This window comes from Amycolatopsis palatopharyngis (assembly GCF_003385185.1).
Lineage (GTDB): Bacteria > Actinomycetota > Actinomycetes > Mycobacteriales > Pseudonocardiaceae > Amycolatopsis > Amycolatopsis palatopharyngis.
This window is the reverse complement of record NZ_PQHZ01000013.1, coordinates 57,255-113,656: the sequence shown is the minus strand read 5'-3', so window position 1 is coordinate 113,656 and position 56,402 is coordinate 57,255. Positions and strand designations below refer to the sequence as shown.

Annotated in this window: 53 protein-coding genes and 1 tRNA gene (1 of these 54 only partly in view); 35 read left to right on the top strand and 19 right to left on the bottom strand. The window is 67.9% G+C overall.

The window, feature by feature from the left end; genetic code table 11:
• The first annotated feature begins 34 nt into the window (after positions 1-34).
• Positions 35-1,762 carry a serine/threonine-protein kinase gene (locus D0C15_RS13000; RefSeq protein ID WP_281270703.1) on the top strand — a complete coding sequence of 576 codons (1,728 nt, stop codon included), beginning with the start codon at positions 35-37 and terminating at the stop codon, positions 1,760-1,762.
• Between the two features lie 167 nt (positions 1,763-1,929).
• Here the strand turns inward: D0C15_RS13000 and D0C15_RS12995 are convergent, their stop codons facing one another.
• Together D0C15_RS12995 and D0C15_RS12990 are read right to left on the bottom strand one after the other, a co-directional pair.
• Positions 1,930-2,535, bottom strand: coding sequence for a lytic polysaccharide monooxygenase auxiliary activity family 9 protein (locus tag D0C15_RS12995; RefSeq protein WP_116044576.1), 606 nt, complete (start codon positions 2,533-2,535; stop codon positions 1,930-1,932).
• A gap of 302 nt (positions 2,536-2,837) precedes the next feature.
• A tRNA-Gly gene (locus tag D0C15_RS12990) sits at positions 2,838-2,910 on the bottom strand.
• A 181-nt stretch (positions 2,911-3,091) separates the two neighbouring features.
• On the opposite strand from D0C15_RS12990, the gene D0C15_RS12985 reads away from it, so the two are divergent.
• The 3 genes from D0C15_RS12985 to D0C15_RS12975 all read left to right on the top strand — a co-directional run bounded on the left by D0C15_RS12985 (position 3,092) and on the right by D0C15_RS12975 (position 6,363).
• A complete protein-coding gene (locus tag D0C15_RS12985; RefSeq protein WP_245975736.1) occupies positions 3,092-4,906 on the top strand; it encodes a sigma-70 family RNA polymerase sigma factor in 1,815 nt (604 codons plus the stop codon).
• A gap of 158 nt (positions 4,907-5,064) precedes the next feature.
• Entirely contained in the window at positions 5,065-5,505 is a 441-nt protein-coding gene (locus D0C15_RS12980; RefSeq protein ID WP_116044574.1) for a DUF983 domain-containing protein, read from the top strand.
• Positions 5,506-5,508: 3 nt separating this feature from the next.
• Positions 5,509-6,363: an Fpg/Nei family DNA glycosylase gene (locus D0C15_RS12975; protein WP_116044572.1), complete on the top strand. Its 855-nt coding sequence runs from the start codon at positions 5,509-5,511 to the stop codon at positions 6,361-6,363.
• 21 nt (positions 6,364-6,384) lie between these two features.
• Here the strand turns inward: D0C15_RS12975 and D0C15_RS12970 are convergent, their stop codons facing one another.
• The gene (locus D0C15_RS12970; RefSeq protein ID WP_245975735.1) at positions 6,385-7,515 is read right to left on the bottom strand and encodes a serine hydrolase domain-containing protein; all 1,131 of its coding nucleotides are present in this window, start codon (positions 7,513-7,515) and stop codon (positions 6,385-6,387) included.
• Positions 7,516-7,641: 126 nt separating this feature from the next.
• Between D0C15_RS12970 and D0C15_RS12965 the strand changes: the two genes are divergently transcribed.
• The 7 genes from D0C15_RS12965 (at position 7,642) to D0C15_RS12935 (ending at position 15,103) form a co-directional block, all read left to right on the top strand.
• Positions 7,642-8,931 carry a sensor histidine kinase gene (locus D0C15_RS12965; protein ID WP_116044682.1) on the top strand — a complete coding sequence of 430 codons (1,290 nt, stop codon included), beginning with the start codon at positions 7,642-7,644 and terminating at the stop codon, positions 8,929-8,931.
• A 299-nt stretch (positions 8,932-9,230) separates the two neighbouring features.
• Positions 9,231-10,067 (top strand): S49 family peptidase, encoded by an 837-nt coding sequence (locus D0C15_RS12960; protein ID WP_116044567.1) that lies wholly within the window; start codon positions 9,231-9,233, stop codon positions 10,065-10,067.
• A gap of 76 nt (positions 10,068-10,143) precedes the next feature.
• A complete protein-coding gene (locus D0C15_RS12955) occupies positions 10,144-10,974 on the top strand; it encodes a LytR/AlgR family response regulator transcription factor (RefSeq protein WP_116044565.1) in 831 nt (276 codons plus the stop codon).
• Positions 10,975-11,075: 101 nt separating this feature from the next.
• The gene (locus tag D0C15_RS12950; protein ID WP_116044563.1) at positions 11,076-11,567 is read left to right on the top strand and encodes a 6TM ABC transporter family protein; all 492 of its coding nucleotides are present in this window, start codon (positions 11,076-11,078) and stop codon (positions 11,565-11,567) included.
• Positions 11,568-11,657: 90 nt separating this feature from the next.
• The gene (locus tag D0C15_RS12945) at positions 11,658-13,406 is read left to right on the top strand and encodes a sodium/solute symporter (RefSeq protein WP_116044680.1); all 1,749 of its coding nucleotides are present in this window, start codon (positions 11,658-11,660) and stop codon (positions 13,404-13,406) included.
• A 300-nt stretch (positions 13,407-13,706) separates the two neighbouring features.
• Positions 13,707-14,033, top strand: a complete 327-nt coding sequence (locus tag D0C15_RS12940; RefSeq protein WP_170161338.1) for a rhodanese-like domain-containing protein — start codon at positions 13,707-13,709, stop codon at positions 14,031-14,033.
• 188 nt (positions 14,034-14,221) lie between these two features.
• Positions 14,222-15,103, top strand: coding sequence for a DUF4328 domain-containing protein (locus tag D0C15_RS12935; protein WP_425455383.1), 882 nt, complete (start codon positions 14,222-14,224; stop codon positions 15,101-15,103).
• On the opposite strand, the gene D0C15_RS12930 is transcribed toward D0C15_RS12935, so the two are convergent.
• Positions 15,104-16,267 (bottom strand): cytochrome P450, encoded by a 1,164-nt coding sequence (locus D0C15_RS12930; RefSeq protein ID WP_116044559.1) that lies wholly within the window; start codon positions 16,265-16,267, stop codon positions 15,104-15,106.
• Between the two features lie 167 nt (positions 16,268-16,434).
• Here D0C15_RS12930 and D0C15_RS12925 point away from each other — a divergent pair, with 167 nt between their 5' ends.
• The 4 genes from D0C15_RS12925 (at position 16,435) to D0C15_RS12910 (ending at position 19,223) form a co-directional block, all read left to right on the top strand.
• Complete coding sequence (locus D0C15_RS12925; RefSeq protein WP_116044557.1) at positions 16,435-17,316, top strand: DUF5926 family protein; 882 nt, start codon at positions 16,435-16,437, stop codon at positions 17,314-17,316.
• Positions 17,317-17,327: 11 nt separating this feature from the next.
• Complete coding sequence (locus D0C15_RS12920) at positions 17,328-17,681, top strand: DUF952 domain-containing protein (RefSeq protein ID WP_116044555.1); 354 nt, start codon at positions 17,328-17,330, stop codon at positions 17,679-17,681.
• 211 nt (positions 17,682-17,892) lie between these two features.
• Positions 17,893-18,399, top strand: coding sequence for a SigE family RNA polymerase sigma factor (locus D0C15_RS12915; protein WP_116044553.1), 507 nt, complete (start codon positions 17,893-17,895; stop codon positions 18,397-18,399).
• Entirely contained in the window at positions 18,396-19,223 is an 828-nt protein-coding gene (locus tag D0C15_RS12910) for a hypothetical protein (RefSeq protein ID WP_116044551.1), read from the top strand. Before D0C15_RS12915 ends, D0C15_RS12910 begins: the two co-directional genes overlap by 4 nt.
• Before the next feature lie 79 nt (positions 19,224-19,302).
• Here D0C15_RS12910 and D0C15_RS12905 read toward each other — a convergent pair whose 3' ends face one another.
• From D0C15_RS12905 to D0C15_RS12895, 3 genes are all read right to left on the bottom strand, one after another.
• A complete protein-coding gene (locus tag D0C15_RS12905) occupies positions 19,303-19,854 on the bottom strand; it encodes a ferritin (protein WP_162830063.1) in 552 nt (183 codons plus the stop codon).
• 173 nt (positions 19,855-20,027) lie between these two features.
• Positions 20,028-21,260, bottom strand: coding sequence for an arginine deiminase (locus D0C15_RS12900; RefSeq protein WP_116044547.1), 1,233 nt, complete (start codon positions 21,258-21,260; stop codon positions 20,028-20,030).
• 141 nt (positions 21,261-21,401) lie between these two features.
• Positions 21,402-22,214, bottom strand: coding sequence for a CPBP family intramembrane glutamic endopeptidase (locus D0C15_RS12895; RefSeq protein WP_116044676.1), 813 nt, complete (start codon positions 22,212-22,214; stop codon positions 21,402-21,404).
• A gap of 185 nt (positions 22,215-22,399) precedes the next feature.
• On the opposite strand from D0C15_RS12895, the gene D0C15_RS12890 reads away from it, so the two are divergent.
• Both D0C15_RS12890 and D0C15_RS12885 read left to right on the top strand, forming a co-directional pair.
• A complete protein-coding gene (locus D0C15_RS12890; protein WP_116044546.1) occupies positions 22,400-24,094 on the top strand; it encodes a BCCT family transporter in 1,695 nt (564 codons plus the stop codon).
• A 106-nt stretch (positions 24,095-24,200) separates the two neighbouring features.
• Positions 24,201-24,668 carry a PPOX class F420-dependent oxidoreductase gene (locus tag D0C15_RS12885; RefSeq protein WP_116044543.1) on the top strand — a complete coding sequence of 156 codons (468 nt, stop codon included), beginning with the start codon at positions 24,201-24,203 and terminating at the stop codon, positions 24,666-24,668.
• A gap of 9 nt (positions 24,669-24,677) precedes the next feature.
• On the opposite strand, the gene D0C15_RS12880 is transcribed toward D0C15_RS12885, so the two are convergent.
• The 3 genes from D0C15_RS12880 to D0C15_RS12870 form a co-directional block, all read right to left on the bottom strand.
• Positions 24,678-25,460, bottom strand: coding sequence for a DUF2470 domain-containing protein (locus D0C15_RS12880; protein WP_116044541.1), 783 nt, complete (start codon positions 25,458-25,460; stop codon positions 24,678-24,680).
• A gap of 80 nt (positions 25,461-25,540) precedes the next feature.
• On the bottom strand, positions 25,541-25,933 hold the full coding sequence (locus D0C15_RS12875; protein WP_116044674.1) for a hypothetical protein: 393 nt from the start codon (positions 25,931-25,933) through the stop codon (positions 25,541-25,543).
• 55 nt (positions 25,934-25,988) lie between these two features.
• On the bottom strand, positions 25,989-27,182 hold the full coding sequence (locus tag D0C15_RS12870; RefSeq protein WP_116044538.1) for a homogentisate 1,2-dioxygenase: 1,194 nt from the start codon (positions 27,180-27,182) through the stop codon (positions 25,989-25,991).
• Positions 27,183-27,277: 95 nt separating this feature from the next.
• Here D0C15_RS12870 and D0C15_RS12865 point away from each other — a divergent pair, with 95 nt between their 5' ends.
• Both D0C15_RS12865 and D0C15_RS12860 read left to right on the top strand, forming a co-directional pair.
• Entirely contained in the window at positions 27,278-28,132 is an 855-nt protein-coding gene (locus D0C15_RS12865) for a hypothetical protein (protein WP_162830065.1), read from the top strand.
• Positions 28,129-28,794 (top strand): IclR family transcriptional regulator, encoded by a 666-nt coding sequence (locus D0C15_RS12860; protein WP_116044536.1) that lies wholly within the window; start codon positions 28,129-28,131, stop codon positions 28,792-28,794. The genes D0C15_RS12865 and D0C15_RS12860 overlap by 4 nt, the downstream gene beginning before the upstream one ends.
• An 81-nt stretch (positions 28,795-28,875) precedes the next feature.
• On the opposite strand, the gene D0C15_RS12855 is transcribed toward D0C15_RS12860, so the two are convergent.
• Positions 28,876-29,475 (bottom strand): TMEM165/GDT1 family protein, encoded by a 600-nt coding sequence (locus D0C15_RS12855; RefSeq protein ID WP_116044533.1) that lies wholly within the window; start codon positions 29,473-29,475, stop codon positions 28,876-28,878.
• 194 nt (positions 29,476-29,669) lie between these two features.
• Here D0C15_RS12855 and D0C15_RS12850 point away from each other — a divergent pair, with 194 nt between their 5' ends.
• From D0C15_RS12850 to D0C15_RS12815, 8 genes are all read left to right on the top strand, one after another.
• Positions 29,670-30,587, top strand: coding sequence for a S41 family peptidase (locus tag D0C15_RS12850; protein WP_245975733.1), 918 nt, complete (start codon positions 29,670-29,672; stop codon positions 30,585-30,587).
• A gap of 156 nt (positions 30,588-30,743) precedes the next feature.
• Complete coding sequence (locus D0C15_RS12845; protein WP_116044531.1) at positions 30,744-32,447, top strand: sugar ABC transporter substrate-binding protein; 1,704 nt, start codon at positions 30,744-30,746, stop codon at positions 32,445-32,447.
• Positions 32,448-32,529: 82 nt separating this feature from the next.
• Positions 32,530-34,029: a cytochrome ubiquinol oxidase subunit I gene (locus tag D0C15_RS12840; RefSeq protein ID WP_116044528.1), complete on the top strand. Its 1,500-nt coding sequence runs from the start codon at positions 32,530-32,532 to the stop codon at positions 34,027-34,029.
• A gap of 194 nt (positions 34,030-34,223) precedes the next feature.
• Complete coding sequence (gene cydB, locus D0C15_RS12835; RefSeq protein WP_116044527.1) at positions 34,224-35,234, top strand: cytochrome d ubiquinol oxidase subunit II; 1,011 nt, start codon at positions 34,224-34,226, stop codon at positions 35,232-35,234.
• Positions 35,231-38,575, top strand: coding sequence for a thiol reductant ABC exporter subunit CydD (cydD, locus tag D0C15_RS12830; protein WP_116044525.1), 3,345 nt, complete (start codon positions 35,231-35,233; stop codon positions 38,573-38,575). Before cydB ends, cydD begins: the two co-directional genes overlap by 4 nt.
• 43 nt (positions 38,576-38,618) lie before the next feature.
• Positions 38,619-39,008, top strand: a complete 390-nt coding sequence (locus tag D0C15_RS12825) for a helix-turn-helix domain-containing protein (RefSeq protein ID WP_211323183.1) — start codon at positions 38,619-38,621, stop codon at positions 39,006-39,008.
• Between the two features lie 10 nt (positions 39,009-39,018).
• Positions 39,019-39,435, top strand: a complete 417-nt coding sequence (locus D0C15_RS12820) for a VOC family protein (protein WP_116044522.1) — start codon at positions 39,019-39,021, stop codon at positions 39,433-39,435.
• 58 nt (positions 39,436-39,493) lie between these two features.
• Positions 39,494-40,633 carry a GAF domain-containing sensor histidine kinase gene (locus D0C15_RS12815; RefSeq protein WP_116044520.1) on the top strand — a complete coding sequence of 380 codons (1,140 nt, stop codon included), beginning with the start codon at positions 39,494-39,496 and terminating at the stop codon, positions 40,631-40,633.
• 7 nt (positions 40,634-40,640) lie between these two features.
• On the opposite strand, the gene D0C15_RS12810 is transcribed toward D0C15_RS12815, so the two are convergent.
• Positions 40,641-41,276 (bottom strand): response regulator, encoded by a 636-nt coding sequence (locus tag D0C15_RS12810; RefSeq protein ID WP_116044518.1) that lies wholly within the window; start codon positions 41,274-41,276, stop codon positions 40,641-40,643.
• Between the two features lie 67 nt (positions 41,277-41,343).
• On the opposite strand from D0C15_RS12810, the gene D0C15_RS12805 reads away from it, so the two are divergent.
• Complete coding sequence (locus D0C15_RS12805) at positions 41,344-42,009, top strand: excalibur calcium-binding domain-containing protein (RefSeq protein WP_245975732.1); 666 nt, start codon at positions 41,344-41,346, stop codon at positions 42,007-42,009.
• Between the two features lie 3 nt (positions 42,010-42,012).
• Positions 42,013-42,693, top strand: coding sequence for a class F sortase (locus tag D0C15_RS12800; RefSeq protein WP_245975731.1), 681 nt, complete (start codon positions 42,013-42,015; stop codon positions 42,691-42,693).
• 41 nt (positions 42,694-42,734) lie between these two features.
• Here the strand turns inward: D0C15_RS12800 and D0C15_RS12795 are convergent, their stop codons facing one another.
• Complete coding sequence (locus D0C15_RS12795; RefSeq protein ID WP_116044516.1) at positions 42,735-43,328, bottom strand: TetR/AcrR family transcriptional regulator; 594 nt, start codon at positions 43,326-43,328, stop codon at positions 42,735-42,737.
• A gap of 89 nt (positions 43,329-43,417) precedes the next feature.
• On the opposite strand from D0C15_RS12795, the gene D0C15_RS12790 reads away from it, so the two are divergent.
• Positions 43,418-43,822: a nuclear transport factor 2 family protein gene (locus tag D0C15_RS12790; RefSeq protein WP_116044514.1), complete on the top strand. Its 405-nt coding sequence runs from the start codon at positions 43,418-43,420 to the stop codon at positions 43,820-43,822.
• 271 nt (positions 43,823-44,093) lie between these two features.
• Here the strand turns inward: D0C15_RS12790 and D0C15_RS12785 are convergent, their stop codons facing one another.
• Complete coding sequence (locus D0C15_RS12785) at positions 44,094-44,948, bottom strand: SGNH/GDSL hydrolase family protein (protein ID WP_245975730.1); 855 nt, start codon at positions 44,946-44,948, stop codon at positions 44,094-44,096.
• A 154-nt stretch (positions 44,949-45,102) separates the two neighbouring features.
• Here D0C15_RS12785 and D0C15_RS12780 point away from each other — a divergent pair, with 154 nt between their 5' ends.
• The gene (locus tag D0C15_RS12780; protein WP_116044512.1) at positions 45,103-46,335 is read left to right on the top strand and encodes a PucR family transcriptional regulator; all 1,233 of its coding nucleotides are present in this window, start codon (positions 45,103-45,105) and stop codon (positions 46,333-46,335) included.
• Between the two features lie 68 nt (positions 46,336-46,403).
• On the opposite strand, the gene D0C15_RS12775 is transcribed toward D0C15_RS12780, so the two are convergent.
• The 3 genes from D0C15_RS12775 to D0C15_RS12765 are packed head-to-tail and all read right to left on the bottom strand — an operon-like array spanning position 46,404 to position 50,367.
• Complete coding sequence (locus D0C15_RS12775) at positions 46,404-46,982, bottom strand: GTP-binding protein (RefSeq protein ID WP_116044510.1); 579 nt, start codon at positions 46,980-46,982, stop codon at positions 46,404-46,406.
• Complete coding sequence (locus D0C15_RS12770) at positions 46,979-47,416, bottom strand: roadblock/LC7 domain-containing protein (RefSeq protein WP_245975746.1); 438 nt, start codon at positions 47,414-47,416, stop codon at positions 46,979-46,981. Before D0C15_RS12770 ends, D0C15_RS12775 begins: the two co-directional genes overlap by 4 nt.
• A gap of 14 nt (positions 47,417-47,430) precedes the next feature.
• On the bottom strand, positions 47,431-50,367 hold the full coding sequence (locus tag D0C15_RS12765) for a sensor histidine kinase (RefSeq protein WP_245975729.1): 2,937 nt from the start codon (positions 50,365-50,367) through the stop codon (positions 47,431-47,433).
• A gap of 371 nt (positions 50,368-50,738) precedes the next feature.
• Between D0C15_RS12765 and D0C15_RS12760 the strand changes: the two genes are divergently transcribed.
• The 4 genes from D0C15_RS12760 to D0C15_RS12745 are packed head-to-tail and all read left to right on the top strand — an operon-like array spanning position 50,739 to position 54,155.
• Positions 50,739-51,761: an ABC transporter substrate-binding protein gene (locus tag D0C15_RS12760; protein WP_116044505.1), complete on the top strand. Its 1,023-nt coding sequence runs from the start codon at positions 50,739-50,741 to the stop codon at positions 51,759-51,761.
• 3 nt (positions 51,762-51,764) lie between these two features.
• Complete coding sequence (locus D0C15_RS12755) at positions 51,765-52,532, top strand: ABC transporter permease (protein ID WP_116044502.1); 768 nt, start codon at positions 51,765-51,767, stop codon at positions 52,530-52,532.
• On the top strand, positions 52,529-53,365 hold the full coding sequence (locus D0C15_RS12750) for an ABC transporter permease (RefSeq protein ID WP_116044500.1): 837 nt from the start codon (positions 52,529-52,531) through the stop codon (positions 53,363-53,365). Before D0C15_RS12755 ends, D0C15_RS12750 begins: the two co-directional genes overlap by 4 nt.
• A 1-nt stretch (position 53,366) precedes the next feature.
• Complete coding sequence (locus D0C15_RS12745) at positions 53,367-54,155, top strand: ABC transporter ATP-binding protein (protein WP_116044498.1); 789 nt, start codon at positions 53,367-53,369, stop codon at positions 54,153-54,155.
• Positions 54,156-54,159: 4 nt separating this feature from the next.
• On the opposite strand, the gene D0C15_RS12740 is transcribed toward D0C15_RS12745, so the two are convergent.
• A complete protein-coding gene (locus tag D0C15_RS12740) occupies positions 54,160-55,380 on the bottom strand; it encodes an acyl-CoA dehydrogenase family protein (protein WP_116044496.1) in 1,221 nt (406 codons plus the stop codon).
• Between the two features lie 21 nt (positions 55,381-55,401).
• A protein-coding gene (mdlC, locus tag D0C15_RS12735) for a benzoylformate decarboxylase (protein ID WP_116044494.1) crosses the window boundary here: on the bottom strand, positions 55,402-56,402 show its 3' portion. It continues 580 nt past the right edge of the window; only the last 1,001 of its 1,581 coding nucleotides appear in the window; its start codon lies off the right edge, out of view; the stop codon is at positions 55,402-55,404.

Here is a 56,402-nt window from a genome sequence, read left to right as displayed (position 1 = left end):
CGTCCACGAGCCCGTGGTCGACGAGGGGGGACGGGTGCACAACGAGGTCAACTCCCGCAGGCCGAGAGTGGTAGCGGGTAGATACGCGATCCTGGACGAGCTCGGCCGGGGCGGCATGGGAGTCGTCTGGCGCGCCGACGATCGGGTCATCGGCCGTCAGGTCGCGCTGAAGGAGCTGCGCGCGCCGCTCGGCGCGGGTGCGGCCGAGCGAGCGACCTACGTCGAGCGGGTGCTGCGCGAGGCCCGCACCGCGGGCAGGCTGAACGATCCATCCGTCGTGATCGTGTACGACGTGCTCACCGAGCAGGACGTCACCTACATCGTGATGGAGCTCGTCAACGCGCCCACCCTGGCCGAACTGATGGCGCAGCAGGGGCCGCTCGACGCCGCCAGGGTCGCGGATATCGGCGCGCAGGTCCTCGGTGCCCTGCAGGCGGCGCATGCGGCCGGAATCGTGCATCGTGACGTCAAGCCCGCCAACATCATGGTGCTGCCGAACGGCCGGGTGAAGCTCGCCGACTTCGGGATCGCCAAGGCGATGGACGATCCGAGTCTGACCATGACCGGCGGCATCATGGGATCGCCGGGTTACATGGCTCCGGAGTTGTTCGCCGGGGCGAGTCCCGCGCCCGCCTCCGACCTCTGGTCGCTGGGCGCGACCCTGTTTCACGCCGTGGAAGGGCAGGCTCCCTTCCGGCGCGACAGCACGGCGGCCACCGTGCACGCGATCATGTACGAACAGCCGCAGGTGCGCCGTTGCCGGGGACAACTGGCCGTCGTGGTCCAGGGGCTGCTGACCCAGTCCATGCCGGACCGGCTGACCGCGGAGCGGGCGATGCCCCTGCTTTCGGCCGTGGCCGGCGCAGACGCCACCCAGGCCTTGCCGGTCGAGGAGGCACCCACCCGGTACGTCGACGCCGCCACCGCTGCCGTGCCGAACGAACCGCCGCCCGCACCGTGGCACGACTCCGGGGCAGGGGCTGACGTCGAATCCGCTCCGCCCGGGAACGAGCCGAGGCGGCGTCGCGGTCTGCTCCTGCTGGCGGGCACCGCGGTGGCGGTGATCGTGGCGCTCGGGGCGATCTTCCTGATTCCACCGGACTCCGAGCGCGGCGCCGCCACGGCGGCGGACACCGATGACTCCGGCGCGTCCGCGCCTGCCGAGCTCGATGCGACGACCCGCGCCGGCGCGACCCCGGAGAACCCGGCGACGTCGAAAACACAGGCCGCCACAGGCGAGACCGCCGAGCGGGTGGAAGCGGGCCCGGTGGACAGGGCGGACAAGTCCGGGAATGCCGGCGAGAGTGACCCGGGGACGGGGAAAGACGTGGAACGCACCGAGGACGGCGCCCCCGCGCAACCGGCCGCGCCCAAACGCGACCTGCTTCCGCTGACCAGGTACAACCACCCCGAGGGGCCGCATTTCAGCGGGACCAGCAACGTCGACGTGCCACCCGGTTTTTCCGCCGAAGGCGTGTTCGGCTCGCTCGCGGCGGCTCCCGAGCAGGGAGCCCGGAAGCTGTACGCGTGCACGCTGGCCAATCGCGACGGGGACTGGTTCTCCTCCATCGACCAGTCGGGCGGTTGCGAAGGACAGCGGGCGATCGGCCTGCTCGGCTACATATTCGCGGCGGCGCCGGAGGGTGTGTCATCGCTGCCTCTGTACCGCTGCAACGCGGGTGACAGCCACTTCGACTCGCTGAACTCGAACTGTGAGGGCGAGACCCGCGAACTGCTGCTCGGCTACCTCATCACGAGCTGATCGGCCGGCACGGTTGTCCCATTCGTGACCGCGTATTGAGTAGCGATACTCAAGGCTTCGCCCGCTCCGCGTTCACTCTCGCCAAGTCCGCGTGGATGCCGCATGAGCAGGACAACGCCGTCACGGCCACCTCGAGCGGGTGGCCGTGACGGCGGCGGACCGATCCGTCAGCGGAAGTTGATGTCGCTGCAGGAGTAGAACGCGTTCGTGGTGTCCGCGACGTCCCACACGGCGTAGATCATGTGGTGGCCCGACTTGCCTGCCGGCAGTGTGCCGCTGTGCCGGACGGTGAAGGGCGGACGCTGGCCGTTGAACGGGACTGTGAGGAACGGTTCCAGCTCCAACTGGGACCGGGTCAGCGGTTGGTTCGGGTTCCAGCCGTCCTTGGTTACGTAGTAGTGGAACTTCGTCGTCGCATGCGCCGCGGTGAGGGTCCAGACGAACTCGAACCGCTGGCCACTGGTCAGATTGGTTTTCGGCCACGCCTTGCTCTGGTCGTCCAACTGGGCGAAGCGGCTGTTGTTGGCCGAGCAGAGTTCGCCGTCACTCGGACCCCGGCTGGGGAACCCCTTCGGGCCCTCGACGCTCTGTGGCTCCCACTGGATTGCTCCACAGTCGCTGACGTTGCCGAGTTTGCAGTGGTAGGAGCGGCTGGGTGGGTTGTTCGTGTAGCCGTGCGCGTTCGCCACACCGGCGAAGGCCAGCGGCAGGATCAGGGGCACCAGGCCGAGTACGCCGATGCCGAATGCCCGCCGGATTCGCTTCCCGAGCATTGTTACTCCTCTCGCAGGGGGTACCGCTGAGTGTCAGCTACTGCGAGATTGGTGTAGACCACTGAGCGGCCTACAACTGATGTAGCAGGGATACGGCAATTCGGGTTCACGCTCTACCCCGAACGGGGTATAACCCGGTGTATGACGCCCGCGGCTGTTGCGTTCCTGGCAACCACCGCGCCGGGCGGACAGAAAACGGACAAGAAATCGAGAGGTGCTATCTGGGGAAGCGGCTCGCTCTCGCGGCACCGCGGGGCGGGTTCGGCGCTCGTTCGGCCTGCCGACCTGCCGGGACTGCTGAGAGCGGACGACGGGACTCGAACCCGCGACCCTCACCTTGGCAAGGTGATGCGCTACCAGCTGCGCTACGTCCGCACTGCACCGTTCGCCGGTGCGGGGCACAGTCTATACAGGTCGCTTTCAGTCCTTGCGAGCCACCCGGTCGGTGGGACTCTTGTTACGGCGGGCGTACAAGGGGTGACGACGGCCGCTTCGCTCCGTATGGTGTCAACATTCAACCGAAAGGGTTACGGACCCGGAGGGGGTGCCTGGCTGGATGACGGTGTCGAATCCGCGCCGGGACGACATGCGCGCAGCGCCCTCGGCGGCCGACGAGCCTGCGCTGCTGCAGCGCCTGCGTGAGGGCGATGACGCGGCTTTCGGCGAGCTGTTCGAGCTGCACGCGGTGGCCGTCCGCCGCCTTGCGCTGGGGATGGCGTCGGACCGTTCCGAGGCCGAGGACATCACCGCGGAGACGTTCTTCCGGGTACTTCAGGCACTGCGCCGCGGCTCCGGTCCGAGGGACAACGTGCGCGCCTACCTGCTGACCGTCGCTCGCCGGGTCTGCTGGGAGTGGCACGGCGCTCGTCGCGACGTTCCGGTCAGCGACGACGAACTCACCACAAGGGCGGGCGCGGGGGCGGACTCACAGGCCAGGGCCGCGGAGCACAACCTCATCTCCCGTGCCTTCTCCAGCCTGCCCGAGCGCTGGCGCTCGGTGCTGTGGCAGACGGAGGTCGAGGGTGAGCAACCCGCCGTGGTCGCCCCGCACTTCGGTCTCAGTCCGAACGCGACCGCCGCGCTGGCCCGCCGCGCCCGGCTCGGGCTGCGCGCCGCCTACCTGCAGGCCCATCTCGCCGTGCACCGCAGTTCCGACGGCTGCCGGACGGTGATGGAAAAGCTCGGCGGCTACACCGCGGGCAGCGTCACCGGCGCCGAGGCACGCAAGATCCGCGCACACTTGATCATCTGCCCCACCTGTCGTTCCACCCATGACGAGCTGCGCGACGTCTGCTCGACACTGCGTGCGCACGCAGGTGTGGTGGCGCTGCTGGTGCCCGCATCCGCCCTGGCCTTCGGTTCGGGGGCGGGTGCGGGGATGAGTTCGTTGGGCTCCATCGGCTCCTCGCTCTCGACGGCTGGTGCCGCGGGCTCCGCAGGCGCTGCGGGTGCTGTTGGCTCTGTCGGCTCTCTCGGTTCGGGCACAGCGGGCGGGTTCGCCATGGCCGTCGGTGCGAAGGCCAAGATCGGCCTCGCGCTGGCCTCGACGGCGGCGGCTGGCGCGTTCGGAGTTGCCGTCGGCCCGGTTGTCGACAACGGCCCGACCCAGACGATCGGGCTTCCCGGCGGCGGTACCGCGGAGTTGAGCATCGCACCGTCGACAGCAACGCCGATCCCGCGGACCTCGGAGGTAGCGGGGACCGGCTGGCGAGTGCCCGTGGTGCCTGGGCCGTCAAGGACAGAACAGCAGGATCCCCCGGAAGCCCCCGGGCAGCAGCGGGCGAACGAGTACGAGGCTCCGCGGCAACTGGAGCTTCCTGGCAAGGCCGAGCCGGACCGGACCGTGATCGGCGGTCACGAGCTACCCGGTACCAGCAGCGCACCGGAGGACCGCGAGACCTCGGACTCCGAGCCGCGTATCGACAAGCCGGACGAGAGCACGCAGGACACCACCGTACTGGACACCACGAGCAGCGGATCCGGTGAGCCATCGACGGGGCCGTCCGACACGTCGACCAATCCGGTCACCCCGACCATCCCGATCACCCCGAGCGAGAAGACCACCGGACAACCGGGCGGCGGCGCGCGGGCGACCGACGAAACCAGCGCACACGACAAGCCCCGGCCTCGCGACACGATCGAGCGCTCGGGTGACACCCCAAGGGACTCTGACACCACAACGGACTCCGGTACCGCTCGGGACGACGGGGAAAGTTCCTCCGATGGGCAGGCACGCAGTGACCTGGAGTCCGCGGATACGTCCCGGGACTCCGGTGAACAGGCGCGACACCCCATCATTCGGATCATCGTGATCCATGGCTTCGTCGCAGACGGTGACACGCGAGCTGACGACGCTGGGCTGGACGAGTAACGCCCGTTCTGGCGTCGCGCGCCGACTGTTGATCACGGTAATGTTGAGGCGAGTCATGCGACCGGCACCGCGGTCGATCGGTTAGGGCAGTGAGCGTGGTGCAGCCCCGTCGGCGAGTGAGGCGAGATCAGAGCGCACACCCGTTCCAGGAGGAGACGATGACCCGGCTGGTACAGGGTTCGGACGGCCGGGCCTGGGAGGTCCGTGCCCAGATGGAGTGGCGCAGGCCTGCCACAGCGGATGATTTCGAGCACGATGTCGCGGCGAGCTACGCGCCGGGAGTCGCGATGATGGTCGTGACCCTGATCCTGGCGCTCGTCCTGATCATCTGGATGCCCGAGGACGTCATCGTGCCCAGCTGGATACCACTGGCACTGCTGGTGCTCGCGCTGTTCTTCCCGCTGCGCTGGATCCTGCGCCGTCCGTGGACGGTCGTGGCCGAGACGGAGGGTGACCCGGAAGGGGACCGTCCGTCCGAGCGCTGGGTAGGGACCGTGCGCGGCGTTTTCGGCGTGCGCGGTGAGGTCAACAAGATCGCAAAGTCGATTCAGCGGCACGATCTACCGGACTTCGAGGGTCCGCTGCACCCCGTGGAGTGAGTCATGCCGGAGTTACCCGAGGTCGAGGCGCTGGCGCACCACCTGCGTGAGCATGCTGTCGGGCGTACGGTGACCCGGATCGACATCGCCTCGCTCGCCGTGCTGAAGACCGTCACGCCACAGTGGACGGAGTTGCACGGCAAGCCGGTAACCGGCGCGGCCCGGCACGGTAAACACCTCGACCTCGTCGTCGATGACGACCTGCACCTGATCGTGCACCTGGCCAGGGCGGGCTGGCTGCGCTGGTCGGACGCGTTGTCCCCGGTGCCGCCTAAGCCGGGTCGTGGGCCACTCGCGCTGCGCGTGCACCTCGGCGGTGCCGGTTTCGACCTCACGGAGGCGGGCACGAAGAAGGGCCTCGCTGTGTGGATCGTGCGCGATCCGGCCGAAGTGCCCAGTATCGCCCGGCTCGGCCCCGACGCGCTCTCACTGGATCGGACCGGGCTGGAGCAACTGTTCGCCGGCCGCACCTCGCGGCTCAAGACCGTGCTCACCGACCAGTCCGCGCTGGCCGGTATCGGCAACGCCTACTCCGACGAGATCATGCACACGGCGAAGCTGTCGCCGTACGCGACGGCAGGCAAGCTCCCCGCGGAGGCGCTCGACCGGCTGGCCGAGGCCATGGAGTCGGTGCTCACCAGCGCAGTCGAGCGGTCGGTCGGTCAGGATGCCGCTCGGCTCAAGGGCGAGAAGCGCTCCGGCCTGCGGGTCCACGGCAGGGCGGGGCTGCCGTGCCCGGTCTGCGGGGACACCGTCAGGGAGATCTCGTTCGCCGACAAGGCGTTCCAGTACTGCGCGACCTGTCAGACCGGCGGTAAGCCGCTCGCCGACCGGCGGCTGTCCCGGCTGCTCAAGTAGGCGGCTCACGAACTGGGCGGCTCACGAACAGAGCCCAGCGACAACGGCGGGCATCGGGCTGGCGGGCACGGTCGGCTCGTCGCGCAGTTCGGCCGCCAGGTCGAACGTCGTCGCCACCAGCACCACCTGCCGGGTCCCGTCCGCCGTCGTCATCGAGACGCTGAGGTAGCCCGGCCCCGCGCCCGTGTTCCCCCAGATCGTCCGCTGTCTGCCGGGACACCGCAGTGGCCCGGTTTCCACGCCGAGCGCGTGGTGACCGTCCGGACCCGCCTCGCGGAGCAGGCGCTGCTCTCGCGGCGCCAGCAGCCTGCCACCGAACAACGCGCGGTGGAAGTCGGCGAGATCATCCACAGTGGACATCATGGCGCCCGCTGTCCAGTCGTAGGACGGGCTGAAGACGGACATGTCCTGCCCGGTCAGGTCGTAGCCGTGCAGGTGCCTGCCGTGGATGTACGGGTCGATGAGCGGGAAGGTGGTCCGGTTCAGGTGCAGTGGGCGCAGGATCCGGTCGCGGATCTCCCAGTCCGCGGCGTTGCCGGTGACCCGCTCGATGATCAGCCCCAGCAGCAGGTAGCCGGTGTTGGAGTAGCCGGTCTTCGCTCCGGGTGGGAACGAAGGCGGATCGACCAGCGAACGCCGGATCACCTCTCGCGGCGGATACACATGCCCCCGGTCCTGGTCGACGAGGTAAGGGTCGAAGAAGTGCGGATCGAGCGGATCGTGGATTCCGCTGGAATGCTCGAGCAGTTGCCGCACGGTGATCCGTTCCGGCTCGTAGCCACCGCCTCGCACCACGCCGGGCAGCACATCCGCGAGCGTGTCCGACAGCGACAGCCGTCCCTCGCCGACGAGTTGCAGCACCACGGTGGCGGTGAATGCCTTGGTGTTGCTGGCGATCCGAAAGCGGTGCTGTGCGGTGGCCGGCTCGCCAGTGGCCATGTCGGCCTTGCCCGCCGCCACCCTGCGTTCACGTGTGCCGTCCCTGACGTAGACCACGACAGCGGGAAAGCCCTGCCGCACCAACTCCTGCGCGGCCGCCCGGACCGCGTCCTGCCGATGGCCGGCGAAGGCCGGGGTGCTCGCCATGGCGAGAATCGCCACAGTCGTGACCACGGCGGCGAGCATGCTGCGTCGATTTCCGCGTCGATTCATCCGCTCAGCCTCGACGTTCATGCTCGGTTTGACCACGGTGCGAGCACGACCGTTCACGGTGGGGTCAGCCCCACCGGCAGCAGAACTTTGCGATAGACCTTGCACGTGACCGCTACAGCGCAGAGCATTGACGCCGTGACCGGGCTGCCTATCGCGCAAATCATCCCCTGGGGTGTCGCGACGCTGGCGGTCGTTGTCATGGCCGTGCTGCTGATCAAATCGCGGCGGCCGAGCAGTTTCGTCGATGATGCGGTGCTCGAGGCCGTGTACCTCATGTCCAAGGCCACCCCGGACCTTCGGCAGGGGCTCGACCAGGTCGCGGCCGACCGGATCACCACCCGCCTGCTGGAACTGCTCAAGTGTGTCGCGGTGGGCATCACCGACGCCGAGGGCACGCTGCTGTCCTGGGACGGCGAGGCCAACGACCACTACGTGGACCTGGTGGACGCGATCGGCACGACGATCCGCAAGCATCGCCGCGAGGTCGTGCCGCACGACAAGATGCCGTGCAACCACCGCGGCACCTGCCGGATGCGCACGGCCGTGATCGTGCCGCTGGTGGTCGAGGACAAAACCGAGGCCACGCTGATCGTCGTCGGCCGGACCAGGGGCAAGCGGCTCGTGCAGATGGCCGACGCCGTCGCGCAGTTCGTCTGCACCCACTTCGAACTCGCCCGGCTGGAGGAGTCCCGGCACCAGCTGCAGAACGCCGAGATCAAGGCGCTGCGGGCGCAGATCTCCCCGCACTTCGTCTACAACGCGCTGAACACCATCTCCTCGCTGATCCGCACCGATCCCGAGGAGGCGCGCGAGCTGCTGCAGGAGTTCGCCGACTTCACCAGGTACTGCTTCCGTAGCGACGGCATGTTCACCACCCTGTCGGACGAGCTGCGCAACATCGACCGGTACCTGACCATCGAGAGCGCGCGGTTCGCGGGCAGGCTGAACGTCCGGCTCAAGATCGCGCCCGAGGTGCTGTCGGTCGTGGTGCCGTTCCTGCTGATCCAGCCGCTGGTGGAGAACGCCGTCAAGCACGGTCTCGCCAAGAAACCGGGTGGCGGCACGGTCACCGTGACCGCGCAGGACTACGGCGCCGAGGCGTTGATCAGCGTCGAGGACGACGGCGTCGGTATGGATCCGGACCTGCTCGACGACATGCGCGACTCGAAGAGCAGTGCACACATCGGGCTCAGCGGGATCAACCGGCGGATGCGGCAGGTGTTCGCCGGTGAGTACGCACTGATGGTGGAGACCGCTCCTGGCGCGGGCATGAAGGTCACGATGCGGGTGCCCAAGTTCGTTCGCGGAGTACGCCCGGACATGCTGGCGCTGGCCGCGCAGGCGGATGCCGAGGAGCAGGAGCCCGCGGTTCCGCAGCAGACCGGCCGTGGAGCGGTCGCGGGCCGCCTGACCTGACCTCGCACTTTCCCGGGAAAGCGCGGTACCTCGCGTGTGCACCTACCGTCCCGGGAAAGCGCGCACGCTCGTCCCGGCACCTTCCAGCCCGTGGAGTACCCCAATGCCACATTGGGGACACTCAGCGCCCCCAATGCCACATTGGGGACATCCTGAAACGCACCCCGAGCGGCGCAACTCGCCTTCGCCGACCTCGCACTTTCCCGGGAAAGCGCGATACCACGCGTGTGCACCTACCGCGCTTTCCCGGGAAAGCGCGACTCACTCGGGTAGTACGGAACTCCCAGTACGCTGGTTCCATGAGCGTGACGGACCTACTGGCATCCCGGATTCCCAAGCTCGCCGAGCACCGTGACCGCGACGTCGTCGCCGTGGTGAAACTGCACGGGGTGATCACCCCGCAGCAGTCTCCACTGGGACGTGGCTCGATCAACCTCGCCGCGGTCGAGTCCGCGTTGACCAGGGCGTTCGATCATGACCGGCTACAGGCCGTCGCCCTGCAGATCAACTCCCCGGGCGGGGCGCCAACACAGTCCGGTCTCGTCGCCGAGCGCATCCGGCAGCTTGCCGACAAGCGGGGTGTTCCGGTCCTCGCCTTCGCCGAGGACGTCGCCGCATCGGGCGGCTACTGGCTGGCCTGCGCCGCGGACGAGATCTTCGCCCACCGCACATCCCTCGTCGGGTCGATCGGCGTGATCAGCGGCGGATTCGGCTTCACCGGGCTGCTGGAGCGGTTCGGTATCGAGCGCAGGCTGCACACGGCGGGGGAGAACAAGTCGCGGCTCGACCCGTTCAGCCCGGAGAAGCCGGAGGACGTCGAGTGGCTCGGCAAGCTGCACACCCAGCTGCACGATCTGTTCGTCGACTGGGTCAAGGAGCGCAGGGGTGAGCGCCTGGTCGAAGGCGAGGACCTGTTCACCGGCGATGTCTGGCTGGGCGCGAAGGCGGCCGAGCTGGGCCTGATCGACGGTGTCGGCAATCTTCGTGAAGTGCTGGCCCAGCGGTACCCGGACGCGACGATCACGGTCGCCGAGCCGAAGAAGCCCCTGCTCGCCAAGCTGGGAGTGGGCGCGCCTGCCGCGGCGCTGCTCGAAGCGGTGGAGACCAAGGCGACCTGGGCGCGGTTCGGCCTCTAGTGGTTACTTCCTGTCCCCGGCCACGGCGCCGGTTCGCCCGCTCGCGGTGTGGACATTGCGGCTCGTACCCGGCAGGATGCTTGTCACTGTGAGTGCTCATGATGACACCCAAAAGCTGTTGGTCCTCGCCGTGGACGACGAGCTTCCGGGGCTGAACCAGCTCAAGCACTGCCTGGACGAGAACCCGCATATCGGGCGGGTCATCCCGGCGGTGGATGCCTCGGAGGCGCTGCGCCTGCTCGGCACCGGGGACGAGGAGATCCGCTTCCGCAAGGAACGCGGCCTTCCTCCGGTCGACGCCGTCTTCGCCGACCTCGACATGCCCGGACTGTCCGGGATGGAGATGTCGCGCGTGTTCGCGTCGCTCAACCCCGCCCCGGTGCTGGTGTTCGTCACCGGTCACGCGGAAGAGGCGGTCAACGCGTTCGACCTCGGCGCGGTGGACTACGTCCTCAAGCCGTGCAGGCAGGATCGGCTGGACAAGGCCGTCGGCCGGGTGCTGCAGAAGATGCAGGCCACGCCGGTACGGGAACTCGCCCAGGGTGGCGAGTCGCCCCGGGCCGACGAGGAGGTGATCCCGGTCGAACTGGCCGGGACCACCAAGCTGATCCCGCGGTCGTCGGTCCGCTGGGTGGAGGCGCAGGGCGACTACGCCCGCCTCTACACCACGGAGGGCAGTCACCTGGTGCGGATCCCGCTCGCCCAACTGGAGGAACGCTGGGAGATGGCCGGGTTCGTCCGCATCCACCGCTCCTTCCTGGTGGCGTTGTCGCTGATCACCGAACTCCGTATGGGCCAGGGCGGCTACCAGGTGGTGATCGGCAACGAGGAGAAGGTGCTCCCGGTGAGCAGGCGGCACACGCGAGAACTGAAGGACAAACTGGTCGGTTCCTCCCGGGGCGGCTAGCCCGATGCGCGCCCAGGTCCACTCATGAGCGACCGGCACCGTGTGCGAGTCGGGTACGGCATTGAGCGAGGTGCGGCCCGCCGGCGAGTGAGGCAAGAGGCATGAGCGAGGACATCTACCGCGACGTCGGTGGCGTGCGTGAGCCCGACCCGACGCTGGGCAAGAACCTGAGCAGACTGCCGGAGCCGCCGACGGAGCAGATCCCCGCCGTCCCCAGCGAGCCGGAGCCGCCGCCGAAGGTGCGCCGGAAGAAGGTCGTCCTCGCCGACCCGCGCCAGCAGTCGCACACCCTGCGCGCACGGGTGGAGCTCGAGGAGCAGACCAGCTGGGGCGAGTTGCTGATCAAGGATCTGGTCAAGGTGCAGCTGCGCGCCTCGCTCTGGCTCGCCGTGCTCGTGCTCGGGGGGCTGGGTTCGCTGCCGCTGGCGTTCTATTTCTCGCCGACACTCGCCGGAGTCACGTTCATCGGGGTTCCGGTCTCGTGGCTGTTGCTCGGGGTCGCGCCGTTTCCCCTGCTGTTCGGCGTCGGGCTGTGGTACAACCGGCTCGCCGAGCGCTACGAGCGCGATTTCGTCGACATGATCGAAAACTGACTCCGGGACCCGGCCGGAAGCGGGTGTTCCCGCGGACCGGTCCGGCCCGGGCTAGCGAGGACGTAGTTGAACGTGTGGGCGTTGGTCAGCATGGCGCTGGTCGCCGCGATGACCTTCTACCTCGGTCACCGCTCGTCCCGCTTCGCCAACACCACGCACGACTTCCTCGTCGCCCGCCGTACCGTGCGCTCCCGCCGCAACGCGGCAGCCATCTCCGGCGAGTATCTCTCCGCCGCGTCCTTCCTCGGTGTGGCCGGCATCATCCTCAAGGAGGGAGCCGACGCCCTCTGGTACCCGATCGGCTTCACGGCGGGCTACCTCGCGCTGATGTTGTTCGTGGCCGCTCCGCTGCGGCGCTCCGGCGCGTACACGTTGCCCGACTTCCTCGAGGCCCGGCTGGGATCCCAGCGGCTGCGCACCGTCTCCACCTGGTTCGTCGCGGGTATCGGTGTTCTCTACATGGTGCCGCAGCTGCAGGGCGCCGGGCTTGCGATGACCACACTGATGCCTTCGGCCCCGGCCTGGCTCGGGGCTTCGGTGGTCACGTTGATCGTGGGTGTCAACGTGATCGGTGGTGGCATGCGGGCGATCACCGTCGTGCAGGCCTTCCAGTACTGGCTGAAGCTGTTCGCGATCGCGGTGCCCGCCTTCGTGCTGAGTGCGGTCTTCATCGCCGGCGGTGCGGGGGAGTCGGCCGGATCCCTCGGTTCTCCGGACGCCCCGAACTTCCCCGAGGAGACGACGGTGGCGGTGAAGACCGACGTCTCGCTGCAGGTCAGGTCGGAAACCCCGGTATGGACACCGGCCGAGGCGGCCAACCAGATGGTGTGGGTTCCTGGGTACGAGTACGAGGTCGAAGCGGGCACATCACTGCGTTTTCCGGCAGGCGCACCGGTGCCGGTGGTGCAGGCGGCCACCGCGGACAACTCGAGCTGGCTGCGGCCGAGTTCCGGCGGGACGCAGGGACTGCTCAGTACCTACTCGTTGATCCTCGCGACCTTCCTCGGCACGATGGGCCTGCCGCATGTGCTTGTGCGGTTCTACACCAACCCCGACGGCAAGGCCGCTCGGCGGACCACGGTGCACGTACTCCTGCTGCTCGGGCTGTTCTACCTGTTTCCGACCATCCTCGGAGCACTGTCGCGAATGTACGTCCCGCGGCTGCTGATGACCGAGCGGACGGACGCCGCGGTACTGCTGCTGCCCTCGGTCATCCTGCCGGGTATCGGCGGGCAGGTGCTCGGTGCGATCACCGCTGCAGGTGCGTTCGCGGCGTTCCTCGCCACCTCGTCCGGGCTGCTGGTGAGCGTCGCGGGCGTCGTCTCCACCGACGTGCTGCGCAAGGGCCGTGTCCGCGATTTCCGGCTGGCCGCGGTGCTGGTCGCGTTGATCGCCTGGGGTGTCGCCATCACGCTGGAGCCAACGGACCTCTCGTTGAGCGTCGGTATGTCGTTCGCGCTGGCCGCCTCCACGTTCTGTCCGTTGCTGGTGCTCGGCATCTGGTGGCGCAAGCTCACCTGGGCAGGTGCCATGGCCGGGATCTGCACCGGTGGCGGTCTGGTGGTCGCCGCGCTCGGGTTGAACGCCGTCAGTAACTACACCGGCGGATGGGCGCCGTGGTTCCTGGAGCAGCCCGCGTTGTTCACCGTGCCCGCCGCGTTCCTGATCACCGTCGTGGTCAGCCTCGGCACCGCGCGGAGCAGGCCGGACGATCTGAACCTGGTGATGCTGCAGTTACACGCACCCGACCCACTCGGATTCATGCGCGACCGCGCCATCGCCCGCTTCGGCAAAGCCGAGGAACGCGTACGCCTAGGCAAGGGCCGCCACCGCAAGTAACGCGCTTTCCCGGGAAAGCGCGAAGTCACCCCGCCCAGCCCCCACCGGTCCAGGGATGGTGTGTCTGCAAGTACCACCAAGCAAGATCCACTTGTGCCATAACTACCCCCAACCTGGACGACGACGTAACCGGGTTGGAGGTAGTTAGCGGCGTTGTCGATCTTGCTTGGGCGTACTTGCAGACGCTCCAACCTGGTGAGGGGCGCGCTCGGGGTTACCCGGGCACTGGGTGGGGTTTTACGCGCGGGACACGGATGTACGTGCGACGATGGGGGCGTGGTGAACCTTTCCGACGTGCCCATGGCCTCCGTGACCGAACTGCCCGCGGACCGCTTCTCACTGCTCGACGTGCGTGAGCACGACGAGTGGGCCGCCGGGCACGCTCCCGAAGCCGTGCACATTCCCCTCGGGGACCTGCCCGCCCGGCTCGACGAGCTGGCGACGCTGCCCGAGGACCAGCCCCTCTACGTCGTCTGCCGGACCGGTGGACGCTCCGCGCAGGCCGCCGCCTGGCTCAACGCGAACGGCTGGGACGCGGTCAACGTCGCAGGCGGCATGAAGTCCTGGCATACCGAGGGCCGGCCGCTGGTCAGCGACCACGAGGGCGCGGACCCAGAGGTGCTGTAGGCCGTGCCGGTCCCCACGCGCGTTCGCAGAGACAGGTCCTGACCGTGCAACCGGGCCACCCGCAGTACCCACCCATGCCGCCCCCGGGGCAGGGCGGTGGTGCCGTGCCGTACGGGGCACGGCCGCAGCCGGTCGCGTATCCGGCACCACAACCCGCGCCTCAGCGGACCCATCGCCCCCGGGCCAGGGTGCGCTGGGTGGCGACGGTGCCCCCTGGGGCGGCTCCGCGGCCGAGACCGGCACGTTCGCAGCCGTACACCGGCCCGCCCCGCTACCCCGTGATCCCGCGCTGGGGCTTTCCCAACCTGGTGTGGCGGTCGCCGACCGCCGTGCCGGGTACCGCGTCCGGCGGACCACAGCCGATGCAACGGCTGGTGCTCATCGCCAGGAACGTGAGCGCCGTGCTGTGGATCCTGGCCGCGCTCGCCCTGATCGCCGCCTGCGCCGAAGTGTGGCGCTACGTCCTGTTGGTACAGAGCAGGAACTCGGCGCTGAGCAGCGACGTCGTGGCCATGTCGGACGTGCTCGTGCTGATCGCGTCGATGCTGACGTTCGTGATGGCCGCGTTCGGGTTCGCCGGGACCGTGTGGTGGCTGTTCGTCGCGCGCACAGCGGCCGCCGAGGAGTCCGGCGCCGCGCCTGCCCGGCCGTCCTGGCAGGTGTTCGTCGGGACGATCGCGCCCGGCCCCAACCTGGTGCTGGCTGGCCCGATCCTCGCCGAACTGGAACACGCGGTGCTGCGCAAGCCGGTCGCCGAGCGCCCCCGCCCGTCCCGGCTGGTCCTGACCTGGTGGGGCGCTTGGGTCGGCAACGGACTGCTACTGCTGCTGATGGTCTTATGGCGGACAAGAGACGGGGTGCAGGCGCAGGCGGACGGGGTTCTGCTGAACGCCGTCGTCGATCTCTCAGCTGTGCTGCTGACCGTGCTGACCGCCCTGGTCGTCGGCCGTTTCACCCGCCTGCTGGCGCCGATCGGCGCGTTGTCGCCTCGGCAGCGCCCACGCGTGCTGAGCGTCAGCGGCGCTCCCGAACCGGTACGCCAGGAGCGGCCCGTCACGGCCACGCGGTAGTCAGGCGACCGGGAGGGTGCGCAGCCCGCGGATGACGAACTCGGCCCTGCGCTCGGGTTCGGCTGCGAGTCCCAGTCCGGGCAGGCGGCGGGTCAACGCGCCCAGCGCCGCGGCGATCTCGATGCGGGCCAGTGGAGCGCCGACGCAGTAGTGGATGCCGCCACCGAAGCCGAGGTGCGGGTTGGGCGTGCGACCGACGTCGAGGGTGTCGGGATCGGCGAACACCTCGGGGTCACGGGCGGCGGCACCGAGCAGGGCTGCGATCTTCTCGCCCTCGCCGACACGGCAACCCGCGATCTCGACGTCCTTCGTGGCCGTGCGCTCGAACAGCTGTAGCGGCGAGTCGAAGCGGATGAGCTCCTCCGTCGCGGTGGGCAGCAGGCCGGGATCGGCCACCAGGCGATCCCACTGCGCACGGTGGGTCAGCAGGGCGGCCACACCATTGCCGATGACGTTCACGGTCGCCTCATGGCCCGCCATCAGCAGCAGCACCGCCGTCGCCACGACCTCGTCACCAGTGAGTTCGCTCGCCACCAGGTGACTCACCAGGTCCTCGCCCGGCTGGCGGGCCCTGCTTCCGGCCAGGTCCCGCAGGTAGCCCGCGAACTCGCCCGCGGCTCGCTCGGCGGCATCGCGCTGGTCCTCGGGCAGCCCGTACTCGTACATCTTCACGATGGCGTTGGACCACGGGACCAGCAGCGGACGATCGGCGGGCGGCACGTCCAGCAGTTCCGCGATCACCTCGACCGGCAACGGCGCGGCCAAGTGCTCGAGCAGGTCGGCCTGCCCGTCCGCGGCGATGTGCTCGACGAGCATGCCGACCATGCCCTCGGCCAGTGCCTCCACGGTTGGTCGCAGCCGTTCCACGTGCCCACGGGCGAAGGCCGAGGACACCAACTTGCGCAGCCGGGTGTGTGCGGGCGGCTCGTTCTCCAGCAGCGAGTTGCGGTGCAGCAGATTGAACGAGACGAACCGGTCGGCTGGCGTGGCGTCGGTCCAGATCCGGCCGAGACCGCGATGCCGAAGTACTGCCGAAGCCGCGCCGTGGGAGACCGCGACGGCCAGTCCGAGTCCGTCGTGGTGGTGCACCTCGCCCTCGGCTCGCAGTGCGGCGAACGCCGGATACGGGTCGGTGAGAAACTCGGGATCGCGGGGGTCGAACATCCGGTGACTGTAGCCGCGGCCCGATTCCGTGGACCAGTGTGCGCTTGTCGCTGCCAGCGGACCGGCGGCCGCTGATCTTGTGCTCGCCGAGCTGGCTGGTGCACCCGCAGGCCGGGATCCCTCCGCGCGTTAGGTAGCGTCTGCCGGGACGTCAGCAAGGAGGCGACATGGGCAAGGGTGCGCGCAAGAAGGGTCCCAAGAAGGACTCGACGCGGAAGCCGAAGGTGCGCGATGTGTTCGTCGGGCGGCCGTTCGAGGGGCTCGCGGCCGAGCCCGAGCTGATCGCGCTGCGCGAGTTCGTCCCGTCCGCCACCGCCCGGCTGTCACTCAAGGACAGTCCGGACAGGACGGTGACGCTGGCGACCGTGCTGCCGATGGCCGCGGCGGGTTTCGTGCGTACTGACGGGGAGATCTTCGTCGGCATGCAGGTGCAGACCCGGTCCTCCGACATCAGTCGTGACCTCGGCCGTTCCCTGCGCTGGGCGCTGGAGGCCAAGGAGGGCGACGTTCTCTCCGTGCCGGACACCACCAGCCCGCCGGAGCAGGGAGAGCGCCTGCAGGACCTGCTGGTGCCCGAGGCCGAGCTCGACATCACCCTGCACAAGGACTTCTCCTGGTGGTTGCCGGAGGACGCGGATGCGACCGGTGACATCGCCATGTCCCTGGAACGCGCCAACGCCGCGATCATGCCCACCGAGCGGATCGGGCCCGCCGCCTACTGGGTGGAGGCCGGGGACAAGGCGCACCTGCGCTGGGTCTGGCCGGAGCAGGAGAACGTGCTGCTCCAGGCGCTGGCCCGGTTGTCGGCCGCGGGCGAGATCGGCCTCGGCGAAGGGTCTCGCTACGCCGGGTCCTTCCGCGCACACGGCCTGCTGGTCCCGGTGTGGGACCTCGACCCCGAGGCGCACGCCAGGGAGTGGGAGGAGCCGGCCGGTCGGCTCGGGGAGCGGTTGACCGCGGCGGTGAAGTCGCTGGACAGCGAGCCGCTCAATGCCACTGAGCGCCGGGCGCGCGACGGTCTGGTCGGCCGCCAGCTCACCCTGCGCTGAATCCGGACGCGATGATCCTGCACATCTGCCCGCGAGGCGAATGGGCCGCCGTTCCCGCCGGCGGCGAGTACCGCACGGCCTCGCTGGATGACGCAGGCTTCATCCACTGTTCGGAGCGCGGGACCGTGCACCTGCCCGCGAACCGGCTCTACGCGGGCCGAACCGACCTGCTGCTGCTGGAGGTCGACCCCGCTTTGGTCGACGCCGAGGTGCGTTGGGAGCCTGCCGACCCACCCGCGCCGGGCATGCCCTGGTTCCCGCACGTCTACGGGCCGCTGCCGCGTGCCGCGGTCGTCGCGGCGCATCCGTTCCCACCCGATACCGACGGTTCCTTCCGATTGCCGGAGGCGCTGGCGCTCGGTTGACCGGTCCGCGTTACCGTGACCGCGATCAGCTCCTTATCGTTCGATGATGAGGAGCTTTCGGTGGATTGCTTTCCGCCACAGCGGCTACTCGCGAATGGGTCGACAAGCGGTGGAGATGCGTGCGCGTCCCTGACGTGCGTCGCGTGATCACCCTCATCTGCATAGGCGACACTGTGTGTAGAACACTGCGCGCCGAGAGAGAGGACAGGCGGTGCACGGCGAACTCACGGACTTCGGCGAGTTCGTTGAGGCCAGCCTTCCGGGGTTGCTGCGATACGGGCACGCACTGACCGGCAATCCGCACGACGCCGCCGACCTCGTGCAGACCGTGCTGGAGAAGATCGGTTCGCGCTGGACCCATGTGCAACGCAAGACGGGGGACCCGCTCGCCTACATCCGCCGGTCAATGGCCAACGCCCACATCAGCCGCTGGCGCCGGCTGCGCCGGGAAAGCCTGGTCGCGGACGTTCCGGAGTCCCGATCGGTCACTCCTGCGGACCCGTTCGAGCACGAACCGTTGTGGCAGGCGTTACGCGCACTCCCGCCGAGGCAACGTGCGGTCATCGTGCTGCGTTATTACGAAGGACTGTCCGAGGCGGAAATCGCCGATTCGCTCGGTATCAGCACGGGAACCGTGAAGAGCCAGGCGAGTAAGGCGGTCGCCTCGTTGCGGACCAAGCTGACGGCTGCCGACGAGCCAGGAGGGAGGGAACCATGAGCGAGAACGCCGAAGACCCGCTCGGCGACGAACTCCGCACGCTGTTCGCCGACGGCCGGCTGGACCTGCACCCGACGCCCGACGCTCGCGCGTCGATCGTTTCCGGCGCGCGGCGGGTACGCAGGCGGCGCGCCGCGCTCACCGGTGGCGGCGGTGCTGCTGCCGTCGTCGCGCTGGTGGCCGGTGCGGTACTGCTCAACAACCGGCCCCCAGCTGAGGACGCGTCACCGGCCGGCACCGGCACTGCGCTGGCCATCGAGTCCGGCTCGCCCGCCATCGCGCCCCCCGAGTTCACCTCACCGAGCTTTACCCCCGTCCCGCCCCCCGAAGTGCAGGACGAGCCCCGCACCGATGCCACCGCGGAGGCGAAAGATTCGGTCACCGAGCAGGTCGTTCCATCGTCGGAGCCGAGCAGCGAGGCGCTTCAGTCGCCGGTACTCGGCCCGGACGGCTATCGCGGGCTCAAGCTGGGGATGTCGTTCTCCGACGCCACAGCGACCGGAGAGTTGGCCGCGGGCAAGGAAACACCGCCCCCGCCGGAGGGCTGCGGGATCTACGAGCTGACCGAGGGCGACTCGGCGGTGCGGGAGGTCGTGGTCTCGGCCGAACGGGGAATCGTGACCTTCAGTGCCTCGGGTGCGCGAACGCCGGAGGGGATCGGCGCGGGATCCTCTCTGGACCAGGTGCAGCAGGCCTACCCGGAAGCCGAGTCCGGCTCGGCCACCTACTCGACGCCGACCGGTGGCGGCGGTAGTTATGTGTTCTACGTGGCCGACGAGCAGGTGGACTCGCTACAGCTGATCGCGCCCGACGTCCCCTGCTGAGCTCAGCGCACACGATCAAGGCCACCCCGGCACGTGGGAACGCGGCGAGGTGGCCCTGACGGTATGGCGGGAGCCGTTCTCAGATCGTGCCGCCCGCGACCGGGGGCATGGTCGGGTCTTCGCCGCCGTCACCGACGGACTCGCGGTGCAGAAATGCCTCGACGTCGAACAGGTTGCCGTTCGAGCGCCGGACGATCTTGAGCAGCGAGTCCATCTGTGCGACTTCCTCGACCTGCTCCTTGAGGAACCACTGCATGAACTGCTCACCCTGGTAGTCGTCCTCGGCGCGGGCCGCCTTGGCGAGGGTTTTGATATCCGCGGCGACCTCCTTCTCCTGGTCGAGGGCGAGCTGAACGAGTTCGGCGACGTCAGAGAAGTCGTTGCGGACCTCTCCAGTGCCCGGAATCTCCACGTGGTGGTCGGTGTCCATCATGTACTGGACGAGTGCCATGGCGTGGTTGCGCTCTTCTTTTGCCTGCTTGTAGAAGTGCTTCGCGAGCTGGGGGAGGTCCTCGTTGTCGAACCAAACGGCCAGCGCGATGTACTGCTGGGAGGCGTTGAACTCGTTGTGCACCTGCCCCTGCAGTAGCTCGTAGAACTTGGAACGCGGTTGCTTCTTCGTGAGGGCCATGCTCCAAATATAAGGGAAATCGGTGGCAGAATTCCAGTCGAATCTAGTGACGTGACCCCTATTAGTGTATCCTTTGTGAGCGAAGGTAAAACTAATTATGTTTAGGCTATCCTAATAACCGAAAGACATTCATTAACTCTTTCCGGTGGTTATTAGGTTAGCCTCCCTTATTCTTATCGAATCGGGTCTCGCGTTACCGGGCAGGACATGCAGCGCGGGCCGCCGCGCCCCGAGCCGAGTTCCGAGCCGGCGATTCGCACCACCTCGATGCCGGCGTCTTCGAGCCGCGCGTTCGTCTCCACATTGCGTTCGTAACCGACCACCACACCCGGCGCCAGCGCGAGAGTGTTGTTGCCGTCGTCCCATTGCTCGCGTTCCGCGGTCACCGGGTCGAGGCCGGTGTCGATGACCCGCAGCCGGTCGATGCCCATCGCCTCGGCCGCGGCCGAGAGGAACGGTGCGGGACCGTCCACGCGAACCGATTCCTTGCCCGCGTGCTCGTCGGGCCGCAGCGTGTACGCCACCAGCGACTCCCGGGCCAGCGGATACATCACCACCGCGTCCTTGTCGACCATCGTGCAGACGGTGTCCAGGTGCATCGTCGCTCTGCTCTGCGCGATCGGCACGACCAGCACGGTGTGGGCGATGCCGTCGGTGAACACCGAACGGGCCAGGGACTCCGCCCCTGCCGCACTCGTGCGCTCGCCCACGCCGACGGCGAGCACGCCGGGTGCCAGCAACAGCACATCCCCGCCCTCGATGGGTGCCGAGTGCGCCCCGTACGCGCGACCGCTGCCCTGGAACCGCGGATGGTAGGCGTAGATGAGGTCGAGCAACGCCGTTTCCCGCTCCCGTGCGGGCATGGCAAGCGAGGAGATGGCGGCCCTGTCGCCGATCCACACCGAGGAGTCACGGGTGAACAGCAGGTTCGGCAGCGGCGCTACCGCGAAGTCGTGCGGGTGATGCATTTTGCGGACCAGCGAGGGAGTCTCCGCGGCAGGCAGCTCCTCGAAGGTCGCGCCGGACATCAGCACCTCGGCCAGCGTCGCCGAATCCACCTTCCCGAGGTGTGCACGTAGCGAATCGGCCAGATCCGTGCCCAGCCGCTTGCTGTCCACCGCGGCGTGCACGCCCGCCGCGTGCGCTCGCGGATCGTCGAGCGCGCCACGCAGCACCTCGGCCAGCAGCAGGACCTCGACACCCCGGTTGCCGAGCACGTCGGCGAAGGCGTCGTGCTCCTGCTGTGCCCGGTCCACCCAGGGGATCGAGTCGAACAGCAGCTGGTCGTTGTTGCGTGGGGTGAGGCGTTTGAGTTCGTTGCCCGGCCGGTGCAGCAGCACAGTGCGCAACGGGCCGACCTCGGAGTCCACGCGGGGCTTCGGTTCCTGAGAGCTGTTGGAAGTCACGGCGCCAGCGTAATGATTCGGCGAGTGGTACGCGGGTGACGAAACGAGACCGCGTGGCGGCGTATCGGACGACGACGCGGCGCCACGAGTTTCGACGGAATTGAACGCCTCAAGCGCGATTCGTTGCGCTGGGCGTCACGTTCACGGGAGCCAGCTCACCCGGCCACGAAGCAGGGCGTACCCGACGAACGCGACGATGTCGAGCAGGGTGTGTGCCACGACGAGCGGCCAGATCCTGTTGGTGCGCTGCCAGAGCCGGCCGAAGATCAGACCCATCACGAGGTTTCCGACGAACCCGCCGAAGCCTTGGTACAGATGATAGGAACCGCGCAGCACGGCGGAGATCAGCAGAGCGGAGTTCTCCCGCACACCGAGCTGCCGGAGCCGGGTGAGTAGGTAACCCACCACCAGCATCTCCTCGGCGAAGGAGTTGCCGAATGCGGACAGGGTGAGCGTTATCGGCCGCCACCACGTCTCGTCCAGTGTGGACGGTTGTACCGTCAGATTGATCCCCAGCTGCCACCCGATGAGGTACAGCGCGAGGCCGGGAAGTCCGATGAGAGCGCTGAGGCCGACGCCCCACAGCAGATCCCGCCGAGGGTGCCCGCGGTCCAGTCCGATCTCGGCGAGTCGCATCCCGCCGCGCCACAGCAGGTACACCCCTAGGGCTCCCCAGCCGACGAGCTGCGTCGCGCTGAGCAGTTGCTTGAGCAGATCGATCAGGTCAGCGGTGGCCTGCGGCACATTGATGGCGACCCGTTGCTCGGCCAACGGTTCGGGACGTAACAGAGAGTCCACAAGGGAAAGCAGACTGCGCACACCGGACAGTCCCAGAGTGATCGAGAAGACGAGAATGACCTCGATGAGCACGCCGCGTCGCTGCGCCGGATCGGTCAGCGGGACCGGCTCCGCAGGACGCGGCGGGTTCAGCCAGCGGCGGGTTGTGTTGAACACCGCCGCACGGTATCCCAGCACCAGAAGCCCTGGTCAGGTGGCTAGATGGGGCAATCGACGCCGATTTGGAGGATGATGGTTGGTCAAAACGTTACTGCCAGGGTTTAGGGTTCCACGGCGAACGTAAGAACGTAGCCACACAGATCCGTGGGGGAGCGGATCGCAGCGAAAGGGAGGACTTTCTCGTGGCGACAACATCGGATCCAGGGGCCGCGGCTCCTCCAGGTCCGAAAAAGAAGTGGCACGAAACGATCGCGCCGAGGGTCTTCTGGCCCTCTGCGGTAATTATCGCGGTGTTCGTGCTGTTCACGGTGATCTTTCCGGACACCATGGGCGACGCGATCAACGCCGTTCAGGACTCGATCATCGGTACCTTCGGCTGGTACTACACGCTGATCGTCTCCGGGTTCGTGGTCTTCGCGCTCTGGATGGGGCTCGGTCACTTCGGTGACATCAAACTCGCGCCGAAGGACGAGGAACCGGAGTTCAAGCTCACGTCCTGGTTCGCGATGCTGTTCGCGGCCGGAATGGGTATCGGCCTGGTGTTCTGGGGAGTGGCGGAGCCACTGAACCATTTCGCCAGTCCGAAGCCGGGTGTCGAAGGCACGCAAGCCGAGCTGGCCCAGCAGTCGCTGGTACAGACGTTCCTGCACTGGGGCCTGCACCCCTGGGCGATCTACGTGGTGGTCGGCCTCGCCGTCGCCTACGCGATCCACCGGAAGAACCGGCCGGTCTCCATTCGCTGGGCCCTCGAGCCGTTGCTCGGTAGCCGGGTCAAGGGCTGGATCGGTGACGTGATCGACATCGCCGCGATCGTCGGCACGCTCTTCGGTGTGGCGACCTCGCTCGGTCTCGGCGTGTTGCAGATCGCCTCCGGCCTCGACTTCATCGGTCTCGTCAGCAACCCGGGTAACTGGACCTACATCATCCTGATCGGCGGCATCACCACGCTGGCGATCGTCTCGGTGGTCACCGGTCTGAAGAAGGGCATCAAGTGGCTGTCGAACACCAACATGGTGCTCGCCGGCGCGCTGATGCTGTTCGTGTTGATCGCGGGTCCGACCCTGTACATCTTCCGGGAGTCCGTGCAGTCGGTCGGGCTGTACTTCCAGAACCTGTTCCGCCTGAGCTTCGACACCACGGCACTGCAGGGTTCGGAAGGTCAGGACTGGCAGGGCAGCTGGGCCACCTTCTATTGGGGCTGGTGGATCTCCTGGGCGCCCTTCGTCGGCGTCTTCATCGCCCGTATTTCCCGCGGGCGTACGGTCCGCGAGTTCGTCGCGGGCGTGCTGCTGGTTCCCACCACCATCACCTTCATCTGGTTCACGGTCTTCGGCGGAACGGCGCTGTACCGGGAGCTCTTCGGTGGCGGTGGCCTGGTCGGCGCGGACGGCAGCGTGGACACGAACGGCTCGCTGTTCGGCCTGCTGGACGGGCTGCCCGGCGGCTCGGTGGTCGTGATCGGCGCGATCATCCTGATCGTGCTGTTCTTCGTCACCTCGTCGGACTCCGGTTCGCTGGTGGTGGACATGCTCGCCTCCGGTGGCGACCCGGAGCCACCCAGGTGGAGCCGCGTGTTCTGGGCGGCGGCCGAGGGACTGGTGGCCATCGCGCTGCTGCTCGCGGGCGGGCTCAGCGCGTTGCAGATCGCCGCGATCATCATCGCGTTGCCGTTCAGTGTGGTGATGCTGGGTATGTGTGTGGCGACCTGGAAACAGTTCAGCGCCGAACGCGCGGTCATGCTCCGCATCCAACGCAGGCTGCAGCGCGATGAACTCACCGAGCACGTCTCGCAGAGCCTGATCGAGGACGGGCTGGTCGAACCGAACGGCGATTCCGTCGACGACGGGAGCACGACCAAGGCCAAGACGAAGACCTGATCTTCGCCATCCGGCCTGCAGGGCCCCGGGCGCGTTTCGAATTCGGAGCGCACCCGGGGCTTTTTGCGTTCGGGCCGGTAGTCCGGCGAGGAATTACGCTCGGGCCATGGCACAGACTCCGAATATCGCGACCACCGACCGGGTCGGCCGGGCCGAACTGCTCGAGTTCCTTCGCGACCGGCACCGGTCGATCCTGTCCACCAGCCGGGCCGACGGCAGGCCCCAGCTCTCGCCGGTTACCAATGGGGTCGACTCCGAGGGACGCATCGTGATCGCGACCTATCCGATGCGGGCCAAGGTCCGCAACGCCCGCCGTGAACCCCGTGTGGCGCTCTGCGTGCTCTCCGACGAGTGGAACGGTCCCTGGGTGCAGTTGGAAGGCGTCGCGGAGGTGCTGGATCTGCCCGAGGCCGTGGAACCGCTGGTCGAGTACTTCCGCAGTATCTCGGGTGAGCACCCGGACTGGGACGAGTACCGCGAGGCGATGCGCAGGCAGGGCAAGAGTCTGCTGCGGGTGCGCATCGAGAGCTGGGGTCCGATCGCCACCGGCGGTTTCCCGCCCGAACTGGTCTGAGCCGCCCGCCTACCCCGGCTGGCGCAGGAACGGACAGCCAACGAGTCTGCGCAACTCGACGGCGAGTTCCGCCGGACTGCTGACCGCCCGGGAGAAGGCGAGCCGCACGTCGTGATCACCGGCCTCGGCCTCCACCCGCAGGCGCAGGCCGAACCGGTCGACGCCGAGCGGGCGGATGCGCCCGCCCCGCAGCTCCTCCGGCAGATGCCGGGCGAGCTGGTCGACCACATCCGCGTGTGCGGACTCCAGATGCCGCAGCCACTCCGCCTCGTAGGTGGCGAACGGGTCGGGCGTGGCCGCGCTGAACATGTGCGGCCGAAGCGAGTGGGTGCCCTCCGCGTCCGCGAGCACCAGTGATGCGGGGGTCAGCCTGAGGACGCTCAGTCCGTGGCCGACGTCGAGCAGGCGCGGATCGGGACGGTCGTCGACGATCGAGACGGCTCGCGCCCTGGCGGCCCGCTCGTCGAGTCTGCGTAGCCAGCCGGTGATCCAGAGCAGCCCGCGGATCGGTTCGCGCAGGTCGACCGGTGCCCGATCGGTCAGTTCGAGCATCACGGCGACCTCGGCCCTGCCCGCGGCACCGGTCGCGTGCACCAGATCGTGGTCGTCGGGCAGCAGCACACTGACGCTGCCGCTGGCGTGCACGTGGTGCAGCACCGGCGAGACGCGTGAGTCACCACCGGGGCGTTCCGCGGCGGGCATCAGTATCGCGGGGCCGCCGCGGCTGGCGATGGTCTTGGCGCGCTCGGCCGGAAACGGCGCCGGCGGGCGACGGGTCTGTGTCTCGGTCACCACTCACCTCCTACTTAGGTGAGCCTAACCTAGGTGCAGGGGGAGCGGAAGGGCTCGATGTCTGCCAAGCCCTCTCAGTCTCAGCGGACGGTTCGCCGGTACCAGACCTGCCGTTCGCCACTGGGTAGTGCGATTCGGGAGATGAGCGTCGTCAGGACCGCGCCGATGGCGAGCCACAAGAGCGCTGCGAGCCCCTCGTTCAGCAACACCTGCAGGTTCTCGTCGGCCGGGGTGAACAGGTTGTCCAGGCCGAGGGTGATCCCGCCGGCCCAGTCGGTGATGAATCGGGCGAAGGAGTTGTCCGGATTCGCATCGCCGATCACCAACAGGATGTGGATGGCCAGCACCGCGGCGAAGATGCCGCAAACGACACTGATGATCGTGTTGAGGACACGGACGGCACGCAGTCGGCCGGTACCGCGCTCGACGTATTCGGCGCGTTCCTGGCCTTCGTAAGGTTCTGGATTCGCCATACCCCAGTTTCCCATATGGCCGCTCTTCCTGCCGGTTCGTGGCGGCCGCCACGGGTCAGCCGGGACCGCGGCCGGACCAGGTCCAGGCGTAGCCCGGGTCCTCGGCGGCTTCGGCGGCCTCACCGAGGTCCAGCGGGGCGAACGTGTCCACCATGACCGCCGTCTCGTCGAAGAACTCCGCACCGATCGAGCCCTCCGCGGCGCCGGGCTGCGGCCCGTGGGTGAAGCCGGAAGGGTGCAGTGACATCGACCCGATGCCGATGCCCGAGCCCTTGCGGGCCTCGTAGTCGCCGCGCACGTAGAACATCAGCTCGTCGGAGTCGACGTTGGCGTGGTTGTACGGCACCGGGATCGACAACGGGTGGTAGTCCACCTTGCGCGGGCAGAACGAGCACACCACGAAGTTCGGGCCCTCGAAGGTCTGGTGCACGGGCGGCGGCTGGTGCACGCGACCGGTGATCGGCTCGAAGTCGTCGATGTTGAACACCCACGGATAGAGGCAGCCGTCCCACCCGACGACGTCGAACGGGTGGTTCGCGTAGGTGTAGCGCGTGAGGCCCCCGCGGTGACGCACCAGCACGTCGACGTCCGTGCCCTCGGCGAGCAGCAGCCCGACCGGCCCGCGCAGGTCGCGTTCGCAGTACGGCGCGTGTTCGAGGAACTGGCCCTTCGCCGAGAGGTAGCGCTTCGGCGGCCCGATGTGCCCGCGTGCCTCGAGGATCAGCAGCCGGACGGTTCCGTCGCCGGCGCCCCGGCCCGAGGCGTGCGGTACGACCCGGTAGGTGCACGAGGTCGGGATGACGACGTAGTCACCGTCACCGACGTCCAGCGCGCCGTAGATCGTCTCGACCGTCGCGGCGCCGCCCTGTACGTACAGCAGCTCGTCGCCCATCGCGTTGCGGTAGAGCGGGCTGGGTTCGGCCGCCACGGCGAAGGCGATGGTGACGTCGGAGTTGGCGAACATCCGCCTGCGTCCGGTCACCGCGTCGGCGTCACCGGCGAACTTGAGGTCCTGGGTGCGGTAGCTGCGCGGCTTGAGCGGGTGGTTGGGCCGCAGTGGGCCGCGCTCGTCCGCCACGGCGACGGCGTTCACGATCGCGGTCGGCAGGTTGCGGTGGTACAGCAGCGCGGAGTCGGCGGAGAAGCCCTCGACCCCCATCAGCTCCTCCGCGTACAGGCTGCCCTGTGGTGACCGGAACTGCGTGTGGCGCTTCGCCGGAATCTCGCCGACCTGTCGATAGAACGGCATCGGACCCTCCTCCAGATACGACCAGATGCGTTCGCTGCACGGACACTGTTGTCCTCATGTCGTACGCTACTAGCGTGTCAGTCGTGTCAAGCGCTGTGGAACTCCCGCCACCCGGCCCCCGTGGAATCCCGCCCCTGCTCGCGCGCCTTGTCGACGACTCGGCGCTGTTCCCTCCAGGCAACGCCGCCATGCCCGAAGCACTGCGGGCGCACTTCGAGGCAAGGGGAGGTGAGCACGCCGGAGTTCTCGGGGTGTTCCTCTGCCAAGCCTCCCGATTGCCCGAGCTGATCACCGAACTGATCAAGGTGCGTCCGACCAAGCCGCTGCCGCTGTCGTTGATCATCGACACCGGCCTCGGCGGAGTGCCGAAGGCGATTTCGATCGTCGAATCACGCAGCGAGCTGCTGGCGCTGCGGATGGTCGAGATGCCCGCCCCTTCGGACGTGGACGAGGTGTGGCTGGAACGGGTCTCGGAATTCGTGCCAGAGGATGTCGAGCGGGTGGTCGAGCCGCGCCGCGGGGTCGGCTGGCTTGACGGCGTGCGCAACGTGATCGAGCACGGCAGCTGGCCGAAGATCCGCTGCGGCGGCCTGTCCAGTGAGAACTTCCCGAGCGTCGACGAGGTCGCCGACTTCCTCTCCGTGGTGAGCACCGTCTCCGGTGCCTCCTTCAAGGCGACGAACAGCCTGCACCGCGCGGTACGGCACGCCGATCCCGACACTGGATTCACCCATCACGGGTTCCTCAACCTGCTGGTGGCCTCGGCCCGGTGTCTCTCGGGCGGGAACGTGCGTGAGGCGCTGGAGGTCACCGACGGCGAAGCGCTCGCCGCCGAGGCGGCCGACCTTTCGGCGGACGCGGCCAAGGCCGTGCGGGCCCTGTTCGCCTCCTACGCCTCGGCGACGTTCGACGAGCCGATCGCCGACCTGAAGGGGCTCGGGCTGCTGTGAGCAGGGAGAGCTCGCTGACACTGGATCGCGGGCTCGCCCTGCTCCAGGCCGTTGCCGATGCCGGTGGCGAGGCAGCGACGATCTCCGAGCTCGCTGTGACCATCGGCGCGAGCCGTGCTGCCGTCTACCGGCTGCTGGTTCCGCTCTCCGAACGCGGGCTGGTGTGGCGCGACGGCAGCAAGGTGCGCCTCGGCGTCGGCCTGCTCCGGCTGGCGGGGCAGGTGCTGCCGCAGTTGCGCCAGGCCGCCCAGCCGGTGTTGCGCGAACTCGCCGAGGGGGTGGGCGCCACGGCGCACCTCTCGGTGGCCGAGGGGGACCAGGTCCAGGCGGTAGCGGTCGTCGAGCCGACCTGGACGAGCTTTCACGTCGCTTATCGGGTCGGAAGCAGGCACCCGGTCTCCCGTGGTGCGGCGGGCAAGGCGCTCACGCTGCGCCAGGGCGGTAAACAGTGGGTGCGCACGACCGGCGAGCTGCAGGCCGGCGCTGTGGGCATCGCGGCACCCGTGCGCGGGGTACCCGGCCTGCGCGCCAGCGTCGGGGTGGTCTCGCTCGACCCACTCGAGGCGGCCACGGTGGGCCCCCAGGTAGTCACAGCCGCAACCAACCTGGCAAAAACCCTGTCCCCAACCCCACCCCAACCCCAATCCCCAGTCCGCCCCTGACCCAGCCCGGTTGGGATGTCTGCAAGTACGCCCAAGCAAGATCCACTTGTGCCATAACTACCGCCAAGCGGCCCGGGGAGCTCAGGCCAGTGTCTGCCAGAGGGCGAATGCGGCGAACCCGGCGAACGCGAACCCGGCAACGCGCTGCAGCAGCTTGGGGCGCAGCCTCCCCCGCAGCTTGTGCCCGATGACGACGGCCAGTCCTGCGACGGTCGCCATCCCGAGGAACGCGCCGATGCCGACCGGAATCGGCTGCGCGAATCGCGCCGTGAGGCCCGCTGTGGCGAGCTGGGAGGCATCGCCCCACTCGGCGGCGAAGAGCACACCGAACGACGTCATCGCCGAGCGCAGGAACGGCAGTGGGTGGGGGCCGGTGCGGGCAGCGTCGGCACCGCTGTCGTCGGCTTCGGTGAACCCTTCGCGGAGCAACATGTACGCACCGAGGCCGAACATCGCCGCCACCACGGCCGATACCAGGCTCTCCGGTAACAATGTGAGCACGCTGCCGAACGCGACCGCGATCACAGCTTGCAGGGCAAAAGCGATACCGACGCCGACGAGGACCGGTAATGCGCGGAAACGGGTGGTCAGGACCAGGGTGGCGACCATGGTCTTGTCCGGCAGTTCCGCCACCAGTACCAGCGCAAACGTGCTGGCCAGAGCCAGCAGTGCGGTCGACATCGAAGATCCACGCCCCTTTCACTTCCACGATAAAGGGGATAACGAAAAATGCCTAGTACATGGGAATTGCGAATCGCCGATTTCGGTCCAGGTGCAGAATTGCAGAAGGGGAGTCTCATAATTAATTTCGGCACCCCGAACTCAATTTTTGGCTAGGCTTGCACGGTCTGTCGAACGCCGAAGGAGAGTGAGCTGTGCCAGACCGTGACGTGGAGCAGGTGATCGCCGACGTCTGCCGGAAGATGTCCGCGCACTACGTCTTTCCCGACGTCGCCGAAGAGGTTGTGGGGGTGCTGCGCGCCAGGTCGGCCGGGGGTAGCTACACCGAGCTCGACCACCCCGCGCTGGCTGAGGCCGTCACCGCGGATCTCCAGTCGGTGAACGGGGACAAACACCTCCGGCTGCGCCATCACATCGAACCGCTTCACGCCCACCGCGAAGAGCCCGAAGGGTTCGCCGAGTCCGAACGGGCGGAGGCGGCACAAACCGGACACGGGATCGCCAGGGTCGAGCGGCTGGACGGCAACGTCGGCTACCTGGACATCCGGTTTCTCTTCGGGCCGGAGATCAGCGGCGAGGTGCAGTCCGCTGCGATGACGTTGCTCGCCTCCACCGACGCGTTGCTGATCGACGTGCGGCGAAACCGCGGTGGCAGCCCCGCAGCGGTGGCCCTGATCTGCACCTATCTCTTCGACGGGCCGACCCACCTCAGCGACATCTACTTCCGTGAGGGCGACCGCACCGAGCAGGTGTGGACCTTGCCGTACGTGCCGGGTCCCGCGTTCGGTGCGGACAAGCCGGTGTACGTGCTGACCGGGCCGGACACGTTCTCCGCAGGCGAGGACCTCGCGTACACGCTGCAGCAACTGGGCAGGGCACGAACCGTGGGCGAGACGACTCGGGGCGGTGCGCATCCCCGCGAGCAGTACCGGGTCGACACCCACCTGGACGTCACGATCTCCTTCGCGCGCTCGATCAACCTGGTCTCGGGAACCAACTGGGAGGGCACCGGCGTCCGCCCGGACGTGCCCGCGCCCGCGGCCGACGCGTTCGAGCGGGCCTACCGACTGGCGCTGGAAGACATCGGGACTTCGGGTGCACGTGATGCCTGAGCTGACCGGCGAGCTGGTCGTGGACGACGTTGTTCCATTGCGACCTGCGGTCTTAATCGTCGGAGTACTGCGCCGAATGGTCTAATGCCGCGCCCAGCGATTCGCATCTGAGCGAATTGTCGTACGCACCACCTGCGCCCTCGATATGTTTTTCTGGTGCGTTCACTCGACTTTGCCGCCGGGTTGTCTTTCTTCAGTGACGTGAGCCTTGCGGCGACAACAGTCGTCGCCATCTGCGCCGCGATCACCGCCGTGACGGCACTGGTCGGCGCTGTCCGCTCCAGCCGGCGGAAGGAGCGAGCGCGCCGGCTCAAGATCGGCTGGCAAGTGGGGGCGGACGCAGGGCTCACCGGCGCCCTCATGCACAACGAGTCGAAGCTCGCCTTCGAAGAAGTCGTGCTGACCGTCACCTGCGGTCTTCACGGGCGGGAAGCCCGGCAGGACGTCGGCGTTCTGCCGAGTGGGCAGGACTATCTGTGGGCGAGCGGATCGGTACACCAGTCGATAAGCTCGCGCCCGGCCGGACGTCCTGTCGAGCTCGGCTCCGGTACGCCACACGAGAACAAACCGCATGGCGTGCAGGTCACCTTCCGAAACGGCAAGGGCTTCTGGTTCCGGGATGAGGCGCAGGTGGAACGCGTGCGATCGTTGGTGATCTGGGCGGAGAAGACCAGGTCGGTCACCCTCGCCCGCTACTTCGGTCGCCGCAGCAACTTCCGGCGGGCCTATCCGGTCTCGGTCAAGGTGCAGCCGTTCGAACGAACCGAGGACCTGGAAGACGCCTTTGCGAAGCTGGCCGCGACCGGTGACGCGCCGCGCGGTCACGACATTCCGGACGTGGTGGTCGGACCACACGACTGGATCGGGCGGGTCGCCCGTGAGGAATCGGTCATCGAACCACCGATCAGCGCGCAGCGGCTGCGCCAGATCTCGCCAGTCGCCTTGGACGCACTGAGCAGGAACGGCCGGTTGTACGGGATTCCCTACGTTTTCGACACCGTTGCGTTGATCCGGAACAACGCGTTGACCGGTGACGGCCCGATGCCGACCACCTTCGCCGACGTCGTCGCAGCGGGACGTGCCGCGCTCAGGTCCAAAGGGATAGAGGACGGTGTCGCACTCGCTCTCCAGGTGGGCAAACCCGACGCGAACGGGAACGCCGGTGACCCCTATCACCTGTGGCCCTTGTTCTCGAGTCTGGGCGGATCGTTCTTCGGTTTCCGGGAACCGGGCGACGACGGGGATGACAGGTTCGACGACATCTCCGTCTGGCGGCAGGGATTTGTGGATGCGTTCGTCCGGCTCGCTGAACTGGGCCGGGACGGCACGTTGAGTTCCGAACTCGGCCGTGCCGAGGCGTCCAGCGTGTTCCTGGAAGGACGAGCGCCGTTCTACGTCTGTTCGTCCAGGGCGCTTGCCGCGATCCGAGCCCGGCACCTGGACGTCACGGTCAGCGCGGTCCCGCCGGTGGGTGAGCAGGCCGCACGGCCATTGGTTTCGGCTTACGGTCTGTTCATCTACCGAGGCGCACCGAGCCTGCCCGCGGCACGAGATCTCGTGACCAGCTACCTTTCCCAGCCACGAGCTGGTCTGGACCTGAACCGATTCCAGCAGCTTGTGCCCGTGCAGGAAGAGGCCATGTCCACCGTCGCGGAACGGGACCCGGTCCTCGGCCCGTATGTCGACCAGTGCCGGACCGGCCTGATCATGCCGTCGCGGCCGGAAATGCGCGAGGCATGGCAGCTTCTCGGCCGCACCGAGTACCAGGTGCTGGCCGGCGACGGTGATCCGCGAGCGCTGGCGGAGGCGGCCGCCACCGCCGGTTGGGAACTGCTCGGCCCGGTACGCGGCGCGGACTGACCCGAGATCGGGACTTAGGTCCTGGGAAAATCAGGACCACGGGACCTGCCTGCGCCGGTCGGCGCGGAGGATCGTTCTCGGTGTGGAGGTCCTCGAGTTAGCGCGGTGGCAGTTCGGCATCACGACCGTCTACCACTTCCTGATGGTGCCGCTGACCATCGGACTTTCAATCCTGGTCGCGGGCATGCAGACGGCGTGGGTGCGTACCGGCAACGAGCGCTACTACAAGATGACCAAGTTCTGGGGCAAGCTGCTGCTGGTCAACTTCGCGATGGGCGTGGTGACCGGGATCGTGCAGGAGTTCCAGTTCGGCATGAACTGGAGTGCCTACTCGCGTTTCGTCGGTGACGTGTTCGGGGCGCCACTGGCGATGGAAGGTCTGGTCGCGTTCTTCGTCGAGTCCACCTTCCTCGGGTTGTGGATCTTCGGCTGGGATCGGTTGCCCAAGCGCGTGCACCTGGCCTGTGCCTGGGCGTTCTCGCTGGCCACGGTGGCCTCCGCCTACTTCATCCTGGCCGCCAACTCCTGGATGCAGCACCCGGTCGGGGTGGAGTTCGTCGACGGCCGGCCGACGATGAACTCCATCTGGGCGGTACTGACGAACAACACCGCGCTGGCCGCCATCCCGCACACGATCGCGGGCACCTTCTCGGTCGCGGCGGCCTTCCTGGTCGGCATCGCAGGCTGGCGCCTGGTGTCGAAGCGGCGGACCCACGACGAGCACCGCGAGGTGTGGCGGTCTTCGCTGCGCCTGGGCGCCTGGGTCGGGGTCGTGGCCTTCGCGGGACTCGTGGTCAGTGGCGACGCGCAGGGCAAGCTGATGTTCGAGCAGCAGCCGATGAAGATGGCGGCGGCCGAGGCCCTCTGCCACACCGAGCAGCCAGCCAGCTTCTCGATCATCGCCGTCGGGGACGTCGCGAACGCCGAGTGCGAGGACGTCAAGACGTTCACTGTGCCCGCGCTCTTGTCCTTCCTCGCGCACAACGACTTCACCACTGAGGTGAAGGGGATCGACGACCTGGTCACCGAGTACCAGGCGCAGTACGGCACGCACTACCCCGACGACCCGGCGCTCGGTGAACTGGCCGGGCAGCCGATCGACTACGTGCCCAATCTGCCGGTTACGTACTGGGGATTCCGGGTGATGATCGGCTTCGGCGCACTGTCGGCGGGTATCGGTGTACTCGCGCTGTGGCTGACCCGGCGAGGCCGCATCCCGGAGTCGAAATGGTTCCCGAGGATGGTGCTGGCCGGGATCGCCACGCCGTTCATCGCCAACAGCGCGGGCTGGATCTTCACCGAGATGGGCAGGCAGCCGTTCGTGGTGGTGCCCAACCCGACCGGCGTGGACGGGGTGTGGATGTTCACCGCGCAGGCCGTCTCGCGGGTGACGGCCGGTGAGGTGTGGGCCTCGCTCATCGCGCTTACCGCGATCTACGCGGCGCTCGGGGTGGTCGAGGTGTTCCTGCTGCGCAAGTACGTCCGCGGCGGAATCGAGGGCGTGCTGCCGCCGAAGAAACCCCAGGTGGATGACGATGCCGACCAGGACTCGGGCGACGACGCGCTCGCGTTCGCGTACTAGGGAGGGCGACGCGCGATGCTGACCGGACCCATCCCAGCCCCCACCCTCTCCGGGGGGCAGCCCCAGGTCCAGCCTATCCGGATGTGGGTTATGCACCACCCCTCACCAGCAAGTTGTGGACAACTCGGTTGGTTGTGCACAACTTGGGGACAACTTCGCGTCCAACCAGCCAACATCATCGAGGGGAGGGCGTGATGGACCTGCCCACCATCTGGTTCTGCATCATCGCCGCCTTCTGGCTCGGTTACCTCTTCCTCGAGGGCTTCGACTTCGGCGTCGGAATGCTGCTGCCCGTGCTCGGCAGGGACAACACCGAACGCCGGGTCATGGTCAACACGATCGGGCCGGTCTGGGACGGCAATGAAGTCTGGCTGATCGTCGCTGCCGGAGCGATGTTCGCCGCGTTCCCCGCCTGGTACGCGTCCCTCTTCTCGGCCGCCTACCTCCCGCTGCTGCTGGTGCTGCTCGCGCTCATCGGTCGCGGGGTCGCGTTCGAGTACCGCGGCAAGGTCGACACCGACAGCTGGCGGCGCGCCTGGGACGTGGTGATCGTGCTCGGATCCTGGATCCCGCCGCTGGGCGTCGGGCTCCTGCTCGCCACCACCGTGCTCGGCCTCCCGCTCGATGCGGACGGTAACCGAGTCGGCTCGGCGTTCGAGGCTTTCCGCTGGGACACCCTGCTCGGCGCCGCTGCCCTCGCCGGGTTCTCCCTCGTGCACGGTGCGACGTTCCTCGCGCTGAAGACTTCGGGCGACATACGTGGGCGGGCACGTCACCTCGCCCTGCGGCTAATGCCCGTCGCGCTGTTGCCGTTGCTCGCCTTCATGGCCCTTGTGCAGTGGCGGCACGGTTCGCTCTGGACGGTGGGATTGCCGGTGATCGCGCTGGTCGCTGGTTTGGTGGCCTGGCAACGACTGCGCGCAGACCGCGAAGGGCAGGCGTTCGCCGCGCTCGGCGTCGTGATCGCCGCCGCTGCCGTGACACTGTTCGCCGCGCTCTACCCGAACGTGCTGCCATCCACCCTGGATGCGGCCAACTCGCTGACCGTCGACAACGCGTCGTCCAGCCCTTACACGCTGACGGTGATGACCTGGGTCGCGGCCTTCGGGGCGCCTGCCGTGCTCGTCTACCAGGGCTGGACCTACTGGGTGTTCCGCAAGCGGATCGGCACTCAGCACATTCCGAAGGTGCACGTCCCCCGATGAGATTTCCCGCCCGCGCGCCCCTTTCCGCCATAGTGTCCAAATCGGACACGGTGTCCAAGTCGGACACAGCGCGGAGCGGGAAAGGTCCGCTCGGCGCGCTGCCCGCCCTCTCGGCGGCGGCGCGCCGGGCGCTGGCCCTCGCGGCCGGACTGTCCGTGCTCAACGCTGCCACGCTGGTCGCGCAGGCGTTCCTGCTGGCCTCCGTACTCGCCGCGATCGTCGACGGCAGCGCCGGTGACCTACGGGCCAGGCTCGCCGCGCTGCTCGCGGTGGTCGTTGTCAGGTCACTTGTCGGCTGGGCGCTGCGGGTCGTATCGGCCAGGGCGGCGGCTGGTGCCAAGGAAGAGCTACGGGCCCGCACCGTCGACCAGGCGCTACGCCTCGGGCCGGAATGGATCGCGTCGCGTGGCCCAGGGCAACTCGCCACCCTGACCACCCGCGGCCTCGACGCGCTCGATGCCTACTTCACCGAGTACCTGCCCGCACTGGTGACGGCGGCCGTCGTCCCATTGGGGGCGGGTGCCGCGATCCTGCTTGCCGATTGGCCGTCCGCGATCATCATCGCCGCCACCGTTCCGCTGCTGCCGATGTTCGCGATCCTCGTCGGCACCTACACCGCCGACCGGGTATCCGGAGCGACCGAGGCCCTGCACCGGCTGTCCGGTCACCTCCTCGAACTGGTCCGAGCCCTGCCGGTGCTCACCGCCTTCCGCCGTGCCGAGGCGCAGGCGGAGGCCGTTCGCAGGGTGTCCGACCGGCACCGGGAAGCGACGGTGTCCAGTCTGCGCATCGCCTTCTCCTCGGCATTCGTGCTGGAGCTCGCCGCCACGCTTTCGGTGGCTCTGGTCGCCGTGGTGATCGGCGTGCGGCTGGTGTCCGGCGACCTTGGCCTCGCGGTCGGCCTCGGCGTGCTGATCCTCGCCCCGGAGTGCTACCAGCCGCTGCGCTCGGTCGGGGCGGCCTTCCACGCAGGGCAGGACGGTGCCGAAGCCGTGCGCAGGGTGGCGGCCATCCTCGACGAACCCCTGCCTCGTGACGGCACCGCCACTGCACGCCGGGGCGAGGTCCGCGTCGAGGGGCTACGTGTGCGACGCCGGGATCGCACAGCCCCGGATGGTGAGTCCTTCGTGGTCAGCCCGGGCCACACGGTGTGGCTACGCTCGCCAAGTGGAGCGGGCAAGTCCACGACATTGGGGGTGTTGCTCGGCTTCGTCCGGCCCCATGAAGGTGCGATCACCGTCGGCGGCGTACCACTGGAAGAAGTCGACATATCGACGTGGCGCGAAGCGGTTGCGTGGGTGCCGCAGTCGCCTGCGTTCGCGGGCGGAACCGTGCGAGCGGAGCTGGAACTCGCCGTTACGGGTGCCCTGCCCGGCGGCGCGATCGAGTTGGAACTTGCCCGACTCGGCATCGGTGGCCTGGTGGACGAACCAGTCAGCCACCTGTCCATCGGCCAACGCCAACGGGTAGCGGTTGCCCGCGCCCTGCTGCGGGTGCGCCACACAGAAGCTTGGCTGCTGTTGCTCGATGAGCCGTTCGCGCATTTGGACACGGCCAGCGCCCAACTCGTGCTGAGCGCGGTACGCGACGCCGAGCGGGACGGCGCCGCCGTCATCATCGCCGCACACGAGCGCACCGCGACCGATCCGGTCGCCAACTCCGGGCATTCGCCGACGAGCTCGCACAGCCATCCGGACGAACGCAATCCTTCGGCGAACTCCCGGCCGGTGCCCTTCCGCGAGTTGCTCGACCGGCGGCTCGTGGGCGGAGCGGCGTTGGGGGCGGGAGCTCTGGTCGCCGGAGTCGCACTGACCGCGACCTCCGGCTGGTTGATCGCCCGTGCCTCCTTGCAGCCGCCGATCCTCACCCTGACGGTCGCCGTCGTCGGAGTCCGCACCTTCGGGCTCGCCCGCGCCGGGCTTCGATACGTCGAGCGAATCGTCACCCACGACGGCGCGTTCCGGGTGGCGGGCAGGCTCCGGGTCAGGCTCTGGCAGTCGCTGGTCCGGCTCGGACCCGCGCGAACGACCGCCCTGCGCGCGGGCGAGGGGCAGCGCACCCTCGTCGACGACGTCGACACGGTGCGGGACCTGTTGCCGAGGGCCGTGACCCCGCCGCTGGTGGCGGCGACGGTGCTTGCCGCGGCGATCGGAGTACAGACCGTGGTGCTGCCGGAGGCCGGTTTCGCACTCGCGGTGGCCGTGCTGTCCGGTGCGGTGCTCGCGCCCGCACTCGCGTTGCGCTTGGAACGGCAAGCGACGTCGGCGCTCGCCGCAGGCCGCCGCAGTGTCGCGGCTCGCGTGCTCGCCCTGTTCGACAGCGCCGCCGAACTGGTCGCGTTCGGCGCGGACCGCAGCCGCAGGGCCGGACTGGCCGTCGACGACTCCAGGTTGGCCACGATCGCGCGCAGGCAGGCACTCGGGGCGGGAGCAGCGGACGCCGTCATCACCCTGGCCACCGGGGCCGCGACGCTCGCGAGCACGGCGCTCGCCGCGTCCGCCGTCGCACAAGGACGGCTCGATCCCGTACTCGCACCCCTGCTCGCACTGGTTCCGCTGGCGCTCGCCGAGGTCCTCGCGCTCCTTCCGCCGGCCGCCCAGCACTGGGACACCCTGCGCGGTGCCCGCACCCGCCTCAGCGCGGTTCCAGGAGTTCCCCAATGTGGCATTAGGGACGTTGGAGTTCCCCAATGCCACATTGGGGAACTCCCCATCGCCCTCCGTGCAGCCGATCTGCGATGGCCGGGAGCGGCAGAGCCGGTGTTGCGGAATGTCGATCTGGAGATTCCCGCCGGGACGCACGTGGCGGTCGTGGGGCCTTCGGGCGCGGGTAAGTCCACCCTGCTCGCCGCGCTGCTCGGCTTCCTCGACCCGGATCGCGGTGAGATCAGCACCCCCGCCCGTGTTGCCTGGGCGCCGCAGGAACCCCAGCTCGTCTCGACCACGGTCGCCGAGAACCTTCGCCTCGCGGCCCCGGAAGCCACCGAAGAGGAGCTGGTCGACGCCCTGCGGACCGCCGTCGTCGGCGACCTCGACCCGGCCACCATCCTGCACAGCGCGGGCGCGGGCCTCTCCGGTGGACAGGCACAGCGTGTCGCCCTGGCCAGGGCACTGCTCGCCGCTGCGGAAGCCGATCTGGTGTTGCTCGACGAGCCCACCGCACACCTGGACGAGCCCACCGCGCGGCTGCTGCGAGCGAACCTGCGCACCGCGCTCGCCGGTACCACGGTCGTGCAGGTGACGCACCGGCCAGAGGAAGCTGCCGACGCGGACATCGTGCTGGAGGTGTCCGGCGGCAGGGTTCGGCAGATCAGCACGCCGTCTGTCAGTGTTCTGTGCTGAGATCAGGGGCGTGAGCAAAGCCGTGGAGGAGTCCAACCGCCGGATGCTTCGTGCGCGCGACGCGATGGACCGTGCCTACGCCCAGCCACTGGACATCGCCGCGCTAGCCCGGCTCGCTCACGTCTCCGAAGGACACTTCAGCCGCACCTTCCGTGCCACGTTTGGGGAGACCCCGCACCGGTATCTCCAGCGCAGGCGGATCGAACGGTCCATGTCCCTGCTCCGCGAAACGAGCCGCAGCGTGACCGACATCTGTTTCGAGGTCGGTTTCGGCAGCCTCGGCACGTTCAGCCGGACGTTTCACGCCATCGTCGGTGAGTCCCCGAGCTCCTACCGCAGGCGAGTGGTCGGCGGGCCCGTACCGACGTGCTTCGCCATGGCCTGGATGAGACCGATCAGTTTCGGAGAAGCTCAGGCCGATGCGCGTGAATAGCGTTACCGGCATGTTCAACGCGATCACACAATCCCAGATATTCGTCCTCGACCAGGACGAGGCCCTCGACTTCTACGTCGGCAAGCTCGGCCTCGAGATCAACACCGACGCCGACATCGGCTTCATGCGCTGGCTCACGGTCAACGTGCCGGGGGACCCCAGCAGGCAGATCCTGCTGGAGAAGCCGGGCCCGCCTGCGATGGACGAGGCGACGGCGGAGCAGGTGCGTGAGCTGGTGAGCAAGGGCGCGATGGGCGGCTGGCTCATCCTCACCACCGACGATTGCCGGAAGACCTATGAAACGTTGCTGGCCAAGGGCGTCGAGTTCACCGAGGAGCCGACCGAACGCCCGTACGGCATCGACTGCGGTCTGCGTGACCCGTTCGGCAACCGGATCCGCTTTGGTCAGCTGTTCCAGCAGCCGTGATGCCGGGTACCGGGGAGTCGTCGCCGGCTCCCCGGTCGGCCTAGGCTGGGCGGTACAGATGGAACCGACCCTTGCCGCGCGGGCGCTGTCCGCCGCCACCGAGATCACCACGAGCGCCTTGTCCGGCGACGACCCGGACGCCGTGCTCGGCTACGTCGTGCGCCGGGCTGCCGAGCTCGCCGATGCTGACCTCGGGCTGGTCATGGTCCGGGCAGACGACGGCAGGGCCGCCGTGGAGGCCGCACATCCGGATGCCGAAGGGCTACTCGGACTCGAACTGGCCGCGGACTCCGTTGCTGCGGAGGTCGCTCGCGGCGGCGAACCCGTCGTCAGCGACGACTTCACCACCGACCCGCGCACTGCCCCCTTCGTGCCCACCGAGCTGAGCGACTACGGGCCCTTTGCCGCGGCACCGTTCGGTACCGGTGGGCGGGTACTCGGCGCGCTCACCGTCTACCGGCGTCGCGGCGCGCCGGCCTTCGCGGAGCCGACGGTGGATCTGCTGACCGCGTTCGCCGCGCAGGCCGGTGTGGTGCTCGCGCTCGCAGAGGGAGCCAACGCCCGCCAGCGTGTGTCGCTGTTCGAGGAGCGGGAACGGATCGCCCGCGAGCTGCACGACGTCATCGTGCAGCGGCTGTACGCGGCGGGGATGCAACTCGACCGCGTCCGGCGGCGAATGCGCAAACGGTTCGCCACCGCCGACGGCGCGCGTCTCGCGGAAGCGATAGACCAGCTCGATCAGACCATCGAGGAGATCCGCGGCACCGTCCGGGCATTGCGATCGCCGGAACCGGAACAGCGGTCGCAGCCCGCCACCGCGACCGACCTCGCGGAGTCCGCCCGCGGTGAGGTCCGTATCGCGGGTGAGCTGCTGGGCTTCCCGCCGACGCTGGAGCTGTCCGGCGAGCTCGCCGACATCCCCGCTGAACGCGCCGATCACGTCCGGGCGGCCTTGCGTGAAGCCCTGTCTAATGTGGTCAGACATTCCGGGGCGAGTGAGACGCGCGTGACGTTGTACCGCGACGAGCACGAGGTCCGGTTACGCGTGCGGGACAACGGCTGTGGCGTGCCACGCGATGTCGCCAAGCGCGGGCTGCAACACCTTGCCGAGCGCGCGAGCGGCGCAGGCGGAAAGTTCTTCGTCAACTCCTCGCCGAGCCTCGGAACCCTGGTCGCGTTCGACGTTCCGCTGCGGTGACCGAGGTTTAACGGTCTCCCCGCCGCGCCACCCAGGCGGCGGCTTGTGTGCGCCGCTGCATACCGAGTTTCGCCAGCACCGACGTGACATGGTTCTTCACCGTCTTCTCGGCGAGGAACAACCGCTGCGCGATCTCCCGATTGGACAGTCCGTCACCGATGAGGGAGAGCACCTCGCGCTCGCGTTCGGTGAGGGCGGCAAGCTCGTCGGTGGGTGGGTGCCGGAAGGACTCAAGTACCCGGGCCGTGGTGACGGGATCGAGCAGGGAGTGGCCCGCCGCGACCTCGCGCACAGCGTTGACCACGTCCTGCCCGCGGACCTGTTTGAGTAGATAACCAGACGCCCCGGCCATGATCGCGCCGACCACGGCCTCCTCGTCGTCGAACGCGGTCAGGACGAGGCACAGCGGTGCGTTGTGCCGGGACCGGAGTTCCCGGCACAACGTGATCCCGTCCTGTTCGCCCTCGCCGAGCCGCACATCCACCACCGCGACGTCGGGCTCGACGTGCAGGGCTACAGCGAGGGCTTCGTCCACACTGCCCGCCTCGGCTACGACCTCGATGTCGGGCTCGTCGCCGAGTAGATCCCGCAGCCCTCGGCGGACGACCTCATGGTCGTCGACGAGAAGCACCTGAATGGCCATAGCCCCCAGGATACGGCGTCGAGGCTGCCGTGCGGGGAACAGGACAACCGTAATCCGGCACACGTCGTTGACAATTACCGTCGCGATTAAGCCATTTGCGCGTAACGTCCACGGATTTGCGTCGATAAGAGCGGGTGTGCCGGCACGAAAAAACGTGTTCGGCGGTCATTTTTCTGTCCTGCGAAGGGTTTCTCTCGTGTCTGTACTGCGTCGTACGCTCGTGACCGCTTCCGTCATCGTCATCGCCGGAATGACCTGTACCGCAGCGGCTTTCGCCACTGATGCGGCCGAGGTGCAGGCCGACAAGAACTGTTCGGATTTCGCCACCTGGCGCGAAGCGCAGGACGAACTGCAAAAGGACCCCTCGGATCCGCACGGGCTTGATCGTGATAGCGACAGTATTGCCTGTGAATCACTTCCGGGTGCGCCGAAGGACAATGTTCCCACCACCTCCGCTCCGCCCGTTACCACCACCGAACCGCCCGCCACCACCGAGCCGCCGGTCACCACCGAGCCGCCGCCCGCCACACCCGCGTTCGCCGACAAGGACTGTGCCGACTTCGCCACGAAGGCGGAAGCGCAGGCGGCGCTGGACGCCGACCGTTCCGACCCGCACCGGTTGGACGCCGACAACGACGGGCTGGCCTGCGAGACTCAATTCGCCCGGGGGTCGAGTGATCAGCAGGTCCGGGTGCACCCGGTGGGTGGAGTGGCCACCGGCGGCGGGCTCTGACCGGTGACGAACAGCACTGCGCCCGTGCGGCGCCGGTGGCAGCTCGTCGCTGCCGCCTGCGCCGCCGTGGTGGTCCTAGTCTCGGTACTGGTGACGGTGTTGCTCACCGGGCAATCCGAACCGGCCACCACCGCCGGACCAGCTGCCACCACGTCGGTCGCGACATCCACAACGGAGCAGACCGCGATCGGGGCTACCGCCGGTGGCGATTCGGGGGAACTGCCCCGAGCCCGTCCGGCCACCATGGAGATCCCGGCCATCGGAGTGAGTACCGGAGCGATCATCGACCTCGGCCTGGAACCGGACGGGGCGCTGGAAGTGCCCGGTGACGCCGTGACCGCGGGCTGGTTCACCGAGAGTCCTACGCCCGGCGAGCTCGGACCGTCGATCATCGCCGGGCACGTCGACTACCGGAAGGTGCCGGGGGTGTTCTTCCGGCTGCACGAGCTGCCCGTCGGGGAGAAGGTCGTGGTTCACCGGGAGGACGGGACCACTGTGGAGTTCACAGTGGACCGGGTGGAGCGCTATCCGAAGGCGGAGTTCCCGACCGAGGAGGTCTACGGCAACACCGACGCGCCGGAGCTGCGGCTGATCACCTGCGGCGGCGTGTTCGACTCCTCCTCGGGTGAATATGCCGACAACGTCGTCGCGTACGCGACGATGACCGGAAGCTCGCAGGGTTGATTCGTGGTCGTCGTCCTGAAGTCCCGGCGGCTGCCCGGGCTTCAGGACGAATCGGTGGCGCCGAAGACGCGGAGGAGGCTGGTGTGCAGTGTTGCCGTTGCCTCAGCGCTGGACATTCGGCCGGCGTCGACCTCTTCGCTGGCGGCGTGGCCGAGTTTGATCGTGACCGCGACGAGCCAGTCGGGCGAAAGCTGGTTGTCGAATTCTCCGGTGTCCTGGCCGCGCTGAACTACTCGCTTCAGCCGGTTGGCGACTGGCTCGTGGCGTTGGTGGTCGGCGTGCGCGCTCACAGGTAGCGAGCTGAGCTGCTGAAGCAGGACGGGATATCGCCCGGACGTTCGCCGGCCGGCGTCGAGTAGTCGCAGCAGCGCGCCTGTGGCTGAGCCGGAGTCAAGGTCGGCAGCGTCCATGGCGGCAACAGCTTCGCCGGTGAGCCGGTCGAGTACCGCTGCCAACAACTGCTCCCGCGAGGGGAAATGGGCGTAAACCGTCTGGCGGGTCACGCCCGCGCTCGCGGCGATTGCTTCGACGCTGGCTTCAGGGTCGGCGTCGAGTACCTGGACTGTCGCATCCAGGATCGCGGCCCTGCTGCGTTCAGCGTCGGCGCGTGGCTTCCGAGCTCGGGACGGAGTCATCTCTTACACCTTGTCAAAGTTATCCGGAGGTAGATATCTTACAGCCTGTCAAGGATCGCGACTGAGGCCCATAACCTGGCGGGAGCACCATGAGCACCCTCAACGGCACCGACCCGAAGCAGTTCATCGCCGACTTCGTCACCTCCTTCACGGACGAACTGCTGCGCAGCGACGAGGACGCGTCGCTGATCGTCGACCGATTTCACACCCCGGACATCGTCCAAGTCGCGGACGGGCATCGAATGGACCGGGACAAGCTGATCGCACACACCCGGCCTGTGCGCAAGAACCGGCCCAGCCTCCGAATCGAGGTTCACGAGGCGCTGCTGAACGGGGAAAGCATCGCCGCTCGCTACACCCTCCACGTGCAGAACCGCAAGAGAGACCTTGTCGTCGAGGTCTACTTCTTCGGGCAGTTCACCCCTGATGGGCGGATGCGGCAAGCACACATGCTCACGCACACGGTTCCTGTCGAGGAGGGGGCGGCGGCATGATCGAGAACACCTACACCGTCAGCGGTATGGCCTGCGCCAGTGCGCGGGCTTCGTCACCTTCGCCGACGCGAGTGTCGTGGCCGGGTGACCAGACTCAGGCGGTGCGCCTGCAAGTACACCCAAGCAAGATCACTTCTACCTCTAACTACCGCCAACCAGTCACCGGTTGGCGGTAGTTAAAGACGAGTTCGATCTTGCTTGGGTGTACTTGCAGCCGAACCAACACAACTGCGGGAGGGGCGAGTCAGGGGCCCGGCGCTCTTGCGTACCGTCAGCTGACGGCGGCTGCTACCGCCTTGCCGTAGGCGGCCAGGCCCTTTGCGTTGGGGTGCAGCGGGGCCGCGGGCGAGGTCGGTACCAAGCCCTCAAGGTAGCGGTCTTCGGGTGCGGCGCAGACGTCGTGGCCGACGGTGACCGGTGCCAGGTCAACGAATTCCGCGCCGTGGGCCACCGCCTGCTCTCGCATGGCGGAACTGAGCTCATCCACCTTGGCCTGCAGGTAGTTCGCGTCGCGCGCCCAAATGGGCTGTACCGGATGGCAGCCGTCCTCCCGGATGTAGGTGCCGTAACCCGCGACAGCGATCTGCGCGTGCGGGGAACGTTGCCGAATCTCCTCGATCGCAGCGCCGAGCTGGGGTGCCCAGGCCTCGATCGCATCGGAGATCTCGTCGTCGCCGCCCGCGGTGTACCGGTCCTTACAGGAGAACCCGGCAGGCTCGGGGAAGAGGTTCACACAGCTCAGCGCGGTCTGGACCAGGCCGATGTCATTGCCCCCGATGGTGAGAGTGACCAGGTCGGTGTCCTCGCTGAGCGCGTCGTACTGCGGCGCGACCATGCCCCACTGCCGCTGCGAGAAGTCGCCGACCTTCGCGCCGCCGCAACTGACGTCGGTCAGATCCGCGCCGAGTTCCGCCGCGACCACCTTCGGCCAGGCCTTGGTGGAGCGGGTGCACACCAGATCCTCCTGGATCGGCACCCCGGTACCCGAGACCGAGGAGTCGCCGAGGGCCACGTAGTCGAGCGCTTCACCTGCCGCCGATGCCGGAGTGAGGGCGCTGATCGACACCATCGCTGCCGACAGAACCAATGCGCCGCCGAGCATGCGGCCGCGGGACGTACCCACCATGGGCGAACTCCTCGTTGAGTCGTTGCAGACAACTGCCTTTGCAGAGGATTACAAGTCTCGGGCGCGCGGCACTGGATTTCACCTGGGAGTTCGGTCAGTATCTGATTCCTTGGTTTGTGACCAGTCACAGTGTTGGCAGGAGAGGAGGTATTCGATGGCGGACGGGCAGGACTGGCGAATCAACGGCGTCCCCGTGTACCGGCGCCTGATGCGGCGGCTGCCCGCGCTCACGACCACGGTGATCGAGTCGATTCTGCGGGATGTCCCGTTCTATCGGGAGCTGCCCGAAGAGGAGCTCGCGGGCGACATCGCGCGCGTCGTCGAGGAAAACCTCAAGCTGGTGGCCACGGTGTTCCGTGAGCGCCGGGCTCCTGGCGAGGCGGAACTGGCCGGCCTCGCCGAATCCGCGGGGCGACGCGCCGAGGAAGGTATCCCACTCGAGGTCGTGCTGCACGCCTATCACGTCGGCTCGCACGAGGCGTGGCGAGCGATCACCGAGGACGCCCTCCCCTCGGACATCGCGGACCTGCGCTCCACCACCGATCTGGTGATGTCGTACAACCGCGCGGCGATCACCGCGGTGTCCGGCGCCTACATCGCCGAGTTGCGGGCGATGTACAGCCAGCAGCAGAGCGTCCGGCACACCCTGCTGTCCGCGCTGCTCGCGGGCGAGCCCGCCGACGAGGCGGCCGAGCGGGCCGGTGTGCGCCTACCGGCCGCCTTCCTCGTGCTCGTGCTGCGGTTCGGCAAGCACAGCGACGAGCAGGAAGCCGGTGTCGGTGCCACCATCGCCGCGCGCAGGAAGCTGCGCCGCGCACAACTCGAGCTCGACCGGTTCGCCGACGAGGTGCCACTGTCCCTTCTGGACTCGGAGTCCGGAACCGTGCTGATTCCGGAAACGCGGAAACTCGAGACTGTTTGGGGCGATCTCGGTCTGCTGGTGCAGCGGATGGCGACGGCGACCGGGGTCGAGGTCACCGCCGCCGCGGCCAAGGCCGCCCCAGATGATGTCGCCGCCGCTGCCATCCAGGGCCGCGAGGTACTGGACATCGTCCGGTCATCGGGGCGCCCCGCCGGCTTGTATCAGCTCGCCGACGTCCTGCTCGAGTACCAGCTCAGCAGACCCAGCCCGGCGCGTCCCGCGCTCGCCGCCCTGCTGGATCCGCTGGCCTGCAACCACGACCTGCTGACCACGCTGCGGATGCACCTGAGCAATGAACTGAACCGCAGACGCACGGCGCGCATGCTGCACATCCATCCGAACACTGTGGACTATCGGCTGCGCAGGATCGCGGCGTTGACCGGGCTCGACCCCGCGCTTCCCTCCCAGCTGCCGGTGCTGGTCGCCGCACTCGCGGCGCGGCGATCGGTGGAAGGTCACGACTGACGCCGTTCGGTAGCCCTCGACCTGGCGACGACAGTTCCCGATCTCGCACTTTCCCGGGAAAGCGCGCTTCAGCTCGCCTGTGCCGACTGTTGGGTGATCGAGTGCTGGACCACCGAGATCAGAATGTCCTTGACCGAGTCCCTGTCCCTGGCGTCACAGACCTTGATCGGCACCGACGGTGAGATCGTCAGCGCGTGCCGGACATCTTCGACCTGGTGGTGCAGGGTCTGGTCGAAACAGTTGATGGCCACGACATAGGGCAACTTGCGGTTCTCGAAGAAGTCGATCGAGGCGAACGAGTCGCCGAGTCTTCGTGTGTCCACCAGGATGACCGCCCCGATCGCGCCGAGGGCGAGGTCGTCCCACATGAACCAGAAGCGATGCTGGCCCGGCGTGCCGAAGATGTAGAGGATGAGGTCGGAGTCCAGGGTGATGCGGCCGAAGTCCATGGCAACCGTCGTGGTGACCTTGTTCGGCGTTGCCGTGGTGTCGTCCACGGACAGGCTGGCCGCGGTCATCGCGGCCTCGGTGGTCAGCGGCTCGATCTCGGAGACGGCACCGACCAAAGTGGTCTTGCCGACACCGAATCCGCCCGCCACCACGATCTTGGCTGAGGACGTCGGTCCTCTTGGTACCTCGTGGTTCATCGCGCGGCGCCTGCCAGCCGGTTGCGCAGCTCCGGCGTCATCTGCCTGCTGAACTGGTCGACCAGCAGTGTCATCTCGTACACCACAAGCCCGATGTCGCTGTTCGGTGAGCCGAGCACGGCAAGGCATGAGCCGTCCGACACCGCCATGAGAAACAGGAAGCCGTTGGCCATCTCCACGACCGTCTGCGCCACCTGCCCGCCATCGAACACCTGAGCCGCACCGCGTGCCAAGCTGGTGAGCCCCGAGGCCACGGCCGCCAGCTGGTCTGCGCGGTCCGGTGGGAGTGCCTGCGACGCCGCAAGCACAAGGCCGTCGGCGGAGACCACCACGGCGTGCGCCGCTCCCGGGACCCGCGTGGTGAAATCCGTGACGAGCCAGGCGAAGTTGTCCTTGCCGGCCTGCTGCTGTGCCGGTTGTCCTTGTGGTTGCAATGGATTCGCCCCCGTCACTCGTGTTCCCTCGGCCCGTTGCCGCCAGTTCGTCCGTTCGTACCCGGCCCGGCGACGGCATCGGAGATCCTGGCCTTGCCCGGCTCCTCCTTCAGCGCGTGTCTACCGTCCTGGTATCCGCGCTGGAAGCTCACCATCCGCCTACGGGCCGCTGCGGCCGACATCGCAGGGTCTCCCGCGTTTCCCGTGGTCGTGTCGGCGAACGCGTTGAGCTCGCTCGCACCGACCGAGCCCGGCACCAGGTTCGCGTTCGGTACGCGTTTCGGCAGTCCCGCGGTCGTGGTCTCCGCGGTTTTCGACTCCAACAGTGCCTGCGCCGCCTGCCAGCCGTTGTCCGCCCTGCTGGTCCACCTCTCCTCTGCCGAAGGTTCCCGCTCGACGGCAACGGCTGCTTCGACGGACTCGACAGTGGGATCCGGCGGGGTGACGGCGGCCGGCTTCGACTCGTCGGGCTGGCCGTCCTGGTCGGTGAACCAGCGGGACATCACCGACTGGTAGATCGGCAACCGTTTGGTCGGTTGTTCCTCCTCGGGCCCGGCCACCTGCTGCGGCCTGGGGTTGGTCGGCACATGACGCGTTGTCCGAGGAATCCTGAGTGGCGCAGCGGTGTCGACGGCGTTCGCGGGGTTGACGAACGGGCCCGCGGCGCGCGTCGTCCCACCGACCATGTCGTCCAGCCGCATGGGTTTACGCGGAGGCGGCAAGGTTCCCTCACCCGACGCGCCCAGCAAGTGCTCGTCGGACGGCCATTCGACCGCTGTCGCACCGGTGGTCGCGACGGCCGCGGACGAGTACGCGCCCGCGTGCGCCAGAGCGCCCGCGGACCGTGGCATCGGCTCGGTCAACGGGAAACCGCCGAGCAGCTCGGTCGGCACAACGATGCGGGCGATGACGCCGCCCTGCAGGTCGTCCTCGTTCTCCCGCAGCCGTACTTCAATGCCGTGGCGCCGCGCGAGACGGGCGACCACGTATAGACCCATCTGCCTGGTCACCGAGACATCGAGGTCCGGGGGGTCGGCCAGGCGCTCGTTGGTCTCGGCGATCTGCTCCTCGCTCATCCCGACACCACGGTCGGTGATCTGGATGGCCAGCGTCCGCCGCCTGGTAATCACGGCTCGCAGATCCACAGTGGTGCCCGGCGCGGAAAAGAAAACCGCATTGTCGAGAAGTTCGGCGAGCACGTGCACCAGATCGCGTACAGCGAGTCCCTGTACGGCGACATCGGGCACGGAACCGACTTCGACACGGGCATACTGCTCGATTTCCGACACCGCCGCCCCGATGACGTCGGCGACCGGAACGGGCTTGAGCACGGACTTGCCGAGGCCGGCGCCGGAGAGCACGAGCAGACTTTCGCCGTTGCGCCGCAACCGGGTGGCCAGGTGATCCAGCTCGAACAGGCTGGCCAGCTGGTCCGGATCCTGCTCCTCGGCCTCCATCTGGTCGATCACACCGAGCTGGCGTTCGACCAGTCGCTGGCTCCGCCGAGACAGGTTGACCAGGATGTTGTTGACGTTCTCCCGCAATAACGCCTGTTCGGCGGCCATTCGCAGGGCACGCTCGTGCACGACGTCGAAGGAGCGTGCGACCTCCCCGATCTCCTCGCGGGTGAGCACCGGTACCGGGGCGACGGCGTTCTTGGACGCCTCCATCGGATTCGGGTCCGCGAGAATCCGTCGTACGGTCTCCGGCAGCCGGACGTAGGCGACCTCCAGGGCGGTACTGCGCAGGATCCGCAACGGGCGCAGCAGTGAGCGGGCGATCACCAGCATCAGCGCGAGTGCGGCGACGAGTGCGATCGCCACCACGATGCCGAACTGCCAGGCCGCAGCCGTCGCGTTCTGCGCGAGCTGGTCGGCCCGGGCACGAAGGTCGGCGAGAAGTGTGACTTCCACCTGCCGCTGTTTGTCGATGGTCGCGAGGCCGTTGGCAGTGAGTCCGGGAATCGGCACGGCGAGCGGCTTGTCCGCGTCCGCGCGGGCGAAGGCGACCGTGCCTATCCGCTCCCGGTTGTCGACCTCGGGCCCGCTGACGGTGTCGGAGTACAGCCGCTGCTGAGCCGGGGTGGCGTTCGCAGTGAAGCTGTCGATCGCCCCGCTCGAACCCGCTTCCGCCGCTCGTGCCTGGTACAACAGGTCAGCGGGGAAGCTGTCGCGCCACGCGGCGATCTGCAGGGCGGCATTCTCCCGCGCGAGAAGTTCCTTGCCCTCACTCAGCGACTGCGTGGTCGAGCCGAGCCGCAACAGACCACGATCCACGATGCCGGTGTTCACCTCCCGGCCGAGCTGCACCAGCGAGTCCAGAATAGACGAGTACGTGCCCAGCGCGGAGAGGTCGGAGAAGTCAGTCGTACTGGCCGCGGTGCGCAGTGGTTCGAGCGCCTGCAGACGTTGCAGGCCGTTGAAGTAGCGCTCCCGGAACGACTGATCGCCCTCGGCGAGCTGGTCGACGGCCGATCTGAGTTCGGCGACGGCGCCGTCGACCTTCGCGACCTGCTCGTCCAGGTCGGCGGAGTCGCGTCTGCCGCCGCTGGCGATGGAGGCAACCATCAGCGTCCGCTCGCCCTGCAGTGCGTGTACCGCCGCCGTCAGGTTGGCCACCAGGTCGATTCGGTCCACGGTCTGCTGGAGTTCCACGGCCCGGTTGGTCTCGTCCAGCGCACGAAGGCTACCGAGCGCGAGCGCGGTCAGCGTCGGGATGATCAGGACGGCCGCGAGTTTGGACCGCAGGCGCCAGTTGCGCAGCCGCCAACGGGAGGATTCGCCGTTAGCCTGCGACTGGTCGTCGCCCTGCAGCGCAGCGTCTGTCTGATAACTCGGATCACCACGATCGCGCGAGCCGCCGCTCCCAGGTACCCGCTCACTTGCGGGATCGGGATCCGTGCTCGCCCGCGGTTCGTTCTCGGTGGTCCTGCCCCCCAGTTTTCCGGGCACTACCAGCACACTCCCCGGGGTCCGGCCTGCGCTCCGCGTGCAGCCATCAGGCTCTTCTCCTCGCGTGGACACTCACTAGCTCACGGCGGACGAAGATAGCGAAGAAAGGAGGTGGACGTAACCCTTCGAGTGATGGGTTCTGGGGTAGATACCGTAGATGTATTAGTAAATCGCGCTACGGCGTCGTTAATTCTACCTATACCGGCTGGATTGCTGAAGTTTCACCTACTTTCGTCGGGAAATTTCCGAGGATTGTTACCTCGGCACGTTGTTACGGGAGCTTGGGTGTCGCTACTGTGACGCCCCGTTGCCTGGGGTGGCACTGCAACTCCCTACTCGACCCGAATCGGCACTCTCGCGAGGAGAAGGCTTTGTTGCGACACGTGATCAGTACCGCTCGACACCCTCGACGGCGAGTCAGGGCGGGAGTCCTGGTCGCCGCATTCGGCCTGCTCGCCTCGACGAGCGGTTGCGGACTGCTCGGCTCGTCCGACGATGCCGAGGGCGGCGGCGGTGACGTGGAGAAGGCCGCCATCAAGGTCTCGATCATGCCGACGACCGATCTCGCCCCGTTCCACCTGGCCATGAAGAACGGCTACTTCACCGAAGAGGGACTCGACGTGCAGGCCGTCAACGCACCGAGCGGGCAGGCGTCGCTGGCCAAGCTGATCGGCGGCGAGGTGGACATCGCCTACAGCAGCTACACGCCGTTCTTCGTGGCACACAGCAAGAAGGCGGCTGACATCAAGTTCGTGGCCGATGCCTCTTCGGCTGGACCGAGGACGACGATGGTGGCCGCGATGCCGAATTCCTCGGTGAAGGGCGTGAAGGATCTCGCGGGCAAACGCATAGCCGTGACCGCGACGAACACGATCTCCGACGTGCTGGTCAAATCGGCGATGCGAGCCAACGGCGTCGACTTCTCCGACGTCGACTGGATCAGCACCCCGTTCCCTGAGATGGCCGGCGCGCTGGAGCGTGGCGATGTCGACGCGGCGTTCCTGACCGAGCCCTTCATCACCCTGGCCGCCAAGAGCGTCGGGGCCGTGCCCGTTGTGGACACCGCGACCGGGCCGACCGAGGACCTGCCCACCGCTGGCTACGGATCGCTGGCCAAGTTCGCCGACGGTAACCCGAAGACAGTCGGCGCGTTCCAGCGCGCGATGCAGAAGGCAACCGACGAGGCGGCTGCCGATCGGAGCAAGGTCGAGCCGTTACTCGTTGAGCACGGCAAGATCGACGAGGACACAGCCGCCCTCACCTCGCTGCTGACCTTCCAGTCCGAACTGAACGCACAGCGGCTGCAACGCGTGCCGGATCTGCTGCTGGAGTTCGGCGTGATCGAGCAGGAAATGGATGCGGCGACGATGATCGCGAAACCGTCAACGGCCTGACGCGTGCCGCGGGTACTCCGGAATCTGACGGGCCTTGCGGTCTTCCTCGCGCTGTGGGAGGTGACCGTCAGGTCGGGGATTGTGCAGGAACGGTTTCTGCCGCCGCCGAGTGTCGTGCTCGGTCAGGTCGCGGGGCTGCTCGGGGACGAGTCGTTCCTGCGAGACGTGATCGCCTCGGTGCTCGCCTGGGCGATCGCGCTCGGCATCGCCGTCGCGATAGCGGTCCCGGCAGGACTGGTGCTCGGCAGCGTCCCATTGGTGCGGGTCGCAACGCGGGCGATTGTCGAGTTCCTGCGCCCGATCCCTTCCGTCGCCCTGATTCCGCTGGTGATCCTGGTGGTCGGCGGCGGCCCGGAAGCGAAGATCACCCTGGCCGTCTACGCGGCGATCTGGCCCATCCTCTACAACACGATCTACGCGCTCGACGAGATCGACCCGCTGTTGCTGGAAACCGCGCGCTCGTGCGGTACCAGCAAGGTGCGAATGCTGACCGACGTCGGTTTGCCGCACGCCGCACCGTTCATCTTCACCGGGATCCGGTTGTCCGGGGCCATCGCGCTGATCCTGGTGGTGAGCACCGAGTTCCTGGCCGGCGCGAGCCGGGGGATCGGCAACTTCATCCTGGAGGCGAGTAGCGGTGCGGGCCGGATGGACCTCGTGCTGGCCGCGACGCTGATCGCAGGCCTGGTCGGGTTTCTGATCAACGACGGTCTCGAACGGCTCGGCAGAAAGCTGTTCGGCTGGAGCACGATCACCGCGGATGTGACATGAGCGTACGAGGCCGTACGGTGCACCGCACCCTTCGTCATCTGCTCCGTAACTGGGCGCTGTTCGTCGCGCTCGTGCTGTTGTGGGAGTTCGCCACGCGGGTCGTGGACGACACGTTCTTTCCACCGCCGAGCGCAATACTCGGTACCGGTGTGCGAATCTGGTTGAGTGGCCCGGTCGACCAGTTGTTTCTTACCGACACCGTATTCGAGGACATCGTGCCGAGCCTGGCTCGGGTACTCGGCGGTTGGCTGATCGCGGGGGTTCTCGGTGTCGCCGCTGGTGTCGCACTCGGTCGTTCCCGCACGGGGATGGACTACGTGGGGCCACTGTTCGCCTTCGCGAGGGCCATTCCGCCGCCGACGCTGATCCCGGTGTTCCTGGTGTTGTTCGGAATCGGGACGACCATGCAGCTCGCGACGATCGTTTTCGCCTCGGTGTGGCCGATCCTGCTGAACACGGTCGACGGGGTGCGGTCGATCGACCGGCTCCAGCACGAAACGGCGCGGTCGCTGCGGACACCGCGGCAGTACTGGATCGGGATGGTCGTGTTGCCTGCCGCACTGCCGAAGATCTTTGCCGGCCTTCGGCTGAGCCTGTCGATCGCGGTGATCCTGATGGTCGTATCCGAACTCGTCGGTGCGGTGAACGGGATCGGCTACGAGTTGCTGTTCGCGCAGCGGCAGTTCGACTTCCCAGTGATGTGGGCGTGGATCGTGTTGCTCGGAGCACTCGGGTACGGCCTCAACTCGCTGCTGCTGTCCGTCGAGCGCCGCGCGTTGCGCTGGCAACCGGCGCGCAACATGCCACAGGCTCGACTACTGGAAGGCGCATGACATGCAGGCCATGCTGGAAGTGAACGGTCTCTGCCATACCTTCTCCGCAAAGGACGATGCGGGCGTCGCTGTGCGGGATCTGTCGTTCACGGTGGAGACCGGGCAGCTGGCCTGCATCGTCGGTCCTTCGGGCTGCGGGAAGTCGACGTTGCTGCGGTGTATCGCGGGACTGATCGAGCCGACCGGTGGCGAAGTGCGCCTGCACGGTGATCCGGTGTCCGGAGTGCCCGACGATCTCGCGGTCGTCTTCCAGGACTACAGCAGATCGCTGTTCCCGTGGTTGTCGGTGCGGCAGAACGTGGAGTTCCCCCTGCGGTGGCGGGACCTGAGCCGAGCCGAGCGCAGGGAGCGGGCGATGGAGGCGCTCGGCTGGGTCGGGCTGCCCGACGCCGGGGCCAGGTATCCCTGGCAGCTTTCCGGCGGCATGCAACAGCGGGCGTCGATCGCCAGGGCACTGGCGAGCAGGCCGGCGTTGCTGTTGATGGACGAACCGTTCGCCTCGGTGGACGCGCAGACGAGGTTCGAACTGGAGGACCTGCTGCGCGGCGTGCAGCGGGACCTCGGCAGCACCGTCCTGCTGGTGACGCACGACATCGACGAGAGTGTCTATCTCGGTGACCGCATTCTGGTGCTGTCTCCCTCGCCGGCGTCCATTGTGGCCGACCTCCAGGTGGATCTCCCCGCTGAGCGTGATCAGATCATCACACGAGAGTCCGCAGGGTTCGTGGCCTTGCGCGGGGAGGTAGCGCGGTTGCTGCGTGGCGGAACGCAGTCCGCAGCGGTGTCGTGATCAGTTACGGTTCCTGCGGCCTGCTGGCGGGTCCGGTTTCGTCGTAACCGACCACGGGAGCCACTTGGTGACCGAGAGCGCTGGCCCCGATCAACCGGCGTGCGGCGAGGTTTCCCATCGGCATGAACGTGGCGGCCTGGGCGTCGCGCCACATGCGCTCGAACGGCAGTGCCTTGCTGTACGCGGCACCGCCGACGACGTCGACCAGCCGCTGCAGCACGCGTACGGCGTTGTTGCTCGCCACGTACTTGACCAGCGCGCAGCGCGAGATGCCTTCCTGCACGCCGAGTTCGAACAGTCTGCCACCGCTGACTTCGTCCGCGTGCCGGTGAATCAGTGCGCGGGAACTCTCGACGAGGATCTGGCACTCACCGATCGCGTCCTGCAGCACCGGATCGCTACTGCGGCCGCGAGTCGTGACCTGACGGCAGGCCCAGTCCAGCGCACCCGCCGCGATTCCGGTGTAGACGGTGGCGAAAGCAGGCATGGCCCAGGCCCACACGGTCTCCAGCACCCTGGCGTCGAGGTGCCTGACGGGCAGGGAGTGCACGACGGCGGAGTCATCGACGAGCACATCGGTGAGCTCGAGGTCGTTGCTCTGGGTGGCCCGCATGCCCATGGTGTTCCAGGTCTGGTGGATCCGGACGCCGGGCTGGTCCAGGGCGATCTGGCAGAGCAGCAGGCGCGGGCCGCCTTCGGCATCCTCGTACCGGGCAGTGGTGGAACAATGGGTGGCGACGGAGGTGTTCGTCGCGAAGCTCTTCCTGCCGGTGAGCCGGAAACCCTCCGGCACGCGGACGGCCTTGGTCTTGGCATCGGTCATATCGTTGCTCAGTCCCATTTCGCTGGTGACCGACGCCCAGACCAGAGTGCCCTCGGCTGCCTGGCGAAGCAGGCCTTCAAGGCGTGGGTTCCCGGTTCGCCGCCAGACACCCGCCCACTGGCCGAGCGGGGAGATGTGCATGGTGACCGCGAGCGCGGTGGCGCCGTCACCCATGGCGAGGCGTTCCAGCACGGGCAGGATCTCGGGCAGGCCCGCACCGAGCCCGCCGAGTTCTGTGGGGACGGTCAGTCGCAGGAACCCGGCTTCCCGGAGATCGTCGTAGTTCCGGAAGGGAAAGGTGTTCTGCTCATCGAACTCGGCGGCTCGCTCGGCGAACTTGTCCGCGAGGACGCCTGCTTGCTCGACGAAACGACGTTGAGTGCCGGTCAGGCATGGCTGCATGGATAAGCCCCAGTTGCTCGGTCAGTACAGGGTCTGTGGGTTGGGATCGACGCGAATATGGATCAGATTGGGCTGGTCATCGGCGAGTGCGGCGGTCAGCGCGGAGGACAGCTCGTCGGGCTCGGTGACCTGATGGGTGCGGCAGCCGAGGGCGCCTGCGATGGCGACGAAGTCGATGCCATGGAGATCGACTCCGGGTAGCTTCTCGCCGCCGATCGCCTCACCGAGGATGCGAACGGCGGCGTACTGCGAGTTGTCCATGATGACAAAGGTGACCGGGACGTGCTCCTGCGCCGCTGTCCACAGTGCCTGGATGCTGTACATCGCCGAGCCGTCACCTATGACGGCGACGACGCGTCGCTCGGGGCGGGCAAGTGCCGCACCGATCGCGGCGGGTAGGCCATAGCCGAGGGTGCCGCTGGCGACGGTGAGGAAGCCGGTGTCGCGAGCTGTGATCGGTAAGTGCTCGTGCAGGGCGGTGCGGTGACTCGGTGCCTCCTCGACGACGATGGCGTTGCCGGGCAGCGTCCCAGCCAAAACCGAGTACACAAAGGATGGTGAGATCGGCACGGTCGCTTCGGGTTTCGCGGGCCGTGGCATTGACGCGGGTGGGGTACGGCGGCTCTGCGGGAGCCGGTCGCAGAGGTGCCGGATGGCGAGGCGCGGTGTCGAGCGGATGCCGAGACCCTGCGGGGCGCGCGCGAGGATCTGTTCGTCGTCGCTGATCAGGAACAGGGGCGGTAGCGAGGTTTCCGGCTCTCCACGGTGGACGTGGTAGGTGAAGGCTGGCGCGCCCAGGACGAGTACCAGGTCGTGGGCGGCGAGGGCCCGGGCCAGCGCGCGGCGTTCGGGGTGCAGGAAACCGAGAAACAGGGGATGGTCCTCGGGGAAGGAACAGCGCGAGGACATCGGGCTCGCCCACACCCCGGCGTCAAGCCGTTCCGCGAGCCGGACGAGATCGTCCACCGCATCGTCGGCGTCAACGGCAGGGCCCACGACGATGCCGGGTCGTTGGCAGTTGC

What these genes read in the sequence shown, in the direction of transcription:
- D0C15_RS12995 (WP_116044576.1), bottom strand. Translation starts at nt 2,535, where the DNA reads ATGCTCGGGAAGCGAATCCGGCGGGCATTCGGCATCGGCGTACTCGGC.
- D0C15_RS12985 (WP_245975736.1), top strand. Translation starts at nt 3,092, where the DNA reads ATGACGGTGTCGAATCCGCGCCGGGACGACATGCGCGCAGCGCCCTCG.
- D0C15_RS12980 (WP_116044574.1), top strand. Translation starts at nt 5,065, where the DNA reads ATGACCCGGCTGGTACAGGGTTCGGACGGCCGGGCCTGGGAGGTCCGT.
- D0C15_RS12975 (WP_116044572.1), top strand. Translation starts at nt 5,509, where the DNA reads ATGCCGGAGTTACCCGAGGTCGAGGCGCTGGCGCACCACCTGCGTGAG.
- D0C15_RS12970 (WP_245975735.1), bottom strand. Translation starts at nt 7,515, where the DNA reads ATGAATCGACGCGGAAATCGACGCAGCATGCTCGCCGCCGTGGTCACG.
- D0C15_RS12960 (WP_116044567.1), top strand. Translation starts at nt 9,231, where the DNA reads ATGAGCGTGACGGACCTACTGGCATCCCGGATTCCCAAGCTCGCCGAG.
- D0C15_RS12955 (WP_116044565.1), top strand. Translation starts at nt 10,144, where the DNA reads ATGCTTGTCACTGTGAGTGCTCATGATGACACCCAAAAGCTGTTGGTC.
- D0C15_RS12950 (WP_116044563.1), top strand. Translation starts at nt 11,076, where the DNA reads ATGAGCGAGGACATCTACCGCGACGTCGGTGGCGTGCGTGAGCCCGAC.
- D0C15_RS12945 (WP_116044680.1), top strand. Translation starts at nt 11,658, where the DNA reads ATGGCGCTGGTCGCCGCGATGACCTTCTACCTCGGTCACCGCTCGTCC.
- D0C15_RS12940 (WP_170161338.1), top strand. Translation starts at nt 13,707, where the DNA reads ATGGCCTCCGTGACCGAACTGCCCGCGGACCGCTTCTCACTGCTCGAC.
- D0C15_RS12930 (WP_116044559.1), bottom strand. Translation starts at nt 16,267, where the DNA reads ATGTTCGACCCCCGCGATCCCGAGTTTCTCACCGACCCGTATCCGGCG.
- D0C15_RS12925 (WP_116044557.1), top strand. Translation starts at nt 16,435, where the DNA reads ATGGGCAAGGGTGCGCGCAAGAAGGGTCCCAAGAAGGACTCGACGCGG.
- D0C15_RS12920 (WP_116044555.1), top strand. Translation starts at nt 17,328, where the DNA reads ATGATCCTGCACATCTGCCCGCGAGGCGAATGGGCCGCCGTTCCCGCC.
- D0C15_RS12910 (WP_116044551.1), top strand. Translation starts at nt 18,396, where the DNA reads ATGAGCGAGAACGCCGAAGACCCGCTCGGCGACGAACTCCGCACGCTG.
- D0C15_RS12905 (WP_162830063.1), bottom strand. Translation starts at nt 19,854, where the DNA reads ATGGCCCTCACGAAGAAGCAACCGCGTTCCAAGTTCTACGAGCTACTG.
- D0C15_RS12885 (WP_116044543.1), top strand. Translation starts at nt 24,201, where the DNA reads ATGGCACAGACTCCGAATATCGCGACCACCGACCGGGTCGGCCGGGCC.
- D0C15_RS12875 (WP_116044674.1), bottom strand. Translation starts at nt 25,933, where the DNA reads ATGGCGAATCCAGAACCTTACGAAGGCCAGGAACGCGCCGAATACGTC.
- D0C15_RS12870 (WP_116044538.1), bottom strand. Translation starts at nt 27,182, where the DNA reads ATGCCGTTCTATCGACAGGTCGGCGAGATTCCGGCGAAGCGCCACACG.
- D0C15_RS12855 (WP_116044533.1), bottom strand. Translation starts at nt 29,475, where the DNA reads ATGTCGACCGCACTGCTGGCTCTGGCCAGCACGTTTGCGCTGGTACTG.
- cydB (WP_116044527.1), top strand. Translation starts at nt 34,224, where the DNA reads ATGGACCTGCCCACCATCTGGTTCTGCATCATCGCCGCCTTCTGGCTC.
- cydD (WP_116044525.1), top strand. Translation starts at nt 35,231, where the DNA reads ATGAGATTTCCCGCCCGCGCGCCCCTTTCCGCCATAGTGTCCAAATCG.
- D0C15_RS12825 (WP_211323183.1), top strand. Translation starts at nt 38,619, where the DNA reads ATGCTTCGTGCGCGCGACGCGATGGACCGTGCCTACGCCCAGCCACTG.
- D0C15_RS12820 (WP_116044522.1), top strand. Translation starts at nt 39,019, where the DNA reads ATGTTCAACGCGATCACACAATCCCAGATATTCGTCCTCGACCAGGAC.
- D0C15_RS12815 (WP_116044520.1), top strand. Translation starts at nt 39,494, where the DNA reads ATGGAACCGACCCTTGCCGCGCGGGCGCTGTCCGCCGCCACCGAGATC.
- D0C15_RS12810 (WP_116044518.1), bottom strand. Translation starts at nt 41,276, where the DNA reads ATGGCCATTCAGGTGCTTCTCGTCGACGACCATGAGGTCGTCCGCCGA.
- D0C15_RS12795 (WP_116044516.1), bottom strand. Translation starts at nt 43,328, where the DNA reads ATGACTCCGTCCCGAGCTCGGAAGCCACGCGCCGACGCTGAACGCAGC.
- D0C15_RS12790 (WP_116044514.1), top strand. Translation starts at nt 43,418, where the DNA reads ATGAGCACCCTCAACGGCACCGACCCGAAGCAGTTCATCGCCGACTTC.
- D0C15_RS12785 (WP_245975730.1), bottom strand. Translation starts at nt 44,948, where the DNA reads ATGGTGGGTACGTCCCGCGGCCGCATGCTCGGCGGCGCATTGGTTCTG.
- D0C15_RS12780 (WP_116044512.1), top strand. Translation starts at nt 45,103, where the DNA reads ATGGCGGACGGGCAGGACTGGCGAATCAACGGCGTCCCCGTGTACCGG.
- D0C15_RS12775 (WP_116044510.1), bottom strand. Translation starts at nt 46,982, where the DNA reads ATGAACCACGAGGTACCAAGAGGACCGACGTCCTCAGCCAAGATCGTG.
- D0C15_RS12750 (WP_116044500.1), top strand. Translation starts at nt 52,529, where the DNA reads ATGAGCGTACGAGGCCGTACGGTGCACCGCACCCTTCGTCATCTGCTC.
- D0C15_RS12745 (WP_116044498.1), top strand. Translation starts at nt 53,367, where the DNA reads ATGCAGGCCATGCTGGAAGTGAACGGTCTCTGCCATACCTTCTCCGCA.
- D0C15_RS12740 (WP_116044496.1), bottom strand. Translation starts at nt 55,380, where the DNA reads ATGCAGCCATGCCTGACCGGCACTCAACGTCGTTTCGTCGAGCAAGCA.